This window comes from Kolteria novifilia (genome assembly GCA_007748055.1).
Taxonomy (GTDB): domain Bacteria; phylum Planctomycetota; class Planctomycetia; order Kolteriales; family Kolteriaceae; genus Kolteria; species Kolteria novifilia.
In genome coordinates this window covers 1,845,491-1,903,161 of the sequence record CP036279.1, presented here as the reverse complement: position 1 = coordinate 1,903,161, position 57,671 = coordinate 1,845,491, and the positions used below count along the sequence as shown (strand labels likewise).

Here is a 57,671-nt window from a genome sequence, read left to right as displayed (position 1 = left end):
ATCGTCTGGGTGTTGAACTCGTCGACGAGGGTCTTCTCCTCGACGTTCTGAACCCGCTCTTCGGGATCCCAAACGATCACCTCGTTCGACTTGTTCTGACCGTTGCTGAGCCCGATGATGTCACCCGGCTTGTGGAAGATGTCCTTGGTGATCCACTCGCCCATCGCGGGATACCAATAGTGGACCTCGATGTTCGCCCGCTCGTTGCTGCTGGTGGCGTGCTTGGCCGAGGCGAACCAGTTGACGTCGGGTTCGACATAGACTTCCTCACTCGGCTCGCTCCACGGACCGACGAGAAACTCCTTGGTCGCGAAGGTCGGGTCGGCGACATCCGCGCGCTTGAGGTTCGGGTTGAGGGCCTTGACGCGGATGCGGTACTTGTAGCGACCGCCAGGCTGGACGGTGAAGTCCCAGAAGCGGATCATCGCTTTCTCGACCTCCGAACGATTGTCGAAGATCTCCATCTCCGCCATCCCCTCGGGAGGCATTCCCTCCATGCCGCGCTGACCGCGGGATCCGAAACCGGGGTTTCCGAACCCAGGCCCCGCGGGCCGACCGCCCCGCCCCAACGGCTGGCGCATCGGTCTGGATCCCACCATGTCCTCTTCGGGCATCATGCCGGGACGTCCCATCATTCCCTGGGGAACCTTGGCCTTGCCACGACTGAATCGGCCGCCCGCGACATCCTCACGTTTCTTGAGCTCCGCCGACAGCGGATCGAGTTCCTCCGGCGTGTACTCGGCCATCTCCGGATTCTCGAAGGCTTCGGACGTCAGGTGCGGCATGAAGCTACTGGTCACCCAAGGCAGGTTCATCGCCAGCCCCTTCATGACGACCTGGGGAAAGGTCTCGGGCAGGTAGGCGACCGCGTTCTTGCTCACTTCGAGTTGGGCCTCGACGTCGATCGGCTTGAACGGGCCCCACTTGTAATCGGGGCCAAGCTCGCTGCGTTCGACCTCGGCCAGGGCGTAGCGCAACCCGACCTCTTGGGCCCCTTCCCGCAGCGCCTTGACGTATTCCTTGATCTGCTCCTGGTGCGGGTACTCCGCCAGGATCTCGACCCAACGCTTGCCCCTCAGGCCGTCGACGTAGACTTCGACGAAGTCCTCCTTCTCCTCTTCCTTGGCTGACCGTCGGCGGCGTGTGCGAGGATCGGTCTTCTTCGTCTCTTTCTTTTTCTCGAGCATGTCCTGGGTGACGATCGTCCGGCGCTGGCCACCACCGATCAGGGTCTGCGGCGCCCGCTGCGGGGCGGACGGCATCATGCCCATCTCCTCGGGCAACATCCCGGGATACTCCGAGCCGTACCCCATCATGTCGGAATACTGGCCCATCATGCCGCTGTCGTACATCGACATCTGCTGCATGCTTTCGAGGAAGCCGCCTCCCATCGCCATTTCAGGAGAGGCCTCCATCCCCGCCATGCCACCGACCATGCGGCCGGCGCGGGCGAGAGCGGCCATCTGCTCCTCGTCCTCTTTCACGAACCCTTGAGCGTCCTCGGCCTTGACCCTCTTGGTGAGCCGTTTGCCGTTCTCATCGGTATCAAAGAGATGAATCGACCCGCGATTGGCCCGGACCTGGACGGCTTCAGGCGGATAGAGGGCCGGCTCGCCGCGGAAGTTCTGACCGAAGTCGAACGGCCGCATCCAACGGGTGGCGTACTGGTACTGCGAGCCATCGATCGGCTTGGTCGTCGTGGCCACCAACTCGTTGAAGTCGGGAGCGACCATGTCCTCGTCGACGGTCACCGGCGAGTTCTCGACGTTCTTCTCCGCCCGATCGGTCGCGTTGGCGAAGTCCTGGGGAATGCGTTCGTAAGGCTCCTTGGTGACGGCGCCGTAGAAGCACCAAATCGCCAAGAGGGCCACGACCCCAAGAGCGAGCTTTTCGCCGTACTTGATAAAGAATTCCTTCATCGCGAGTCCCTCGTCCACTGTTGGAACTGTTGGGCGACCACGCCGTCGCCGTGATGATGCTGCTCGCCGGCCGCTTCCATCGAGACGCGGCACCTGTCTATCTTACGCCGACTTCCCGGCTCCTACCACGATCGGCCAAACGGGCCAACCTGGATCATTGGTCCTGCTGCTCAAGGCTCTTTTGCGGATTCGCCTTGGCGTCGTACGCTTCCTTCATCTTCGGCGGCATCTCGTAGAACCGCATCACCCCCCAAACCTGGAGGCGGACGCTATTGAACGCCGCGTCGTCGCGAACGCCCGATTCGCCGACCTGACGGATCTCGAGAAGCGCCTGCGGGGTCTCGACCGGCTCGGCACGAACCCCGACGCTCACTTGATTGATGTGAAAGTGGAAGTCGGCATTGGCCAATGCCGCGAGAATCTCGGGAATCTTCCGCTGATCGACCAGCATCGAGACCGACACCGGCACGGTGCGGAACTGCTCGTTCATCTCAAGGTAGCGTTCCGGGTCGATGTTCTGGTTGCCGCGATTCGAGGGCCGAGCCCCCCAACCACGAACTTTGCCACCCGTCGACCGACCGCCGTAGTTGACCATGCCCCCTTCGTCGCCCGGCATCCCGCTGTTCGGATTCTCCGGCAGCTCCAACTTGCTTTGCAGTTGAATGTCGCCCTTGGTGACCGCCGACTTCGAGTCGATGCCGTCGTAGCCGATCCCGACGTACTCCAACTCACGAACCGCGGCGTCCTTCCAGCCGGTGGCGTTCTTGTTGACTTCGCGGATCACCTTGACGATCGCCAATTGGATCCAGAGTTCCTCTTGGGCCAGCCAAGCTTCCATCGACTTGGGGTTGCGCGACCAGAAGGCACGGCTGATCACTTCGCCGGGCGAGTCGACCTTGCCGATGACCTCGCCTTCTTCGTTGAACCGTAGCGGCTCAAGCATGTCCCAGATGTCGGCGACATGGTCGATGAAGTTGTCCTTGTAGATGATCAAGTAGCGGCCGAGATCCTCGGAGAGGTCGGCGCCGAAGGGCCGCTCCTGGAACCGCTGCTGGATGCGGGCGGGCCAGATCATCAACTTCTGCTGCTCGTTGTAGAGCTTGGTCCACATCTCCTCGACGTCGCCGGTGATCTCCTCATTCTTGGTCCCGGCCGCCGCGATCGTCTTTGGATTGGGGTGAACGCCGCTCTTAAAGCCGCTGACGTCCTTGTAGACCCCCTCGAGTTTCTTCTTTTGCGCCTCGGCCGCCCGCAGCAACCGGGCCGATCCCGAGGGATACGTGATGATCGCCAAGAGGGCGACCATCCCGATACTGAACCAGAACCGGTGCGTCCAAACGAACTGGGCCCCAATCTTTACCTTGTCCATGTCCAATCCTCATTGAAAGCGTGCGATCTCGAGCGAGCCATCCACCGCGGTCACGAGGGAGTGATCAGAACTCCTCTTCCGCCGGTTGCTCGCCTTCGCCCTCTTCCTTGTTCTGGGGAACCCACACAAATTGAATCGCGAAGTCGTACCGCTTCAGCGACGCCAGGTCGCTGAGGTTCGTCCGGTTCAGCGAATCCATGTAGTACGCTTCCATGTCGCCGGGCATCGGCATCGCGTACTGATCCTGCTCGTACATGGACGGATCTTCCATCCCGGGCATCGCGACGTCGCCGGGCATGCCGCTCTGATCTTGGGCCCGCTCGGCGAGGGTGATGTCGATCATCTTCTCCCACTCGATCAGCGGCGAGCCCTTACCGGGCGACCACTTGGCGTCGGTCTCGACATTGACCAGCGCCGCGTGCGTGATGCCCGCTTCCCGCATCTGGTCGGTCTGGAACCGCTTGAGGATGTCGTCGACCAGGTAGATTTCCCCTTCCTTGAAGAAGGTGTAGCCAAGCACCTGGAAGATCCAGCCCTCTCCCTCGGGAGCCTTCTCCTTCTCTTCCGGCACCATCGTGTTGCGGAAGTCTTCCTCCATCGTCTGATGCCACTCGCCCAGATTCTGGACGTAGGCGGCGTCGATGAACTCGATGTTGATTTCGCGGATATCGGAGACTTCATCGGGATCGCTCTCGACCCCACCGCGGCGTGGAACCGCTTCGTTGATGACCTTGAGGACCTCGATCCAATCGTCGCGCGTCTTGACCTGATCGGCGCCCGCGAGCAGTTCGCCATTCTCCTTGGTGCCGTTGAAGGTCCCGATCGCTCCGTTGTACTCGCCCTTCCAGCCGCGGAACTTCTGCGAGGCCGCTTGGGCCTTCTTAGTCGGATCGTCCCATTCCTTGGCATGAACCGCGTTGTAGACGCGATAGTTACCCGCGAAGACCGCGATGAAGCCGATCAGGAGAATCGCCGCCGCCATCAGGGCCCACGGCTTCTTCTCGCGGATCATGCGGGCTTGCTGGATCTCGCGCGGCAGTAGGTTCGTCTGAATCGGCGTCTGCTCGAGTCCCTGGAGGGCCAAGCCGTACGCGACGCAGAAACTCGGCGCGTTCTCAGTGAAGGCGCTGGCGCCGACGACCTCTTCGCCGGCGATCCCCGCGAACGTGCTGACTTTGTCGACGTCGTACTGCAAATTCTGCTGAAGGAATCGCTGCAAGCCCGGCAGCTTAAAGCCGTTGCCGACCCCGATCAACTTGGTGAGCGGGCGATCGCGATGGGTGCTCGAGAAGTAGCCAATCGATCGCTGGAGTTCGCTGGCGAAGTCCTGGAAGACCGGACGCATCGCTTGATAGAGTCGCTTGGGGTCGGGCGCCTTGGTCGCGTTCTGCTTGAGGTGCTCGGCCTTGGCGAAGGTGAGCTTCATCTCGGTGCTGAGCGCCCGGGTGAAGTGATTGCCGCCGATCGGCACGCTCCGCAACCAGATCGCGTCGCCGTCGGTGATGACGACGTCGGTCTTGTCGGCCCCGATGTCGATGATGACGACGTTGCCGCCCTCCTCGATCGGTTCCTCGTCGGCGGGCTCCTCGGGAGTGTCCTCCGCGGCCGACTGCTCGGCTTCCTCGGAGGCCTCCTCCTCGCCCTTCCCCTTCTTCTTTTTCTTCTTGTTCTTCTCTTCTTCCTTGGCGGCCGCGGCCTCGGCTTTCGCCGCCGCGATCTTCTCCTTCATCCAGAAGTAGTCGTAAGCCGCGAAGTTGTAGAGAGCGACCGGCGAGAACTGCACCACCTCGACTTCCAGCCCGAAGTTCTGGAACGGTTCCAGATGGCGATGCGCCATGTCGAGCTTCATCGCGAAGATGCCGACCTCGGTCTCCAGCGCGAAGCCTTCCTCCTCGACGCCGCCGCCGATCTTCTGGAAGTCCCAAACAACTTCCTCGAGCGGGAACGGGATCTGTTGACGAGCCTCGAACGCGACGATGTCGGGGATCTTCTTCGACTCGACCGGAGGCAGCGTGACGAAACGGGCCAAGCCCGATTGCCCCGGCACGCTGATCACCAGGAGGTCGTTTTCCACATCGTTGCGCGAGAGGAACTTCTCCAGCGCCGCCCGAATCAGCTCGTCCGGCTCGGCATCAGGCTGACTGAGGATCTTCGGGTGCTCGATGTAGTCGAACGCTTCCGCGACGACTTGGTCGTCTTTCTTCCGGTGAGATAGCTTGATCGCCTTCAGGGCGCACTGACCGAGATCGATGCCCCAAACGGACTGATTCCTCGCCATATGGCTCGCTCCAAGGTTCGGATACCAACTCTGTTCGATTGTGCCCCGAACAGATCGGGTAATCAATGACTTGCCGTCGCTCTCTCGTCGAGAGAGTCGACCGGGGATGCCCATGCCTCCGCCTGGTCAAACAGAAACGGAAACACCGGCGAGTCCGAACACACCGATTTGACCTCGCCAAAGCCTCGCCCATTGAGCGGACTTGCTTCGGGGAGGGACCATGAGCATGGCGACCTCTCCGAAGTCCGGACAAATCGCTGACTCCACTTTACCCGGCTCGCCTTCCATCTCCGCGCTGCCTCCTTGTGATTTGCGGCGGCGGCCCGTCGCGACGGGGTGCGATTGCAACGGCGGTAGGAGTCGCTACTGATCTCTCGGGCTCGAACTGACCGACCGCTAGAGCCTCGTCAGTCCCAAAACAGCCCCAAGAGACTGGGTGCGACCGGCTACTTGTCAGCCAACGATCAAGGACTGGGGCTCCGTCGACCCGCTCCTCGAGCGGCGCCGAAACCGCGCCTCCCTCATCCTCGTCCCACGCAATCTTTGACGCGTCGGCGACTCGGCAAGTTCCCGCCTCTCTCGAAGAAACGCGGATCGCGCCCCGTCGTCGTCAAGACGGGCGTTGTCACGATGCGTCCGCCCTTCTCAACCAACATCGCCCCTCGCGATCGCAATCATTCGACAACAATCGGCACAAGAGCGACCGCTCACCCCCGCGACCGGTCCTTCTCGGGATTATTCGGATCTCGGCGATTCATCACCGCGATATGGTCATTATTCCCGAACCTGGCCCCAATGACCAGCCCACCTGGCCTCCCACCGCCCGCTCGCGGGCGATTGATCCTGGAGAACATCGGCAAGAAAGAACCGAGGCCCTCGGGGGTTTCCCCAAGGGCCTCGGCCGTGCCAAGACACACGAGGGACCGGGCCCATCGCGTGTTCGAAGACATGCTCACGAACTCAGGCGAGCGGAAAGTTGGACCAACCTCCCAACGCCCGAGCCGGTTCCCCGCCCGACCGCTCCAAGAGCGATCGTGGCGATTTAGCGTCCGTAGTAGGTCACCACGGGCTGGCTGACGTAGGTCCGGCGGACCGGAGCGCTGCTGTAGTACGAGGACGAGCGGTACGAGATCGGGCGGTAGCTGCCGCGCGAGGTCGAGGTGTAGCTCGGGACGCGACGGGTTGCCGAGGTGCTCCCCTCGGCCTTCTTCGCGGGCTTGGGCGCCGGGGCCTTCTTCAGCTCGGGAGCCGGCTCGCTCTCGGTCTCCTCCATCATGACCGGAGCGGGATCGACGACCTCGTAGCTGGTGCCGCACGAGGAAGCACAGCCGTAGCTCGTGACCGCGCAGCTCGAGTAGCACGTCGAGCAAGAGGAATAGCCGCCGCAGGACGAGTAGCAGGTGTCACAGCAGCGATTCTTCTTCTTGAAGAGCTTCTTCAGGAAGCACTCCTTCTTCTTGACCGAGCAGCTCGAGCAAGCATAGCAGCCGTGGCTGTAGCCGCTGTAGCAGCCTGACGAGCAACCGTAGCAGCCGTAGTTGCTGCACGAGTAGGCGGTGTAGCCACCGCAGCTATAGCCACCGTAGCAGCCGTAGCAGTTTTTCTTGTGACCGAAACTAACCGTGGTCAACGCGACCATCAAGACCGTGCCGTACATTGGTTCTCCTCAACCAGTTGGGCGCAACTCATCCCCGAGGGTGCCGAACGTCTTCCCCAGCTCCTGTCCGTCACCGGCTCCAGGAAGGGAACAGAGCGACCACTCGCACTTGTTCTTCCACACCCCTCAACCGCCAGGCCCAAGCGGCGATCCGTCGACCGAACAACTAGGAGGGTTTACCTAGATCACGCGTTTTTCATAACGGTGATGACCACTCCATTCGGTCCAAACTCGCCAGCTTGACCAATGTCGGAGTTTAGCAGTGGCCCTGCGACCGTCAATCGCAAACTAGGACGAATAGGCAAAAAGAGAAAAGCTTACCGGCCGAGTTCCGGTCGTAGCGGTTGTCCTGCCTCCAAGTGTATGCTGAAGGGGAAATTGCATCGCCGCGCCTTGCCGGATGACAGGACGTCGTGATGCCCCGACGGGGCCCTGGCGCCGGACCCGTTCGCCCTGCCCGAGGTCTTCATGCTGACGAGTCTTCTCACCAATCCCTGGCCCGCCGTCGTCCTTCTCGGAGTCGGAGCCGTCCTCTTCGCGGTCCTCGCGATCAATCGGCAACAACGCCGCTACCTCGCCGGTTCGGCCCTCTGCGTTGTCCTGACCGGCGTCGTCCTCTGGGCGGCCAGCGCCTGGGTCACTCCCGCCGAGCAGGTCGACGCCCTGCTCGATCGACTCGCGATCGCCGGCGAACAAGGCGACGCCCGGACGATCGTCGACGCGTTGGCGGCGACCACTGGCGACGAGCAACGTCAGCGGGAACTCGCCCGGGTCATCGAGAACACCTTCGAGCGAGCCGACTTCTCGAGCGTTCGCTTGCGTGGCCAACAGATCAGCGTCGAGGGAGACCGCGCGACGGCGCGCTTTCTGGCCATTGTCGACGGCGACTATCAAGGCCGTGCCTTCAACGGCGTTCGTGTCCGACTGGCCGTCGAACTCGTCAAACTTGGCGAGGCTTGGAAGATCGTCGACGTCAAGCGATATGAATTGGTCGACGCGAAGAAGGAGATGCCGATCGGCGTTCCACGGCAGTAGGACGTCGAATCGAAGATAGGGACAGCCAAACAAAAAAGGCCAGCTCCCGCGTCGGCGAGTGCTGGCCGTTGAATGATCATCGATGCTCTGTCCAGAGCGTCGGGAAGCTAACACCCGTCTAACATCAAGTAAGCGATGATAGAGAAGACCATTCCGGCATTCATTCCCGCGATGGATTGGTGAGAATGATCTTCGTTGGTGGTTCCTTCCGACACGACAGTCGGTTGATCTTCGAGCGGGAGACTGATGTTCTCCCACTTCGAGCTTACGTCGAGCGGGAGACTGATGTTCTCCCACGTCGACCTCTGATGTCACGTGGCCGACATCAACACATCCGCGTCTCGCGATTGCGATGCCGGCCGGAGCGGTCGTCGACTAGCGACGCTGGCAGTTGGGGCAATATCCCCGCGAATTGCTCGGTTCGTAGTAGTAAGACTGCGTCGGCGAGCTCTCGATGACTTCCTCGCCATTGACCAAGCGGATGATCTCGTTACTCGGAACACCCTTGGCGTCACTGGTCTTCTCGAGCACTTGGCCGAGTTGATCGTCGGACAGATCTTCCTCGTGGCGGAAGTACTGCCACTCCTGGTCGCGCTCGATGACGACGTAGGCGTGATCGTTGTCGATCTCGAAGAGGTTGTAGAGTTCCTGACCCTCGGTCTTCGAGTGTCCCTTCTGCTTGAACACATGAAGCAACACAAACTTATCCATGAGGGGCTTGTGCTTCATCAAACGCGCCGAGGTCAGAATCGGACCTTCCTTGCCGGCGAAGCACACCAAGATCGGCCGATCCAGCTTCTTGGCCTCCTTGAGTGCCTTGCGGTAGTCAGAATGCCACTTGCCAGCGTTCGAGACAGCGGGCATGAGCATAGCAAGCGCCACGGCGAATAGAGAAAATCTCACGGAAGCAAACTCCTTTTGCTGAAACAACGCCTGACCCACCGCGGGTCGCTCTCGACATCATCATGTCCAGGTTGGGATTCGGTTGTCCGTGAACTCGGACACAAAGAATTCAAGTCGAGGCTTCTTACCCACGAGGGTAAGAACGGCCTGTTCCTTTGAGCGGGTGAATGCCAAAATCGTTTGGTCGGAAATGTTAAGGCGGAACTGACGGGACGCAAGGCAAATCTCGAGTTCGGCATATGCCGATCGGCATAATCCCCGCCCAACCAATCGCTTACGTCCGATAAAAATGTGGCGGATTTGGGTTGATCCGTTCTGTCGAGCGTATCTCACGTTGCGACCTTCAAGGCATCTTCACATTTGCCGATCACGCAACACAACTCCACAAAACAACTTACATCAACGTGACCGAGCCTCGGTTTTTCGATCGGGTCCCCCCGCGACCCGCCTTCGAAACCGGGACGCCCCAAGGGCGACGTGACGTAAGTGCCCAAAATACAAGGAGTGACAGCGATCCATCCCCGGAGCCTGCCTCCAGGGAGACTCGATCCGTTCCCTCCAGATCCGTCGACGCCCGGATCCTCGCTCGGGGACGAAATTCGTACACTAGAACGTTTCGCCTTGGCGGACGCGGGCATTGGAAAACCTTTCCGGCTCTTCGAACTCTCCGCGGCGTTCACGCGTACCTTGGAAATCCGCGCTCGAAATCGTGTCACCGGACGCCTCGTTTCGCGTTCTCTACGAATGTGGCCCGTCGGACCTGCGGGAATGTGGATGATCCAGGCAAGTTGACAGTATCTTGCAGGAGCGATGTCATGATTGATGAACTCAAGGAGCAAGCAAGCCACCTCAAGGCGAAGACCGACCAGCTCCGGAGGTCCCTTTGACGTCGCGGGAAAACGTGCCCGACGAGCGGAACTAGAGTCGGCGATGGAAGCGCCCGAGTTCTGGGACAACCAGGAGAAGGCGCAGGAGACGATCTCCGCTCTCAAACCGATCAAATTGGCCCTGAAGCCGTTCGACGAGCTCGAAGGGCACGTCGCGGACCTCGAGGCACTCCTTGAGTTGGCCGACGAAGAGGGGGGCGAGGAAGTCCTCCCCGACGCCGAGGCGCTGCTGGGCAAGCTCTCCTCCAGTGTCGCCAAGACCGAGTTCCAAGCCATGATGGGTCAGGAGACCGACCCGTGTGGCGCGTTCGTCGGCATCCACGCCGGGGCCGGCGGCACCGAAGCCTGCGATTGGGCCGGCATGCTCTATCGCATGTACACGCGCTGGGCCGAAAACCACGGCCACGAGATTGAGGTCGTCGATCTGGGCGAAGGCGATTCCGCCGGCATCCGGACCGTCACCTTCGTCGTGCGCGGCGACTACGCCTACGGCCACCTCCGTTGCGAAGCGGGCGTTCACCGTCTCGTGCGCATCAGCCCCTTCGATTCCAACGCCCGACGCCACACCTCCTTCGCCGCCGTCGAAGTCACTCCCGAGCTCGACGACGACATCGAAGTCGACCTCAAGGAATCGGACGTCGAGATGGAGACCTTCATGAGTGGGGGGCCCGGCGGCCAGCACCAGAACAAGACCGCCAGCGGCGTGCGCCTGCGTCACCTCCCCTCCGGAGTCGTCGTCGAGTGCCGCAACGAGCGTAGCCAGCATAAGAATCGCAAGACCGCGATGAAGATGCTCAAATCGCGCCTCTACCGCATCGAGCAGGAAAAACGCGAAGCCGAGATGGCCAAGCTCTACGACGAGAAGGGGCAGATCAGCTTCGGCAGCCAGATCCGCTCCTACGTCCTGCACCCCTACCAACTCGTCAAGGATCTGCGGACCGAGGTCGAAACGGGCAACACCGGTGCCGTGCTCGATGGCGAGATCGACCAGTTCATCGAGAGCTACCTCCGTTCCCAGATCGGAAAATAGCCGATGCCGCAAGTCCTGGAAGAGAGCGCGACGCGCCAGTGCGTCGCCACCGGGCGCGGCTGGATCGCCGCCGAGTGGCATGACGACCGCTGGCTCCTCAGTGGCGGGCTAGGCCACGGCGCCGACGCGATCGTCCTGTTCCAGGAGACCGAGCCCGCCATCCCCGACGACGAGCGAAGGGTCGCCAACCCCGTCTTCCAACAGTGCCATGCCCGCGTCTTCGGCGACAAGGCCGAACTCCTCCTCGTCGGGCTATGCGGCAAACGTCACTTTTCGGGAGTCCTCGCCGCCACCGACCACGAAGTCATCTTCGAGGCGGCCGATCGCCGTCCCGCCGACGCCGCTCTCGAACAGATCGGGTTCCGCTGGCGTTTGCCCTCGGCAAGGTCGATTGAGCTCGATGGTCGCGATGCCCGAATCACCGCGGACGCGACGAAGCTCCTCATCACCCCGGTCGGCGATGACCTCTCCCCCAAACCCGAGGGCGAAGGAGTCCTGAGCCTATCCGCCCAATTCGACTCCCAACGGCAACCGCCCCTGACCGTCACCTACGGACTGCGCCTCGAACTGGGAAGCGACACCCGCTAGGGATAGCCGAACATGCTGAAAAATAGCATGAAAAGCAGCAGCGCGACCACAATGCCGACCGCCCCGGCCACGTCCGTCAGCCGACGGCGCCGCTTCGGATGAAGCCACGGACCGAGCACCTTGGTCAGTAGCGGCATCACGATCCATTGCAGGATCGGCACACTCATCAGGTTCTTCAGCAGCATCGCGGTCGCGAAGTCGAAGGAGCGAAAGGCGGGGCCGATCGTGAGGTTGAGCGTCATCAGCGTCGGGTAGAGAGCGAGGATGACGGTCAGCATCATCTTCCACGCCGGCGGCGCCGGCTGCCGATCATCCCGTGCCGCGATCGCGAACCATTCCTCGAGCCCGCCTTGCACGCGGCGAAGCTCGTACTGGCCGATTTCGCGCACGTAGCGTTCGACCCAGTGATCGCGTTCGGGCGAGCGGAGCCAGCCCTCGAGATGCTCCCGACTATCGAAGGAGATCAGCGTGATCCACTCTTCGGGATGCTCACTCATCGGACACTCGGCGAAGGCCGAAATGAATCCCGGGAAACGTCGGGCCACTTGGGAGATGCCATCCTGCCAGTCGCGATAGGCTTGCTGGCGATCCGCGGGAATGCGCTGAAATGCGATCGCCAGCGCCGGCCCACCAGCTCCCGAGACGACCAGATCGCCCAACGGATCTTCCACGTCGTTCGCGACCATCTCCCCTGCTCTCCTCGCTCTCACCAGGCGCGACGCCCCCTCGGGCGCCAATGTTCCACGCCCGCTTGGGTGCCATGCTCCACATTCTTCCGGGCGCCATGCTCCACGCTTGCGTGGGCATGCTTCGTCAAACTCCGCGTCCCAAGACAAGGCCTTCCCAAACCAGCCCTCATCTACGACGTCTTCGCGTCCTGCTTCCTTTCGGACTTCTTGATGGCCCGCGCTTCGGCCTCCGGGTCGAACTCGGGATTGGAGGCGTTGGGAACGGCGGCCCTCAACTCCTTTCGCCACGACTTGAGCGCCTCGTGCATCTCGCGAACCTTCTCCGGCATCGCCGAGGCGAGATCGTTGCGTTCGCGGATGTCGTCACGCAGGTTGTACAGCTCCAGCCCGCCATCCTCGAAATACTCGTGCAGTTTGTAATCGCCCATCCGAACCACACTGCACGGCCGCGACCGAAAGAGCGGATCGCGCTGCTCGTCGTAGATCGAGTAGCTCTCCAGGTACGCCGGGAAGTGCCAGAACAAGGGCCGCGCGCCGAGACTCGCCTTCCCATCCTTTAAGAGAGGCACCAGACTCTTTCCATCAAGTGGCTGATCGGGAGCCGTCGCCCCGGCCAGGTCAAGCAGCGTCGGGTAGAGATCGACGCCGATCACCGGCTCGGCGCAGGTGCGTCCCGGCTCGGCGACGATTGGCCCATTGACAACGAGCGGCACGCGGATTCCCCCTTCGTAGTAGGTCCCCTTGTAGCCCCACAGCGGATCCATGTCGGTCGCCGGACCATAGCCACCGTTGTCGGAGAAGAAGATCACCACCGTGTTGTCGCGTTCACCCAGTTCGTCGAGGGTCTCGAGGAGTCGGCCGACGCCATCGTCGATCGACTGGACCATCGTCGCCATGACGACATGATCGTGAAGCTTGCCAGGCTTCTTTTCGCGGTACTTGGGGAGGTGTTCCTTCTTCGGCTGGAGCGGCACATGCACCGCGTAGTGAGCCAGATAGACGCACCACGGCTGCTTGCCACTCTCCTTGATGAACTCGATCGCCTTGTCGGTCAGGACGTCGGCGAGGCATTCGCCGTTGGGGCCGACATGGGCCTTGAAGCCGGGGAGCTTGTTGTGCTCGACCGCGACGTCGAACCCCTGCTCCTTCGGCGAGGGGCCGAGGTGCCACTTGCCGAACATGCCGGTTCGATAGCCCGCTTGCTGGAGCGCCTCGGCCCAAGTGACAATGTCTTGACGCAAGTTCTTCGTCCCCTCGATATGCTCGAGACGGCGATGCTCCGCCTTGCCCCTTGGCCGGGTGCCGACGTTGTAAATCTCGTGCCGCGGCGAGTACTGGCCCGACAGGAGGCACGCCCGCGCGGGGGCGCAATTGGCGGCGCACGAGTAGGCATCGCTAAAGACGATTCCCTCTTTCGCCAATCGATCCAGGTGCGGCGTCTCGTAGAAGTCCGACCCCATGAACGCGGGGTCCTTCCACCCGAGATCGTCCGCGTAGACGATCAGGATGTTCGGCTGCTCCGACCGAGCTTCGCTCCCACCGTGTAGCAACAGCCCCATGGTCACCACGACAAGCCAAGGAGACCACCCCCGTATTCGGGGGACTTTCTTGTTGCTCCCCCTTGTCCAAGCGACACTCTTACTGCTCCCCCTTGTCCAAGGGACACTCTTACTGCTCCCCCTTGTCCATGGGGGAGATAGAGGGGGTCTCCCAATCCCAACACGCGCAATCAAAACGGAGACTTGGAGGAATCGTGGCATTGGCGGCATCCATGGAATCGAGAGAATGAGGCAAGCACATCGCGACAGGTTCGAGCCTAAGGAGAGCTCCGCCCGATTTCAACACCGGGGACGGAACCGGCTCGCTTCTTTCCCCCATCTCACGAGAAAATCACCAGAAGCTGAAACGCATCTCCCCGAGCCGTGTCTTCCTTTCAGGAACCAAGAGAAGCGAGCCGGATGCCGAAGGTCGACCCGCAACAACTGGCGCGATTGCTGCGTGAACGCGGCCCCGCCCTGGTCCTCTACGCCAGGCAGTGGTGCCACGCGCCCGACGACGTCGTGCAGGAGGCCTTCCTGCGGCTGCTGCGGCAGGAGACCGCTCCCGACCATCCGGTGGCGTGGCTCTTCCGCGCGGTCCGCAACGCCGCCCTCAATGCCTCGCGCGACGAAGCGTGCCGGCGCCGCCACGAGGCCGAAGCGGCGACGCGAGCGCGTTGCTGGTTCGAGCCGAGCGAGGGCGGGCTCGATGCCGACGAGGCGGCCGAACGGCTCGGAGAACTCGCTCCCGAGCTGCGTGAAGTCGTGATCGCGAAGCTTTGGGGTGGGCTGACCTTCGAGGAGATCGCCGCCCTGACCGAAACGTCGAAGAGCGCCGCCTTTCGCCACTACCGCGCGGCCCTCGAACGACTCCGCGAACAACTGGGCGTCTCGTGCCCCCAAGACGAACGATGAGGAGACGCGACCCGTGACCAACGATTCCAACGAACTCGATCCGGAGTTGCATGACGTCGAAGCGGCGCTGGCGGTGCTACGTCCCGACGCGGCGAGCCTCGACCATGGGCTGCTTATGTACCGCGCGGGAGAGATCGCCGGCGAGCGGTCGGCCCCAACTCACCCCTCGTTCGGATGGCCGGTGGCGTTCACCGCGATGAGTTCGGTCGCGGCCGTTCTTTTGGTGATGCTGCTCCAAGGGCCTCGCACGGTGATCGAGACGCGGATCGTCGAGGTCGAGGTTCCCGTCCCCGCCTCGACCCCGACGTCCGTGATCGCTCGAACCGCCGACGACTCGTCAGCGAACGAGTGGCCCAGGGCGAATTTGCCGAGTCCCCTGCCCTTCGAGACGAGGGCGGAGTATCTCGCGTCGATCGAACGGCACTTCACGCTCGGCGTCGATCCCTGGGCCAGCACGATTCCGAAGAACGACGAATCGATCGCCGCCGAGGGGTCTGCGCCCACTTACTTCGAGATGCTCGACGGGCTTCTCAAGGAGGGCGGCTAGTGTCCCGATTGGTTACTTCATTGCTCAAAAGACTCTTGGGTGCCAAAAGACCTACGCTCGCCGTGGACATGGGGGGGGAAAGCCTGTGATCGGTCAATCTCCCGCACGACCAACGGGCCGCTAGTCATCACCACCAAGGGGGTAGGCTGACCTGTGTCCGAGAATCACAAGCAGGCTGGGCCTGTAGCCCACCAGGGAACACAGAGGAGCACGGGGAGTTGGAATGTGCTTGGGCAGGGATGAGGCGAAGTGATTCGATGCCCCGATGGGGTTTGCCGCGGCGCTCATCCCCTCACCCGTCTCGCTTCGCTCACCGACCTCTCCCCGCGGGAGAGATGAGGAATACGCCGGGCCTGTAGTCCACCAGAAGGAACCACTCGATGCGAACGATGACACGATGCTGTCTTTGCTTCTGCTTGCTCGCGGGTCTCGTCCCGGTGGCGGCCCAGGACGCGGAGCCGAAGGTCGTTCGGCTGACGCTCCATCCGCAAGCCGAACCGAGCCCCACCCTCAAGTACCAGCTTCTTCCGAAGTTCCTCGATCGTCTCCCCGGCAACGCCGCGGTCGACTACGGCAAGGTCTTCGCGGAGGAGAACGGCGTCGTCTGCCATCCGGATCTTTGGAGGAAGATCGCCGAGTGGAGTGCGATGCCGTTGGGCAGGTTGCGTCAAGAGGATCTTCAACTCGTCAACTTTCTTCGTGGCGACATCGAGGAAGGCCACATCCTCTCCACATTGAAACTTGCCGCAAGGCGCGAGCACTGTGATTGGCAAGTTCCAACCCGCGAGAAGTCCTTCTACACCATCATCCTCTCCGAAGCTCAGCAGATGCGCAGTTTTGGGCGATTGATGAGGCTGAGAACACGCATCCAAGTGATCGAGCGCGAGTTCGCTGGCGCCGTGGAGACCCTTGCCGTTGGCTTCACGCTAGGCCGCAACGTTGTCAAGGGACCGACCATCATCCACACGCTCGTCGGCGCCGCCATCGTGTCGCAGATGTTCGCCGGCATTGAGGACTTCATTCAGCAACCGGGAGCCCCCAACCTCTATTGGGCCCTGACGATGCTTCCCCGTCCACTGGTTGATGGGCGACACGGCGTGGAAGCCGAGTTCGACGCCGCGTTCCTCTCGTTGCCGATGCTGCGGAATGTCGATCGGGAGATCAACGATGTCGCTTACTGGCGGCGGGAGTTGCTCGCTTTCTGGAAGGACTTTTCCCATCTCACCGATCCGAGCACGCGGACGGAGATCCCTCCCGAGGTGGCGCTGACGGCTCGCTGTGTCAAGGGCTACCCCATGGCACGACGAGCCCTCATCGACTGGGGTCTCCCCGAACACCGCGTCGAGGCGATGCCCGTTCCCCAGGTGATCTTGTTCTACACCGCGCGTCTTTACGAACGGCGGCGCGACGATCTCTTCAAGGCCTTCTTTCTCACCAACTGGCGAGAAGCGAGCAAGGAACTCGCGTTGGCCGAGAAGCGGCTGCACAACCCGTCGGATGGCTACGAAGAGATATTCCCATTGGCCAAGGCGCTCTTGCCGGCGCTGTACGGGTTCCGTTCGGCGCTGGAGCGGTCGCAGCAGAAGGTCGAGTTCCTTCGCACGATCGAAGCGATTCGGCTGCACTTGGCTGCGAACGACGGAGAGCTCCCCGAGAGTCTCGATGCGATGACCGTCGTTCCCGTGCCGCGTGACCCATTCACGGAGGAGCCGTTTCCCTACCAGCTCGAGGGCGAGCAAGCGACCCTTGCCGTCGACAATCCTCGCGGCGGAGAGTCGATACGCTATGTCATCACCGTCGGCCGCTAAGGCTCGCGCCGCAGGAGCGTGTGTTCCTCGTAGGGTGGGCCTGTGGCCCACCAGACATTGAGTGTCAAGGTGATGGCACGGGAGAAGAAACCGCCATCCAGAAAGCCCCCTCACCCCTAACCCCTCTCCCGCAGGGAGAGGGGAACAAGAGGCTCATTCTCCCGCAGGGAGAGGGGAACAAGAGGCTCGCTCTCCCGCAGGGAGAGGGGAACAAGAGGCTCATTCTCCCGCAGGGAGAGGGGAACAAGAGGCTCGCTCTCCCGCAGGGAGAGGAGCACGAATGACCTCTCCCGTGGGGAGAGGTCGGCGAGCGAAGCGAGACGGGTGAGGGGATTCATTGCTTGGGGAAACGTTGCAACTTCGTGGAAGAAAGCCCCCTCACCCCTAACCCCTCTCCCACAGGGAGAGGGGAACAAGAGGCTCGCTCTCCCGCAGGGAGAGGAGCACGGATGACCTCTCCCGTGGGGAGAGGTCGGCGAGCGAAGCGAGACGGGTGAGGGGATTCATTGCTTGGGGAAACGTTGCAACTTCGTGGAAGAAAGCCCCCTCACCCCTAACCCCTCTCCCACAGGGAGAGGGGAACAAGAGGCTCACTCTCCCGCAGGGAGAGGGGAACAAGAGGCTCGCTCTCCCGCAGGGAGAGGAGCACGGATGACCTCTCCCGTGGGGAGAGGTCGGCGAGCGAAGCGAGACGGGTGAGGGGATTCATTGCTTGGGGAAACGTTGCAACTTCGTGGAAGAAAGCCCCCTCACCCCTAACCCCTCTCCCACAGGGAGAGGGGAACAAGAGGCTCGCTCTCCCGCAGGGAGAGGGGAACAAGAGGCTCACTCTCCCACAGGGAGAGGGGAACAAGAGGCTCGCTCTCCCGCAGGGAGAGGGGAACAAGAGGCTCACCGTCACTCGTTGGAAGCAATCTTCGGAGGAACCGAAATGCCGCGAACCGCTGTCTTCGCGTTGGCCTTGTGCCTGGTGCCTGTCACTGAGCTTGTGGCGGCCGAACCCTCCCACGGGGCTAGCCGAGCAAGGGCCATCGCTCCGTATGTCAAGGAGTCGACGCTGGGTATCGTCCGGGTCGACCTGACGCGATTCGACGCCAACGATTGGGCCGAGGGAGTGAAACGACTGCCCCTTCCCTTCGGGCCTCGTGCCGAGGAACTCCTTTCCCAGACACTCGCGGCGCTACCGATGATCAAAGAGGCTGGGTTCCGCGAAGTCTTCGCGATCGTCCATTGGTCCGATCTGCCAACCAGCATGCCTCTGTTGGTCCTTCCAATGAACGAGTCCGCGAAGGTCGACGCCTTGCGTGGGAAGCTTCCTTGGCTCAAGCATTGGGATGCCGACGCGTCCATCGAGTCGACCGAGAAAGCGATCCTCGTCGGCGGTTCACGAGCACGGCGACCGTCCCTCGCGGAGGAGCGTCGCTCAGAGCCCGTGCTCGACAATGCCTTCGAAGCGGCCGGCGACGGTCTGTTGCAGTTCCTTCTCCTACCGAGCAAAACCGACCGTCGGGTCGTGGAGGAGGTCATGCCGACACTCCCACAGGGGATCGGCGGCGGCCCCAGTTCGGTGCTCACCCAGGGATTGGTCTGGGCGGCCATCGGTCTCGATGTCGGCGACACGCCGGCCCTTCGCGTCGTGGTTCAGTCACGCGATCGGGACGCGGCCAATCGGATGCGCGGGTTGTGGGTCGCCTCGTTGGCCCTTCTGATGAAGAACGAGATGGTCGCCGAAGAGGTGCGCGATCCCGCGACAGCGCTGCGCCTCCTGACGCCGCGGGTGGCGGACGATCGCCTGATTCTCTCGCTCGATGAATCCAACGATGGGATGACTCAACTGCTGAGCATCGTGGAACCTTCCGTCGAACAGATCAACGAGCGCGTCGCGACGGTCGACGCGATCAAGTCGCTCAAACAACTCGGCATCGCGATGCACAACTATCACGACGTCCACAAGCACTTTCCGCCCGCGGCGGCGACGTCCAAGGAGGGCAAACCGCTGCTTAGCTGGCGGGTGTTGCTGCTGCCCTACCTTGGGCAAAAGAAGCTCTACGAGCAGTTCCGTCTCGACGAGCCGTGGGACTCCGAGCACAACCGCAAGCTCGTCGAGAAGATCCCCGCCGTTTACGCGGTCCCGCAATCGAAGGGCGGCGAGGTGGGCTTGACCCGCGTTGTGGTCCCCGTCGAGAAAGGGACGATCTTTCCGCACGGTGCGTTGGAAGGGACCAAGATCTCGAAGATCACCGATGGGACGTCCAACACGATCATGGTCGTCGTCGCGGATGCCGAGCATGGGGTGATCTGGACCAAGCCGGAGGATCTGATCATCAATCCCGACGATCCCTTTCGCGGGTTGCTCGGGACGAAGGGGACCGACTTTCTCACGCTCTTTGCCGACGGCTCGGTGCGAGTCATGAACAAGTCGATCGGTTCCGAAAAGCTCCGGGCGTTCTTTACGCGCGGCGGAGGCGAGGTGATCGAACGGTGAGGAACGCCTTCGAACGCGCGGTGCTCACCGATGACACGAAACATTCCAAAGTTGCCCCGTTCTCGACCGATTTGGCCCCGAAGTCGACCGATTTGATGCGATTTTGCGCAAAAAAGCGCTCATTTCGCGCGCGTTTTCGACACGCGATTCCTGCACGGCTGAAACGGGGAGATGTCGCGGGGTAGCCGTTCGTTCTTGGAGAGCGCCGCGTTACCATGGCGTTCGCCACGAACGCCACCTATGGGCGCCATTCGTTGGAGGAGCAGGGATGACTTGCTGCCCCCGGACCTAGACGAAGAACGTCGGCTCGTCGTCCTCGTTCTCGTCGTCGTCGCGCGGTCGGGCGAGGGCTTGGAACTCGGGGTCGTCGCGGATCTTGTCGAAGTCGGTCTCTTCGGCGATCATCCGCCGGTAACCCGGTTCCTGCTTGAGGGCGCGGGCGAGCCACTGAAGCGTTTGCGCTCGATGGTTGGCCAACGCGTAGTAGCAGGAGAGGTTGTACATCACCAGCGCCCCCTCGGGCGACTTGGAGCGCTGCTGGCAACGCCGATGGGCCTCGAGCAGCGAGGAGATCGCCCGCGGAAGTTGGTCGGTCCGCTTGTAGCACCAGCCGAGGGAGAGATAGACCTCGACGTTGTCCGGCTCCTGGACGCTTGCCGACTCCAAATGCGGCAGCGCTCGGGCGAACTCTCCCCGTAGCTGAAGCGCTTTCCCGGTCAGGAAATGCCACTGGGCACTAGTGCGGGCACGCGTGCCGACCCGCTCCAGCGCCTCGAGTGCCGGCTCGGGCAACTCGAGTTCAAGATAGCCTTCCGCCTGGAGCAGTGCTTGCTCATCGGCGCGATCCATCGAACGACCTTCCCGAACATCATCTCGCGGACCCGGGCCCGACCGCTCGCGGCGTTGTCCAGGGTCCCACGTGGTTGCCGTGATCGCACTCTCACGGCTCGGCCGCGATCGAGGCTCTCACGGACTATCTTAGCAGACTCCCTTGGTCTTTTTCTCGTGGGGCGTGCTCGTGGCGACCTGCGGCTTGGCTTCGTCGAAGTACTCGACGGCACGCTTAATGTCCTCGACGAGCAACTCGGCCATGTCGCGACTGAAGCCCTCGCGAACGACGATCCGAAGGACCGCGATGTGCTCGGCGTTGGGCGCCATCGTATAGGCCGGGACGATCCAACCCCGCTCGCGCAAGCGATCGGAGATGTCGAAGACGGTGTAGCCCCGCTCCCCCTTGAGTCCGAAGCAGACGACAGGCAATCCCTTGTCGTCGGAGAGGAAGTCGAAGTGATCGGACTTGCCTAGCTCGCTGACGAGGAAGCGGCAGTTGTCCATCATGTTTTCCATGATGCGCTTGTAGCCGCCGTAGCCGAGCCGCAGAAAGTTGTAGTACTGGGCAATGACTTGGCTGGCGCCCTTGGAGAAGTTGAGGTTGAAGGTCGGTTGGTCGCCGCCGAGGTAGTTGACGTGGAAGACCAGATCGTCGGGCAGTTCCGCCTCGTCACGCCAGATCACCCAGCCGACACCCGGATGGACGAGGCCGTATTTGTGGCCCGAGGCGTTGATCGACTTGACCAGCGGCAAGCGGAAGTCCCATTCGAGATCGGGATAGAGGAAGGGAGCGACGAAGGCACCACTGGCGCCGTCGACGTGGATCGGCACCTCCCAGCCCTTCTCCTCGTTGAGCTTGGTCAGCTTGTCGTTGAGTTCCTTGATCGGCTCGAACTCGCCGGTGTAGGTGCTCCCGAGGATGCCGACGACGGCGATGGTGTTCTCGTCGACCATCTCGAGGGCTTCGTCGACGCCAAGGATGAAGCGCGACTCGGTCAGCGGCACCAGACGCGGCTCGACCTCGAAGTAGCGGGCGAACTTCTCCCAACAGACCTGAACGTTCTCGCCCATGACGATGTTCGGCTTGTCAGTCGGCTTGCCCTTGGCCTTCTGGCGGGCGCGCCAATTCCACTTGAGGGCCAAGCCGGCCAGATGGATCGCCTCGGAGGAGCCGACGGTGCCGGTGCCGACGGCGGTCTCGTGGTTCGGGGAGTTGAAGAGCCGCGAGAGCATGTTGACGCAGCGATTCTGGATCTCGGTCGTCTGCGGGTATTCGTCCTGATCGATGTAGTTCTTGTTGAGCGACTCCATCATCAGCTTCTCGGCTTCGGGCTCCATCCAAGTGGTCACGAAGCTGGCGAGGTTCAGTCGGGGGTTGCCATCGAGATCGAGTTCGTCGTGGATGATCTGGTAGGCGACATTGGCCGGCATCGAATCGTCGGGCATCTCGTACTTCGGCACCGAGTCGGTGAAGTAGCGCGTGCCGTAGGTGACCGAGTGGCCCTTCTGCGAATCGCTCATTTCATGGAGAGGTACCTGTTTGGAAAGCATGCCGGGCTCCCTTCGCTCAATCGCGGAATGTTGTCGTTTGGACGCTCAACTGGTGGCCAGCGAATCGCCGCTCGCGACGAGCCGTCGTCGTGACGAGCACGATCCACTGAAGCCGTGATAGCGAATCGCCACGGGTGTCCCAAAGAGAATTCCCATCCGAGCCTGGAAAAGACGGCCCTCGGTGGGAAACGACCCCGACAGGATCGTTCAAAGGTTGCAACAGCGGGGATCGAAGGCGGTTTTCCGGGGCGGAAACGCGGGCAGGATGGCCGGAAGTGACAACCGCCTCCCCCTAGTGAGAGAGGCGGTCTGGTGGTCGGTTGGTTGTTCGGAAACAAAGGCGACCCCAGGTGGGGCGCCGCTGTCGGGAATGTCTCTTAGAACCCGCCGAAGATGATGTCGATGATGCGCGGGCGAATGGCGCGGAAGGCGTCGTCCGGCACGCCGAAGAGGTTGTTGAAGAAGGTGCCGCCCTGCGGGCTGAGCGCTCCGGAGTGATCGGCGAAGCGCGACACGATCGCCTCCTGGGCCAGCCCGTCGCCGTTGGTGTCGGCGATCGAGAACTGATCGGCGTTGCCGTTGCCGAAGACGTACGTGAAGGCCGGCGCGAACGTGTTGAGCCCCGGCACGAAGGGAGCGTCGAAGATCTGAACCAGCCCGTTGAGGTACAGGGCGGTACCGAGGCGACCGTCGCCCAAGTCGTACGACTCCAGTTGCATCCCCTCGGCCCCGACCTGGAAGGAGTAGTCGGGGCTTCCCTGGATGAGGTTGATCTGGAAGTCGGCGTTGGCGTCGAAGAAGACGTAGCCGGTCAAGGGATTGACCAGGGCGATCGTCGAGACGCCGTCCTGATTCCAGTCGTTGAACGCGAGCTCCATCCCGAGCAGGCCGGTTCCGAAGGTGGAGTAGAAGCGAGGATCGAAGTTCGCTCCGAAGGCGCGCTGGGCGACGAAGATCTGACCGGTCGTCGGCCGATAGATGAGCCCGCGACCATCGTCGAGGACCAAGGTCTGGTCGCCGGTCGTTCCCCAACCCTGAATCGTGTAGACGTCGGATCGGAATGACGCCCCGAGAGCGTCGGCGAAGATCCACTGGCCATCGCGGAAGATGAAGCCGTGGCTGGTCGCCCCCGCGAACTGAACCCCGCCCCCCTTCGAGAAGGAGAGGACCGTCAATCCGAAGTCGTTGCCGTCACCGAGGTCGTAGCGGAACTGCAAGCGGGCCCCGCCGATCATGATCTCGGTCCCGGCGGCCGCGCCGCTGAATTCGCCAATGATCGCGTCGGTCCCATCGTTGTCGACCAGGATGATGTGGGAGTTGACGTTGAAGTCGGTCGCGTTGACGTTCGCGAGGGAGAGGGTCGCTCCCTGCTCGATGATGACCTGCCCATCGACGTCGATGGTATCGGAGCCGAAGGGGGAGTACTCCGCGACAAGTTCCGAGCCCGAAGCGAAGGTCACCGTCGGCGCTTGGAGCCGCAGCGACCCTTGGCTGCCATCGGGGCTGATCGAGCCCCCGAGGAGGATCCGATCGCGCGAGTTGAAGGATCGAATCGTCCCCGAACCGGTCACCTCACCCGAGAAGGTGGCGCCGAGACCGCCGCCGTCAAAAATGATGGTCCCGTCGACGTCGAGATTCGCGGTCACCGATTGGGTCAAGCCGGCGCTGGCATCGATGGTCTCGGTGAGCCCGGCCGCTAGCGAGGCGTCCTCGTGGAAGACGAAGCTGTCATTGGGGAAGTAGAGCCCGAGCGTGCTCGTCTTCTCTTGGTCGTCATCGCCTCCTTCGGGGGGCGTGCCACTGTCGACTTCGACGGCCCCGATATCGGTGCCGTCACCGCCGGAGGGGTTGCCGATGTTGCCCAAGTCGATGGTCCGCACCAATCCCCGTTGTTCGAGCGACAAGTCGGACTGGTTGATCCCCTGATCGACCAGGGGACTTCCATTCAAGGGAAGGTGGGTGAGGGTCGGGCCCCCGTTGTCGGCGAGCGCCCCGAGGAGCGGATCGAGCGGAAGGGCCGTCGACCCGACTCGGTTGTTGAAGCCGGTGATCTCGGCGCCGGTGCCGTCCTCGATCCAACTGTAGGAAGCGTCGAAGTTGCCGGAGACTTGGGGCGCGGGGAACGCGGTCGCTTCGTCGCGGTTGTTGGCGATGACGCTGCTGACAAGCGACAGCGTGCTGCCGACGAAGACGTAGACGCCGCCGCCGGAGCCGAAGACGGAGGTCTTGTCGACGTCGGACTCGTTGTCGAAGACAGTGCTGTTCTCGAGGACCATGTTGCCCGAGATATGGATTCCACCGCCGCTACCATCGCTTCGATTGCCGGAGATGGTGCTGTTCGTGACCGTAATCAAGCCGGTACCGAGCGTTCTGGCGTAAACGCCACCGCCGCCGAAGAAGCTCCCGCCCTCATTGTTGCTGATGGTGCTGCTGTCGACGATGATCGTCGAGTCCGTCCCGGCATCAACCGCGAGCCCACCGCCGGTACCGCCAGAGTGACTCTTGTTGTCGTCGATCGTCGTTCGACGAATGACGATATCCCCACCGAAACTCGCCGAGGCGACGATACCGCCGCCGTCCGCGAGCGATCGCTGGGTCTCATTGCCTTGAACGAGGCTGTCGAGCACTTCGACGGTCGAGTTGCCCCAAGTTTGCAGGTAGAGGCCCCCGCCCCCACCCATGACCTCATTATCCGTGACGGTGGTATTTTGGATGGTCAGGAAACTCTGACCGTCAAGCGACGCGTAGAGACCGCCACCAAAGGAAAGCACGTCGGGGATCGTGTTGTTCGAGATCGTTACTCCGTCCAACGACGCCGTGGCGGACGAATCGAGACCGACGTAGATTCCTCCTCCCCAGGAGCCACCGTCGTTGCCCGAGATCGTCGTGTTGGTGATCGAGAGGTTCCCACCACTTCCCTCGACGACGACGTAGATGCCGCCACCATCGTCGGCGGCGGTGTTGTTCGAAATCGTGGCGGTGTCGATCGAGACGGTTCCGCCACCGGTCTCGCTGATGTAGATACCGCCGCCGGTTCCAAAATTCGCCTGGGCGGTGTTCTGCGTGAACGACGTGTTCTCGATGGTCGTCGTCGCCCCTTCGGTCTCCACCGCCAACGCGCCGCCTTCCTCGGCAACGTTCTGCGTCAGGATGGCGTCCTTGAGTTCGAGGTTCTCGCGTGAGAGAATCGCCGCGCCGCGCTCATCGGGGAAGTCGAAGAACTCGGTGAAACCGTCGCGGAGGGTGAGGCCGTTGATGGCGACGTCGAGATTGGTGGCGTCGCTATCGTCGTCGACGAAGAAGATTCGCGACTGCCCGTTGCCGCTGATGGAGAGGCTCTCGGCGCCTAGACCATTGATCGTGACATCATCGGTGATCTCGAGTTGGGTGCCGCCGAGCGTGATCGTCTGACCGTTCAAGGCCGTCGAAAACTGGATGACATCGGCGCCCACCGCGAGATTGCTCGCCTCGATCGCTTCACGGAGCGACAGGTTCCCCGCACTCGTGTTGCCGTCGACCTCGTCAAGCGCGATGTCGACCGTGAAGGTCGCCGGCACCGTCCGATCCTCGAGTTGTTCGAGCATCGCCGAGGCGCGCGGATGGCGAACGTCCCGTTGTCGAGAGTTCCCGTCACTCATCCAACGACGAAATCGAGAAAGACGGCCCCGCTTGAAGGTACGGTCGCAGGAGGGCATCGGTGGTGGCTCCTTCAGGTGCATCGGGAGGAGTAAGGTCAGTTCCTCGGAACAGTTGCTTGTTGGCGTCGCGCGGTGACACGCCGTGTCTTGTTGGAATGTGAGTCGATCAATAGCCCCACGTCGCCCACTCGCACGGTGCTGACTTGCGGTGCCGGCCGGCCCTCGGAAGACGTCTCCGATAAGGCCAAACCACGAAAGGCAAGGGACGGATCGTGGCGTCCACGACCCATGGGATATGTGATCCAACCTAGCAGGCAACGTGGTGAGTTGCCAGCAAGAAGGTTGGCGATCACGAAACTTCCGTCACTCCCCCCGAGGCCCCTCTCCTCGCCAGCCCGAACAGTCGGGAGAACCGGTGAAACCCGTCCTCTCCCACGTCATCGCGAGCGCGACAACGACCTCGTCTTCGCGTCACGAGATCGAGCCTATGTCGTGAAAGGCGCTCCCGGCCAAAGCCGGAAGCGCCCGTGGTTGCGGCGGTCCCGAGGCGAACCTCTCAGCGAGGTCCGCCGCGGGCTCTCATTAGAACCCTTGGACGTTGGTCAATCCCGAGAAGATCGCGTCGACCACGTTCGGAGCGACCTTACCCAGGACGTCACCGTCATTGCCGAACTGGTTGACGACGAAGGCCCCACCCACCGGCGTGAGGGCCGGGGTGATGTCCGCCAGGCGTCTGACCGTCGCGTAGCGTCGAAGTCCATCGCCGACGGAGTCGATGACGAGGAACTGATCCGTGTCACCGATACCCCAAGCGAAGGCGATGTTGGCCTGCTCGGTCGTGAATCCGGGCGCCAGGGGCTGGTTGTAGACGCGGACCACGCCGCCGGCGTAGATCGCGACTCCCGTGACCCCTGGGGCGAACTCGTACTCGTCGATCTGGAAGCCGGGGGCGAGCCCGGAGATCGCGTAGTCGACGCCGTCGTTGGGATTGACCTGATTGTCGCCATTGGCGTCGACGTAGACGATGCCGTTGGTGCGGTCGGCCAGAGCGACGGTCCGTTGACCGGTCCGGTTCCAGTCACCGTACTCGAGCGTCAAGCCAAGGAGCCCGGTCTCGGTCACGGTGTAGAGGTTCGGGTTCCAGCCCACGCCAAGCGCGGTCTGCGACGTGATCACTTGTCCGGTGCTCGGACGGTAGAGCGTCACCGTCGCGTCGTCGCGAATCACCACTTGGTCATCGGTGGTGCCGAAGCCGTAGATGGCGTAGAAGGTGTTGTCGAACCCTTCGCCGAGGGCGTCACCGATGATGATCTGCCCATGACGGTAGAGGACCGCGTGGTCGGTGGCGTTGCCGATCGGGAAGGTCGACGGGAAGGAGGAGATGACCCGGAAGACCAAGTCGTTTCCATCCCCGCCTTGGTAGCTCGCTTGGACGACACCCTCGTTGATGAGGAAGGTCTGTCCCTCGGCGACGTTGGCGAATTGGCCGATGATCGCGTCGGTCCCATCGTTGGCGATCGCGACCCAGTCGGAGTTGACGCCGGGACGACCGGGCTGGAGATCGAGCAAGTCGATCGTCGCCCCGGTCGCGATGCGGACCTCGCCGACCACGGAGATGGTATCGCGATTGAAGATGCCGTACTCGAAGTCGTAGTTCGAGCCGGAGCCGAAGTTGACCGCGGAGGCCTCGATGGTGAGCGTCTCGAAGAGACCACCGGGGGAGACCGTGCCGTTGAGGAAAACCTGGTCGGCGGGGTTGGTGCTGATGATCGACCCGCCGCCGCCGAGGCTGCCGTTGAAGACGACCCCGTTGCCTCCGCCGTTGAAGAGCATGTTGCCGTTGATGGTCACGCTGCTATCGGCGGTCTGCAGGAGACCCTGCGAGGCGACGATGCTCTCGGACTGTCCGCCCGGCAGGGTCGGGTTCGGGAAGAAGAGGAAGCTGTCGTCCTCGAGCAGTTCGCCCAAGACGAAGTCGGTTGTCGGCGGCACCGTGGGGGGCACCGACGGCGGTACGGTCGGCGGTACGGTCGGGGGCACCGTCGGCGGTACCGTGGGAGGCACAGTCGGGGGCACCGTGGGAGGTACGGTCGGAGGCACCGACGGAGGAGACTCCGGCGCCTCGGTGGCTCCGATGTCGATCTGCGAGCCGATGACCCGATCGAAGCCGTCGCCACGTTGATCTTCGGCGAGACCGAGGGTGTTCTGGCCCGCGTCGATCGCCGGGCTGTCCTCGTTGGGCACGTGGGTGCTGGTTTCGCCACCGTTGTTCTGAAGCGGTCCGAGGTCGGGGTCGATCTCGTTGCCGACGGAGCCGATGAGACTGCCCGGCCCACCGACGAGGTTGATTGTCGCCCCCTCGTTGGTGCCGATCAGGCTGAAGGCCGAGTCGATGGCCCCTTGGACGTCGGGCGCCGTGCCGTCGTCGGTGTTGCCCGCGATGATCGAGCTATCGACATTGACCGCGTTGCCCGTCGCGGCGACGACCAGGCCACCACCGGCCAAGCTAGCACTGTTGTTGAAGATCGTACTGTTGAAGATGTCGGTGGTGCTCGTCGCATCACTGTTGTCGACAAAGAGGCCGCCGGCATTGCCGCTGGAGCTGTTGCCCGAGATCGTGACTTGGACGAGTTCGGCACTCGCTCCCGCCCCGAGGTTGTCAACAAAGAGGCCCGCGGCTTTCGAGGTGGCCAATTGGACCTGGTTGGCGGCGATCGTGCTGTCGGTGATCTCCAGCGTGCTGCCGTCGCCGTTGTTCAGGACGAACAACCCGCCGCCGTCGGCGGTCGTGCCGGCGGTCTTGTTGCTGAGGATCGAGGAGGAGTCGATCGTGACCGAGGCGTTGGCCCCGTCGTTGAAGACCGCCAAACCGCCACCGTTGGAACTTGTGCCGCCGGTCTTGTTGTCGCTGATCGAGCTGAAGGTGATGGTGACACTACTGTCGTCGCCATCGTTGTCGATCCAGACGCCACCGCCGGGAGCGTTGGCCCCCGTCTTGGTGTTGTTGTTGGAGATGGTCGATCCGGTGATCGTGGTCGATCCATCGCCGAAGTTGATGGCGAAGATACCGCCACCGCCATCGCTGGCTTGGTTGTTGTCGATGACCGAGTTGACGATCGAGAGCGTTTCGGTCGAGTAGATCGCTCCACCCTTGCCAAGGGCGTTTCCGCCGGTCAGCGTGAGGCCGGAGATCGTCACCTCCGAGTTGACCAAGTCGTTGCCATCGTCGATGGTGAAGACTCGGTTGAAGCCCAAGCCGGAGGCGTCGACGCTCAGCACATCGGCTCCCAAGCCGGTGATGGTCACACTGTCGGTGATCACCAGCTCCCCAAAGGCCTGGTCGAGCAGGATCGACTGTCCCGCGAGGCTCGCGTCGAAGGTGATCGTGTCGGCGCCCTCGTTGGCGTTGGCCAGGGCGATCGCGTCGCGAAGCGAGGTGTCGCTCCCGAACTCGATGCCGTCGTTCTCGTCGTCGATGGTGTTGACGACGATCTGGAAGGTCTGCCGTTCGACCGCACCAATATCGGTTTGGCCGTTGAACTCGCGAATGAAGAGTCCGCCGCGCTGATCGTTGGTCAACGAGTCGGGGTTGGATCCCGCGTCGAGAACCGGGCTGGTGGTCGACGGCATGTGGGTCAGGGTTGGCCCGCCGTTGTCCTGAAGGGCACTAAGCTCGGGGTCGATCGCGCCGGTTCCACCGGGATCACCGATCAAGTTGCCGCTACCGTCGGGGGTCTGCGCTTCGGTCAGCGTGGTATCGCTGTTGTCGCCGATGAGGCTGAAGCTGAGGTCCGCCAGATCGACGCCCTCGACATCCGGGTTGGATGTCGTCGCCGCGTTCCCGGCGATGATGGTGCTGGCGATCGAGATGGTGCCCACGCCACTATTCTGGATACCACCGCCGACGCCAGCAGCGTCGTTGTCGGTGATCGTGCTGTTGGTGATCGTGGTGGTCGCCCCGGCCGAAACCTCGGAGTGAACGCCACCGCCATCGTAGCCGTCGTTGCCCGAGATGGTGCTGTTGACGATCGTGATCTCGCCGCTGACGTTGCTCATTTGGAGACCACCACCATCGGAGGACGCGTCCTGAGCCTCATTGTTGGAGATCGTGCTCGCCTCGATGGTGACGATGCCCGAGTTGTCGTTGGCGACCGAGATACCACCACCGTGGCCGTCCGAACCGGTCGTGAAGTTGCCATCGATCGTCGTCGTGGCGATCGTGACCGTCCCTCCGGCAGCGTTGTCGATGAGGATACCGCCGCCCTCACCGTTGGCACCGGTGGTCGAGTTGCCCTCGATCCGGCTGTCGACGATGCTGGAGGATCCCGTCACCGGGGTCGCGAGATAGAGACCGCCACCACCGTCGGTCGCGGTGTTGCCGGTGATCGTGACATTGTCGAGTTCGAGGCTCTCCAAGGAGCGAATCGCACCGCCCACCCCGGTGACGTCACCACCGGTCAACGTCAGCTTGCTGATCGAGACGAAGATGTCCTCGACACCGTTCTCGATGTTGAAGATTCGCGAGGTGCTGCCGGCGCCGGCGTCGATCGTCAGTTGATCCTGGCCGAGGCCCGTGATCTTGACGCTGTCGTCGATGAGCATCTCGCCGAGATTGATGTCGAGCTCAATCAGCCCCTCGCCGTTGTCGAGACTGAGCGACGCGTCGAAGATGATTTCCGTCTCGCCGCCGATCATGTTGGCGAACGCGATCGCGTCGCGGAGCGACGTGCCGAAGCCGTTGCCGATGCCGTCGTTCTCGTCGACGACGGTGTCGACGATGATCGGCTGCACTTCGACCGCCCCGATGTCGGTTCCATCTCCGCCGGTGGTCGTGTCGACGCCGGCGGTATCCCAGAACCGCAGGAAGCCCGTTCCCCGTTGGTCGGTCGTCAACGACGCGGAATTGTTGCCCTGGTCGATCACCGGACTGTCGAACCTGGGGAGGTGCGTCCGCGTGGTGCCACCGTTGTTGGCCAGCGGGTTGAGGTTGGCTTGCAGCGGGCTGTTGAACGATCCGAAGAGGTTGCCGGTGACGTCGATGAAGGTGCCCCCGGTCGCGTTGCCGACGAGGCTGAAGCTGACGTTGGCGACGCCGAAGAGATCGGGCGAGGTGACGTTGCTCGGGTGGCTGTTCTTCGCGAGGATCGTGCTGACGATCGTCGTCGTTCCCCCGCCCTGCGTCCTCACGCCGCCACCGAAACCACCGGCGCTGTTGTTGTAGATCGTCGAGCTAGTGATGTCGGTGAAGCTGCCACCGCCGCCGTTGTCGATGAAGAGACCACCACCGTCGTTGTTGGCGTCGTTCTGCGAGAACGTGCTGTTGGTGATCGTCACGCCTGTGTTGTCGGCCTCGTTGTTGATGAAGACCGCTCCACCGTCACCCTCGGACGCGAGATCGGTTCCGAGGGCGGCATTGAACTCGAAGGTCGAACCGTCGATGACCGAGTTGGCCCCCGTCGTGACCTGGTCGATGTAGACGGCTCCACCGTCGCCGGTGGCGTTGTTGCCGACGAACTCCATCTCCGAGAGCGTCAGGTTCTCGCGAGAGAAGATCGCGGCTCCGTCGACGTCGCTTCCTCCGGTCAACTTCAAGCCGGCGATGGTGACGTCGATCAGCGTACCGTTGTTGGCATCGTCGACGTTGAAGATCCGCGAGAGCGACCCGCCGTCGACCGTCAGCTTGTTGGCGCCGAGGCCATCGATCGTCAGATCGTCGGTGATCGCGAGTTCTCCGGCGCCCGGAGTACCTCCGCCCGACTGTCCGAGGACGATCGTGCCGCCGATCAGCTCGTCGGCGAACGCGATGCGGTCGGCACCCACGGTGGCGTTGGCGAACTCGATCGCTTCCCGCAGCGAGGTCTCGCCGTCGAACGCGAAGCCGTCGTTCTCGTCGTCGAGGGTGGTGACGACGATCGGCTGGACTTCGAACGCCCCGATGTCGGTCCCGTCACCGGGATTCGGCTGGCCGTCGTTGTCCCACGTCCGCACAAAGCCGAAGAAGCGCTGATCGTGCTCAAAGGCGAGCGGGTTGTTGCCCTTGTCGATGAGCGGGCTGCCCTCGAGCGGAGCATGCGTTAGCGTGGGGCCGCCGTTGTCGGTCAGCGAGTTCTGGATCATCGGGTCGATCGCCCCGAGGATCGCTCCACCGATGTAGTTGTTATTGGCATCGGCATAGCCGAGCGGGGCTTCGGCCAGTTGGGCGCCACCCGTCTTGGCCCCGAGGTTGTCACCGATGAAGCTGAAGGTCGCGTTGACCTCGCCACTGATGTCGATCGCGACATCGTTGCCGTTGTCGTCATTGAGGGCGACCAGCGAACTAATCAGGTCGAGATCGCTACCATTCTCGAAGTTGTGAATACCACCGCCGCTGCCCGAGGAGCCGCCGCTGGAGTTCGCGGTGTTGTTGACAACCGTGCTGTTGCGGATGTAGATCTTCGCGTTAGGGTCACTGGGATCGCTCACGCTGGTGAAGATGCCGCCACCGTTGCCGAACGCCTTGTTCCCGGAGATGGTGCTATTGGCGATAACCGTCTTGCTGTCACCGGTCACCGTCTGGAGTTCGAGACCACCACCATTGGCGAACAAGTCGTTGTCCGTGGTCCGGTTCCCGGAGATGGTGCTTCGGCTGATCGTGGTCGTGGAGAGTTCCGAGTAGCTTCGGGTCTGGACCACCAACCCACCACCACTGTCGAGACCGGTGTTGTCCGACACGGTGCTCTGGGCCAGTTCGAAGGTACTGTCGGTGATCGTCGCGAAGACACCGCCACCACTCGATTCGCCGGGCGCGGTCCCGGTGGTCGAATTGCCGTCGATCGTGGTGGTGCGGATCTCCACCTCGGCGAGGTTTTCCTCGGTCAAATGGAAACCACCACCGTCGCCGCCCGTTTGATTGTCGGAGACGTCCGAATCCCGGACCACCAGCTTGGCGTCGTCCACGGTGGCGGCGACACCGCCACCATTCTTCGCCCCAACACTATTGGTGATCTGTGTACCGTCGAGGAGCAAGTAGCCGGAGGTGTTGACGGTGGCGAAGACGCCGGCTCCACTACCGATAGTGTCGTTCGGGTTCGGAAAAATCGGATTGGCGACGTCGTGTGTCGTTCGGTTGGTGCTGCCGTCGATGACGGTGTTTTCGATCGTCGTCACGGCGCTGTTGGTGGTGGTCAGGTGGAGTCCGCCGCCGTCACCAATCGCCCAGTTGTCGGTGAAGGTGCTGTTCTTGATCGACAACAAGCCGGCGGCGCCATTGTTGACGGCGAACAGGCCGCCACCCAGGAATGCGTCGGCCCGGACGATGCCGGAGTCCTTATAATCGCGCTGGCCGTTGCCTAGGAAGTCGACGTCATCGATCGTCACGGTCGCGTTGTCGATATTGAGATACGCACCGGCACCGCGGTCGACGCCGCCAGCGTTATAGTTGTCTCCGAGATTCGGCTGGGATCCGTTGTTGTTGCCCAACGTGATCGAGGAGAGCGTCAGCTCCGCGCCGTTGCTGACTTTCGCGAAGATGCCCGCTCCACCGTCCTTGGTGAAGGTGTTGCCGCCATAGGAATTGTCGCGGATCCAACTGTTGGTGATCGTCGTGTCGCCATCGATGAGCACCTTGGCGTTGGGATCGCTCAAGTTGAGGTAGAATCCACCACCCAGATAGTTGGCGGTATTGGCGACAATCTGCGAGTTGGTGACGCGGACGTTCTCACTGCCCGTGTTGTTGATGTAGAACGCTCCACCGTATTGGCCGGAATCGCTTTGGCTCACTTTCGTGTCGTCGACGAACAGTTCACCGCCGGGCCCGACCAAGGCGAAGACGCCGCCACCGTTGGCGATGGCGTCACTGTCGGAGAACTCAACGTTCTCGATCTCGATGGTCGCGTCGGTCGCCAGTGAGGCGATGCCGCCGCCGTTGACGGCGAAGCCGTCGAGGATCTTCGAGTTGCGGAATTCGAGGTTCTCGGTCGTTCGGATGGCACCGCCGAAGTCGACAGCCGTTAGTCGCCCGCCGCCGAGCAACTGGACCGAACCGATCTGGACATTGAGGAGGTGACCGGCATTGCCGTCGTCAATGTTGATGAGGCGATCAAACCCGTCGGACCCGATCGTGATGTCCGCCCCGGCAAAGCCCGTGATCGTGGTGTCATCCGAGATGATCACTTCGCGTTCCTGGGCGAGCATGGCGCCCTGGAGGCTCGAGTCGAAGAAGATCTCGTCCTCGCCCGGATTGAGGTTGGTCGCCTGGAGCGCTTCGCGGAGCGAGGTGCCGAGGCTGAAACCGGAAATCTCGCCACTGATGCTGTTGTTCTCGTCGACGGTCGTATCGACCTTGACCTCGAGGCGTTGGGATTCGAAGGCCCCGATGTCGGTCCCGTCGAAGGCGTCGGCGATGTCGTCATCGTCGAAGGTTCGCTTGAAGATCAACCCGCGCTGGTCGCCCTCGAGGCTCATCGTGTTCTTACCCTGGTCGATGACCGGGCTACCGTTGAGGAAGGCGTGTGTCTTCGTGGGACCGCCGTTGTAGGCGAGGCTTTCGAGCAGGGCCGACTCGCCGATAATGTTCGACGACGTGTAGGGATCGTTGACGGTGCCGATGTAGGATTCGATCAGACTGAACGAAGCGTTGACATTCCCATCAATATCGTTGAGTTGGCTGGTCGCACCGCGAGTGTTTCCAGAAACGATGCTACTCACGAGCGTCGTACCGCCGGCGCTTAGCAACCCCGCACCCGTCCCACCCCCATCGGTGAGGTAGTTGTCGTAAATGGTGCTGTTGTTAACCGAGCCCGTGCTTCCGCCGACGTTGTTGTTGATCGCGAGGCCGCCCGCGGAGGTCGCCGCGGTGTTGCCCGAGATCGTGCTGTTGGTGATGATCGTCGAGCCATTGACTGAGTTGCCCTCGATGAAGAGCCCACCACCGTCGACGGCTAGGTTGTCGAAGATCGCGCTCTGGGTGACCGACGTCGTGCTGCCAATACCCGATTGGTCGACGAAGAGACCACCGCCCTGGCCATCGCTCTCGTTGCCGGAGATGGTGGAGTACAGAAGGCCGACGTTGGCGCCATCGGCCGTCGTCGTTACATGGAGACCACCGCCGTCACCGGTCGCGTCACCACCAGTGACGGTGGTGCTGATGAGGGAGAGGCTCTCCGTCGACAGGATCACGCCGCCATCACCGACGACCGTGCCATTTCCCGTCAGGATGAGGTTCTCGAGCGAGACGGCGATGTCGCCACCGGCGTCATTGATATTGAAGACGCGCTGGTTAGCCGTCGCCTGAACCGTGATCTGGTCCAGCAGACCAAAACCGTTGATCCGTAGATCGTCGGTAATCGCGATCTCGCCCAGTGTGAGGCTAATCGTGCCGCCGGAAAGTTCCGGAGCGAAGGCGATCGTGTTGGGAATGTAGTTGGGGGAGACGTCCCCGCCGGCATTGGCGAGGGTGATCGCTTCACGGAGCGAGGTCTCCGCGTCGAAACCGACCCCGTCGTCCTCGTCATCCAGCGTGGTGACGATGATCGGCTGACGCTCGACGGCCCCAATATCCATGCCATCGCCGATAAGCAGATAGAGATTGAACTCCGGCCGCGGGAAGTCCATGAGGATGACCGTGTTCTCGACGGTCGGATCGTTGTAAACGCTACTGAACCCATAGCCGCGCTGATCGCTATCGGGGGTGAAATACCCGAAGTTGTACAGGAAACTGTACCCCTGGTCGATGACGGGGCTGCCCACCAGCGGAACGTGGGTCGGCGTGATCCCACCGTAGTAGCCGAGGGGCGTCAGCATCGGGTCGATGGTGTTGGTCCCGATCAACGGACCACCGATGATGTTGCCGACGGCATCCGCCTCGATCTTGTCGTAGGTCCCGAAGTCGTCGGTCGGCGTCAGCCCACTGCCGGAACTATTGCCGACGAGGTTGAACGCGAAATCGCTTTGGCCCAGGTAGCGAATTGGACTGAGCTGAAGCGTGGTCGCGGAGAAGATGTCGGGCGCGTCGCCATCGTTGACGGCGTCGAGAGAATATTTGGCCACCGCGTTGTTGGCGATGATTGAACTGAAAATGTTGATCTCGCCGTTGGAGTGGATGCCACCGCCCGAGTTCTCGGCGTAGTTGTTCGTGAAGGTACTACTGAAGATGTAAGACTGACTGCCACCACCATTGTTGATGTAGAGTCCGCCACCCTTGGAGCCGTTGTTGTTGTTGTTGTTGAAAAAGTTCGAACTGGTGACGTAGTTGCCAGAGATCGTGCTCTCGACGATGCGCACTAGGGAATCGTCGCCATCACTGGTGATGAAGAGACCGGCACCACGACCGCCAGTATTGCCGCCGCTGAGAGAGTTGTCGGAGAAGGTCGACGAATAGATCCCGACGAAGGTGTCGTCGTCGTTGTTGATGTACAACCCGCCGCCGTCGGCGCCGGCGAAGTTCCCCGAGACGACGCTGTCGGCCATTCGGAAGGAGCTGAATTCCTTGATGAGGTCGACGAAGATCGCCCCACCCTTGTCCTGATCCTTGGCGTTGTCGCCGTTGCTGGCGATATTGTCGATGAACCTCGAGTTCGTGATGACGATGCTGGTCGCGGTGTGGTTCTCGTCCTGCGCGGCGAAGAGCGCGCCGCCTTCCTCGCGGGCACGGCTGTCCTGGATGACGACGTCGTCGAGAGTAAGACTCTCAAACGTGAAGATTGCGCCACCGTCGACGTAGTCGTCGGAATTCGCCACGCCGTTGAGGAGCGTCACCCCGCTAATCGACACCTGATCGTTGCTGTACTTGTTGTCGTCGTCGATCGTGAAGATACGCTTGGCGCCGGTACCTGAGATCGTGAGGTCGGCCGACCCGATACCCTGGATCTCCACGTCATTGGTGATTTTGATGTCGCCCATGGTGAGCGTGATCGTCTGACCGCCGGTGAAGACCGTCTGATCGAAGACGATGACATCATCTTGCCCGTTAACGTTGGCCTGCTCGACCGCTTCACGGAGCGAGAGGTCGCCCGGCGCGAAATTGCCATCACTCTCGTCGGCGATGATATCGACGGTAAACGTCGCCGGGACGGCACGCTCTTCGAGGGTTTCGATCGTGAATGCGGGCTGTTTGCGTTCGGGGTGGCTGGCGTCAGCGGATCCGGCGAGGAACTTGCGCAATCGAGAAAAGGGGCGTGTACGCACGGGTGCGATGGAGGAAGGCATCCACGGTTCTCCTAGTTGTTCGGTCATCCAGACAGCCGGCGGCGACGCGAGAGGCGCGCAAAGGGCCTGTCCGCCGCGATAGCGGCAAGTTCTCGTTCAGATACCGCGAAGTGATGGCATACGGCCCGGGCCATGCGGGCACACAGCGCCCGATCAATGGGGGTACCTGACCTGCTCCCTCAAGGAAGAAGCGTCGGTGCCATCAACACCAAATGATGGATGACGACGGCGCAGCCACGGGAGACCGCGTCCTGTCAATCGTTCCACCTGTCGTTCGGACACGACCTGCAATCGTGCCCAACCCCCATCCGCGCTGCTCTGCTATAGATTTACCACACTATCAAAGGGATCGACCGGCGTGCAACAAAACTTTCGCTCTCCCACGAGGGGTCGCCAGCTTGCCAATGTGACGCCGCCCGAACATCCGGTAGGATTGGTCCCAGGAACCTGAACATTATTGTCGTAACAAAACGCATCCGCATGGGGTCGCCGATGTATACGACTCGAAGATTGGGCTTTGTTGGAGAAAATGACGAGAAATCGTGGAGAATTTTGGTTCCGAGATTCGACGCCGCCCGTAGCACCGGTTCCTCCCATGACACTTGGTCCATGCGAGCCGCTCCGAGGTAACGAGACCTCGACGCGCCCCATTGCCCCCAAAACGAAGACCCGGAAACCGCAAGCGTCGCCGCGCTCACTCGTCCGCGTCAAGCTTGGGCGTCTGGCCACGGCGATCGGCGATGATCTGGGGAGCCGGCGACGCCCCGGCGGAGGACACTAGTGGCCCCGAACGAAGAGCTCGTAGAGCGTCAGCAAGATCTCCACGACGATCAGGAAGACGATGTACCACTCGACCCGCAAGCTTCGGCGGAAGTTGGAGAGGTCCAGGACCGTCTTGGCGGTCTCCTGGATGAGTTCGAGCTTGCGGTCGAGCGCTCGATGGCGTTCGGTCAGTTCGTACTCGTCCTGGAGCCGTTGGAAGAGCGTCTCGAGTTCGGGACACTCCCAGAGGGTTTCGGGACGGTCCGACACCTCCGCGCGGCCGACCATGCGTTGCTGCATGAGGAGCGTGTCGCCGACATGACCGAGCAGTTCCTTGGCGGCCCGCCCGCGCGTAACGCCGTGACGTAGCTGCGACGCGATCGGCTCTAAGCGGTCGAAGCGTTCCAGGAGCCTGACCTCATAGTGTGCCAGTACAACACTCTTCGCCAGGATATCCGCCACGATCAGCAGTCTTGGCAGACTCAGCTCGCGTAGATGGATCAAGTCGTTCCCCGCCCGCTCCTCGCCCTCTTGAGCAAGCAGGAGCCGTGCTTCATCGGTCTCGGGCTTGGCGAAGCGGCCCTGGATCATCGGGGCCAACGACTTGAGAAACGAGGCCTCCTCGACGGGCGGCAGCGCGAAGAGGACCACCGCTCCGTAGCGAAAGAGGACGGCGACGCCCTCCTGGCCGGCTCGGACCGCCAACGGCCGAGCCCAAAGATGAGGTCCCGCCGCGAGGTCGCGCAGATCGAGCCGTTCCCCAAGGAAGAGGACCCGGACCTCGACTGGAGCCTTCAGTTCCAACGGCAGAGATTTTCCCGCCGACGGATCACTCGGATCGTCGGCCGAACGATCCTGACTCGAAGAGATGATCGACGTCACCGCGCCCTTCTCCCATGCTCGGCGTCCCCTTCGACACCGAGAGCCAATCTAGCGATCATCGGGATCGACGGCATCGGGCAAATCAGGAGCCGACACGGCGGGGGCCAGAGCGAGTCGGTTCAGCAAGGAGGTTCCCCAACGGAAGCCGCGTCTGATCGTCGACGGGGACGCGTTTCCGGCCGCAATGCCCGAACGTGTCCCGCGCGGAATCCCATAGCGGCCTCGGTCCCACATCCATGGGACGCGTCTCTCCCGGGTCGGGATCGTTCGCCCGCGGTGCCAACCCAAGGTAACCCAAGAACGACGCGATCGCTGGGCAAGTCAGTCTAGGCTGATGAGCATCGGAAGGGTCTCGTTGAGTCGTCCCTCGGGGATGTAGTAGGGAATGAACTCCTGATCGAGTCGCAACCGCAGCATGGAAAACGCGCTGTCACGCAGCGCCTTATCGGTCAGCTTGTCGCGGAGTAGGGCGAAGGTTTGATCGAAACTCAGGTCGCTCTGCCAGAGCGGCTGGGCCCGTTTCTTAAGCCTCCACGCGACGCGACAGGTGATGGACGTCGCGTCCGCCTTATTGCCGGTCGGAGTCCCGCGATTGCGGGCGAGCGGGTTGTACCGGTCGCGTGGCGCCGACTTCATCTCGTGGAGTGTCTTGCCCTTCGCCTCGCCGTAGACGACGTGGAGCGTCACGTCCTGATCGTCGGCGACGGTGAAGCCATCCCTTTCCAGACGCTCGGCCAATGCTTCGCTCAATTCCGCTTCAACCTCCTCGTTGGACTCGTGCCGAGCATTGAGCACCTTGACGTTGAGGCTGACCGACTGACCCGGCTTCAGCCAAGCGGGTTCGTCGCTTTCGGCGCTGGCGAGGACTTTCTCCAAACGTTCGTGGGGAAAGGAGGTCAACTGCAATCCACTGGAGGATCGGCCATGCAAGACGCGATCTCCGGGGAGAAGCCAGAAGTGGGAGGTGCGGAGGTCTCCCGATTGGAGCCCCGCGACGATCTTTCCCGTCTTCCGCGACAGGATGTAGTAGTGGCTCATGAGCCACCCGATGTTGTTCGGCAGCCACTGAATGACCGGCTCACCATGCTGAATGCGGGCGCCGGCGGTCAACTTGGACGGGAACTGATGCTCCAGCACCCTCTTTCCCGACGCGAGATCATAAATGCGCAGCGTCCCCTCGTAGCTATGTTCCGAGAGGACGGCAAGCTCCTTACCATCGGGCGAGAACGCCACCGACTTGGGCGAGCGAATATCGAAGCTGTCCTCGGCGGCGTCGGTCCCAATCTCCTTGCCGGTCTCCAGGTCATAGATAAGGATTCGATTCAGCTCCCGGATGACCATGTACCGGTACCCCGGACTGAAGTGGAGCTTTCCGGTTGAAACGAGAGCGTCGACCCGAAAGGCCCCCAGCAGTTCGCCACCGGGAACCGCGAACGTCTCGAACTGCGTGTGGCGGTCGTCGCCGGAGACGTATGAGTGCCGGAGCAACTTGTCCGGCCCAACAAACTGGAGAGAGTACGTATTGCCGCCGCTCAACGGCTCGAGTTGGAGCACGGTGCGGCCTGTCTTGGTCGACCAAACTTCGTCGCTTTTTGTCTTCAGGTCGTTGAAGGCGACATAGCTCCCGTCGGAATTGACGGTTCTCGTACCGTGCTTGATATTTCCCACCCCTCGGAGTTGCCGTCCAACACGCTTGTTCTGATCCAGGTTCCAGACTTCCAAGTTCCCAAAGCCGGAAAGGGGGGGGAGCAATGCCACGGTCGGGCTACCCAAAGACAGCGTGGGGTCCCCCTGTCCTTCGAGCCTTCCCGTTCGGGCAACGGCGTCGTCCTCCGGCAGCGTGAGCGGATCCGGCTCGTAGGACCAGCCTGTCGGTTCCGGATCAGACTGTTCCGGACTGGTTGAGGGTTTCGTCGGCTTGGAAGACGTCGCATCTACGGAGTCGGTGGCCGGACGCTCCGACCCACGGCGCGGCGAAGACTCGATGACGACCGTCTCCTCACGTGGCGAGTTCGCTGCGGAAGGCTTGTCGGTCGAGACGTCGGCGACTTCCGAGGCACTGCTCGGCTGCATCTGTTGAAATACGACAACCGCCCCCACAGCGACGCCCAGTCCGACGACCGCGGTCACCACCAGGATCGGTCCGGAGGACTGGGAACTTTTGCGACGTCGGCGGCGCTTGACGGGCCTCTCCTCGTAGTCGTCGTCGATCGAGGGAACCTTGAACTGGCCGCCGCACTCCTTGCACTTGAGGCGCCGGCCGCTCAGGGAATCCTTGACATTGAAGGTTGTTCCGCAATGCCGGCAGGTCGCTGAAATGGACACGATGCCCTCCCTCGAAATAGACCACGAGTCTTTCCGCAACCACCAACGAACGATGATGGCACGAGACATGGACGCTGATTTTCGCGACGACCATCCGAGATTGTAGTCGAGCATGAGCCAAATGGTGAGCAAAAATGAACGTCGAGGCAAATCGGCGGATCCAGCGACCGGAAGACCGATCGGCCGATCGTCGAGCGGGAGGGAGAAATGGGGCGGGCGCACCACGCCATCGGCGGAAGTCGCCTGTACTCGCGGAAACGCCCCAGCGCCGCTATTCGGGCGGAAAGCTCGTATCCGCGGGAAGTTCCTCGCCCCAGTGGTCGTGGAAGACGAGACTCTTGAGCGCCATGCGATCCTTCCAGCCGACCTGCTCAAGCATCGGCCGCGCGAGGAACTCGACCGGGTAGCCGACACAGAGGTACGCGACCAACTCGACGCCATCGGGCAAATGGAGCAAGTCTTGCGTCGCCTCTTGGTCGAGGATGCTGACCCAGCCGACGCCAACCCCTTCGGCCCGAGCCGCGAGCCAGAGGTTCTGGATCGCCAGGCACGTCGAATAGAGATCGGTTTGCGGCATCGGTCCTCGCCCGAGGACGAAAGGAGCGTCGCGGCGATGGTCGCACGTGACGGCGATGTTCAGCGGCGACTCGAGGATCCCCTCGAGTTTGAGATTCTCGTAGAGCGTCTTGCGTTCTTCGTCGTCGAGCTTGTCGGCCTGCTCGGCGTTGACGCGGAGGTACTGCTCCTTGATTTGCTCCCGAATCTCTCGCGAGGTCACGATGATGAAGTTCCACGGCTGCATGTAGCCGACCGAGGGAGCGTAGTGCGCCGCCTCGAGAATCCGGCCAAGCACCTCGCGGGCGATGGGATTCGAACGGAAACGTCGGACGTCCCGTCGCTGGCGCATGACGCGATAGATCGCCTCGCGGTCGGTCTCGTCGAATTCGAGGTTGTCTTGAGTCTCCACGCCGTCCGATTCCTCAAACAGAGGGCGGCGACGAATGCGAACCGCCGACGCCGCGCTTTTCTTGTCACTGTCTCAACTCTGGCTGACAGGCAACCGGTCACGACCCAACGAGTGAGAATCACCGCCGCTTTCGCGTCCTGATTGGTGGACTCGCCAAGAGAACTCTTGGGTGCCATGCTCACGCTTGTCGTGGGCATGCGGGAGAGTCTCACGCTTGTCGTGGGCATGCGGGACACGCCCTTGATTCGGCGAGTTCCCGCACCAAAGAGGCTCGAGGTTTCATGGAGCGACTTTACTCACCAGGACACTAAACTCCACGGTCTGAAGTCTCCGCATCGGAGGCACGCGACGTCCGCAATCCGCGATAGTCGAACATCGGCACCCGGGCTCCGCGAGACCGCTGGACATGCTCCACCCGCAGAAGAATGATACCGCGACAGTCGTTGGCTTCCTGGTCGAACTGCGACCGAGTCGACTCCCATTCGAGATCGTCGCGGGTCACGACTTGGCCGCGGCCGAAGAGTCGCACGATAAGCGGATCTTCCTCGAAGCTGCAAAACATGATCACCATCCGGCGCCGCTCCCGCAGGTGCCGGGAGGTCTCGGCCCGCCTACCCGGGAGGTCGAGGTAGCCAACGAGATCCTCGCCGAGGACCCGAAAGGCATCCGCCTGTTTCGGGGAAAGGTTCAGTTCACCGTCGCCGGAGACGCTCGCGGTGAAGAAGATTTTCTGCCGCGAGAGAAACTCGCGCAGCTCCGAACTCAAGGCCCCTTCGGGTTCTCCCACCGTCCCACCTTTCTCGGCTCGTTCGACCGCCGCGACACGATGGTCGTGGGCCGCCGACCCCAACTCTTTGAGTACGCAATCGCTCTGCTCGGGCAAAGAAACGGTGACGGGGATACGCAGGCGCCGAAGATCAACCAACCAGTCGGCTCGCGAAACGAAAGCAACGGGAGGCGCGCATCCCTTTCAGGGAGGACGGCCAAAGCTGATCAATCGTCGGTCGCCTTCGGCAAGAGCGGGCTTGGCGGAAGTCTTCCGGCGGGTAATAGTGAAGTCGTCCCGTTCAATGTCGAACTTCGTCGCCTTGCCGCACGAGGGCCAAGGTCCCATGCACCCAAGTCTTCGATCGACCGACCACCGCCCCTGGCCGCTGCCGGCGGGATCGTGGATCATGGCCCAGAGTTGGCACGATCTGCTCTTCGCGCACTGGCCGGTGCCGGCCGAGGTCTTGCGGCCGTTGATTCCCGAGCCACTCGCGATCGACACTTTCGACGGCCAGGGTTGGATCGGCGTTGTCCCCTTCCGCATGAGCGGCATCCGACCTCGCGGGGGCCCCGCTCTTCCCTGGCTGTCGGCCTTCCCCGAACTCAATGTTCGCACCTACGTCACGCTCGACGCGAGGCCGGGCGTATGGTTCTTCAGCTTGGAGGCCGCCAACCCGATCGCCGTCGCGGTGGCGCGCTGGTGGTTTCATCTCCCTTACTTCAATGCCACGATGCGGTGCCAACGCTCGGGCGATGACATCGACTATGCAAGCCTTCGCACGCATCGCCGAGCGGCGGATGCTTCCTTCGCGGCTCGCTACGGCCCCACCGGTCCCGTCACGCTCGCGCCCGCCGGCTCCCATGAGCACTGGCTGACCGAGCGTTATTGTCTCTACAGCGTCAATCGAAAGGGAGACCTCGTTCGGGGCGACATCCACCACGAGCCTTGGCCCTTGCAGCCGGCGACTTGGACGCCGCGCGAGAATCGAATGACCGAGCCCCTGGGAATCGAGCTTCCCGGGACCAAGCCCCTGCTCCGTTTCGCGCGTCGACTGGATGTTGTCGTTTGGCCGCCCCGGCGGTTGGGCCCCCCAACAACCTGATTCTTCTGACGCAATCCGCCGAAACCAACGCCGACATTGAAGACGGAACCTAGTGTCCTGATTGGTAGGTTCGTTACATAGAATCTCGGCCCCGATGATCGTGCGGAGGATCGCCCAATCATTGGCGTTTTCCGCATGCCCAAGGCGCGCATGGGCATGGCACCCAAGAGTCCTTTAGTCAATGAATGAACCAATCAGGACGCTAGCAGCCCGTTGACCTTTTCGCTGCCGGCCGCCGATCCCTGGATGTGTCTTGTCGCCGTTCTCGTTATCATCGGATGCAACGCCCACGGCGTCACTCGATCGCCCATGGGTCGCAAGACACTCGTTCCTCCGTCCTTGTACAAAGAAGGACGAGGCGCCATCGTCGCGTTGATCGTTTGAGGAGACGTCAGCTCTCGAAGCCCGCCGCTTGAAGCGGGCCGTTCGTAGCCGACAAGAAATGGATCAACGGGCTGCGAAGCTACACTCCACCAATGAACCATGTTGGGATGGTCTCGAGTGAACAGCCGGTTCCGCAACCGATGTCCAGCCTTCCTCCTGCTGCTACTGGCGGGATGCTCAGGCGTCGATCCGGCGAAGTTCACCACCGTCTTCGCCCACGCCGAGTCAATCGACTGCGACGAGATCGAGACCTTCACCCAACATCGCAAGGCTTACCATCAGCAGCTCGAGATCCTGCAGACAAAGAACCTCAACCAGAAGGAAGAGAAGATCGCGGAGCTACTTCGTCAAGCCGGGATGAAGTGGGATTTCGCGGAAGAGTACCTGATCGATCACCGCGTCGGGCCAACGCCGACCGACCGACAACGCGGCCTCAGGAATGCCTGCGACTGCATCCTCGCCGGCCAAATGAATGTGGAAGAGGCCCGTCGAATGGTGAACAACAGGCGTCCTCTGTTTTGACGGCTCCCGACAACCGATTCATCCATGCCGGGCCGACGGCGATCGCTCGTCACAAGTGACGCTCCGGTCCGCGCCACCAGGACCGTGGTTGTCAGACAGGCTCGCCGTTGACGAGGACGTCCTGCAGCATCGCCGAGGGATCACCCGACGCGGTGAACCCGATCGTGACACTCTCCCCGGCGGCGATCACGCTGTTCCAAGCCAGGTTGTTGAGCACGTAGGTCTCGTCGGGCTCCTGGCTCATCGAGGCTCCCCAGACTTCGTTGACCTGCGGGATGAAGTCGAACGTGAGTTCCCAACCGTTGAGGAGTTGGTTCGAATCGTTGCTGATCACGATCTCCCCCTGGAAGCCACCTTCCCAGGTGTTGACGGGGTTGTAGGAAACGGTGACGGGAACCGCGGTTCCCCCACTCGTGCTTCCGCCGCCATGCTCCATCACGTAGCTCGGAACGTTCGGACAGATGGAGAACTGCGGAGGAGCGAGGTTGTACTGGCCGTTGCCGTAGATCGACTGGGCGACCAGCGCCCCTTCGAGGTTGCCGTTGTCGAACGTCACGACGGCATCGACGGCGAGCATGCTCCCCTGGAAGGAGATGCCGCTCATCTCGAGCGTCGTCGCCTCGTAGAGGTTGAAGAGCACGAACTCCCGCGTGGTGCCATTGATGCTCATCCCCAGGTTGCTGATGTTCACGCTCTGCCCGGAGACGTTGACGACCACGCTCGCCCCGGCCGGCGCGTTGATGACGATCGTGTTGGCCGCCTCGAGGTCCGCCGCGGTGAGGTGGAAGATGTTCAGGTCCGCATCGGCGCCGTCGAGCCGGAGCGTCCCGGCGTCGTTCAAGACCGTTCCGTTGGTCGGCAACCCGCCCAACGTCTCGGACGACGCGGAAAGTTCGGCTTCGAGCATGACGAAGTCGATCACGGTGTCTTGGCGAGCCTCGCCAAGCGGGAAACCGACTTCGCTGATGATCGCTTCATCGCCGTAGACCAGATCGCCGAAGAAGACCTGCCCGATATTGAACTCGATGTCGTCGCCAACCACCAGGTGATCGCCGCCGGTGTCATCGGCCAACCGAGCCCCGATCCCGACCGCGTTCAAGAAGGCATCGTCCCCAACCAGAAGACTTCCCTCGACGTCGGTCGCGGTCAGACGAGCCTCGTCGAAGACGATCACGTTGTGCTCGGCCATGACGTCAAGCACGCAGGGGTACTCGTCCTCGAACGGAGTGACCGTCGCGAGGCTCTCGAACTGGAACGACTCGGGAGCGAAGGTGATTTGGTCCTGGTTCCGCGGGTTCCCCAGCCCGATGAGATCGACGAAGTCCGACTCGGTACCATCGAGTTGGCCGAGCCAGGTGTTCGCCAGGGCGACGAAGCTCGCGTTGGTGCTACCGGCGCGAGCCGAGAAGTTGCCCGAGAGGACATCCAGACCGGTGTCGTGGACAATCTCCCACACGCCCACTTGGAACGCCGCCGCGTTCTCCGTGATCACCGTCCCGTTGTCGAAGAGGCTGTTGAAGTTGCGGCCCCAGAACTCGCTCAGCAGATCGCCGCGTTCGGTGCCAATGACCGAACTGACACCCTCGCCGTTGAAGGGCCCCGCTTCGGCGCTGATGATGTCGAAATCGTACGTCGAACCACGACTGACGTTCTGCAACAGGTCGTAGCAGAACGAGTAGAAGGTTTCGAGGTCGGTTTGAGCGTTCTCCGACGTCTGCCAGGTGAAAACGCCCGCCGTCGTGCTCTTGTTGAAGGTCTGGGAGTCAGTCACGAACGTGTACGAGAAACTCTTCCCCTGAAGGTTCGTGAACTTCGCCCGTGTCGAGGTGACGACGTTGGTGATCGAGGGATCGACATCGGGGTTGTTGAGTTCATCGTTGCCTAGGGCGAAACCACCACCCGCCCGAAGCTGTAGTGGAACTCCGGCCACCGCGTCGGCGCCGATCGCGGCGCTGACACTGATGCTCACTGATCCACCCGGCGGCGTCGTCGCGACAGGCAGCGGCAGCACGACCAATTGATCGCCCGGGTTGCCCTCGATCTGTACCGGGGCGCCCGAGCGAGTCACCGCGAAGGGATGATCGACAACGCCATTGGAACCGAAGGTCACGATGGTGGGCGTCAACGCGGCCGTTCCGACGCTCGCCCCGACGAAGGTGATCCCATCGTTGCCGCCCGTGACTCCATCGGCCCCGGTGGCCGGCAGGTAGAGATCGACGTACGAGCCGAAACCGGTCGACGCGTCCGATTCGTTCTCGAACACGACGGTGAAGTCGACGTTCCCGCCAATCGCGGCCCCGGAAGGAACTTCGAGCGTCGCGAGCGGCGAGGCGGAGGGGACGGTGCGGTCTTCGAGGACATCAATCGCCCAAGCTAGGCGTCCATTCCCGATGATTGAGACTGAAGAGTGCATTCACTGATTCCCGTGGTGTCGAAAGGGACTTCTCGACGGTTTTCGAGGATTCCTGGTAGACGGGCGAGGGTCGCACGCACTTCCCCCAGCGTACTCCCCTCACGCACAATTATAGCAAGACTGAAACAACACGACAAACAACCTTGCCGCAATTCAAGGCAAAGTCAAGTGAAGCTCGGTCACCCTATTCCTCCCAAATAAGAAATTGCCGCCAAAAACGGATAGGAAGCGATCACAGACGGAGGACCCCGCAAGAAACGACACGACAGGACAACCCCAACCATCACCCTATCCGCCCAATCCACTCCAACTGAACCACAGAGAGCCGGCACCCACAGAACGCCTCACCAAACGCCTTTCCAAACGGAGAGGCCGGCGCGAAGCGAGCAAGCTCGCGGCAATCCAGAGGAGCTTGAACAATCCCAATGAGCACGGCACGCGCCGCGAACCGGGGCGATGCGACCAGATCGTTAGCTGAGGGGGAAGGGAGAAGACGCGAGTCGCGAGGAAACGGGTAGCACCGGAGTCGAGATCGGCGCACAAGTGAGGGATTGGGGCTTGATCTCCCCGGGAGGGGGAGAACCGAGGCATCCGAATGGACGTATCCTAAAGCGGGCGACGGGATTCGAACCCGCGACATCTGGCTTGGGAAGCCAGCATTCTACCACTGAATTACACCCGCGGCGCGGTGCCGATCCAGCGTCCAGCATGACTGCCGCTCGATGAGCCCACCGCTTCGATCATCCCATCAGTGTACCCACCGGGACGGGGAGCGACAAGCGGCAGACATCGCACGACCTCGTTCATGAAGTCAACGGTGCCCACACCTCTCCCAGTACCGAGGTTCTGGTAGCCGTTTCGAAGGACGGTGTCATCAACGACAGAATCTCCTCGCGCAGCGCTTCGGCTCGCTCACGGCGGCGCTCATTGGTCACGAACCGGAACTCGATATGCTTCGGAAAGAGGAGGCGCTCCTGCACTCCACGCTCGGTCGCGAATCGCAACCCAACCTCGTAGAAGGTCGTCAACCCCACCTCGCCACTTGGCGTCACCCCATCAAATCCGCAGCTAACGATGGCGCCGGCGGGGATGCGCCACCGTTCCACATCGCCCTCAAATCGGATCTCCCGTTGAACTTGGTCGACCACGAGGAAGCCGACATCTCTCGCGGCATCGATGCGACTCGTCACCCAACTGCTCCTGGGCGCAACGGCTATGAACCACGCCTGTGGATCGTCGATTTCGACCATTAAGTCGTCACGGCGCTTCAATTCGTATCGGCTACTCGCATGCAAATAGCGATTCGGGAGGAAACCGGGGCGGTTCGACATCCACCAGCGCCCTCCGAACAGGAACGCAAAGCCCACAGTCAAAATGGCGAGGATCGCCGACTCTAGGGGCACGAGTTCATCCAAAACTGGCAACAAGAGGACCGAAAGGACCGGAAGACCATAGGCGACCAACAACGGAAAATACGCTACCACTCCCTCGAGCCCAACATTGAAGGGACTGAGCACGGTCGGTCGGCCATCTTCCGACACGTTCCAGCACGTCGCGATGTCGCTCGGCGTCGTTTCCGTCGAGAATCGAGGGGATTCATCCCTCGGTGTCGGTTCGTCAGCTTGATCGGTCGCCGTCTCGCGCAGCCGCGAATCGAGAAACGCTTGCTCCTCGACACTGAGCCGTGCGAGCTTAATCACGTTCTTGGTATCGCGGTGGTGGTTGCTTTTGGTGAGAGGCCCCACCTGATCGGCGCTGAGATACACCTCGCTCTCGTCCGTTTCCTCTCTGAATTCTCCGACCGGGTCCGAGTTGACGTGATGGATGGTGATCGTGGTGTGTGGCTCGGTGGTCGCCAGCGGTCGCGCGAAGATATCGTCCGCGAGCGCGAGCACCGTTCCCTGGGACAGAGCCTCCTTCAGATGCTCGATTGACTCGGGAATGAGTTGGAACTGTGTCGCGTCCATCCATTGGCGACAACGCTCGTCGTAGGGCCTCAGGGCAAGACGCCGACTTGACTCGTGACCGATCGCCCCGAGAACGACGACATCGAGAAGCAGAAAACAGACGTTGAGACCGAAATTTGCCGGAGCAGGCATCTGCCCGCCGCGATTTGCTTGGACGACGACATCGTTCTTCAGTCGCAAGAGGATGTAATTCGGAAGCAAATCGAGGCGTCCGGCGACCGCGCCGCCCACCTCCTCGAGCATGTTGAAGTAGAACTCCGAGACGAAAACGAGGCCGGTCAACAACGCCGCCATCCCGCCCGCGAGCAGCGGACTGCGGCAATGCGACCAAAGGACGCTCTTTCGAAGAATCCACATGAGTGGGATCGTCGCCAAGATCGGTCCGACGACATACAGGCGAAAGTTCGCCATCCACAGCACGTGAAGAGCCAACCCAGACGCGACGGCGCCGACGACCAACACCACGCTCGCCATCAAAAACCGCTCCGGCCGGACGCGGCCGCTCGGCCGATAGTACTCGCGTTCCGTCTCCATCGCTTGACTCCTCCCCGATCGCCCAGAACATGGTAAGCATAGCCCACGACCAGGCCTCGGGTGACGAATTGGGAGGCCTTTTCATCACGCCCCGACGCTGCCCCGGGCGGAGCGCTCACCCACCTGCACCGGCTGGGGCGACGTGGTCGAGGATGACTTGGCATCCGGAGAGTAGGAGAAACCACTCCCAACCTTCACGTCGCGGCGACGGGATGACCGACCTGCCACCGGCGTCCAAGCCGTCGACGGCACGCGACCGCCCTCGTGGAAAACGCGATCCGGGAACGACTCCAAAGAAACTCACTTGGAGGATCGAGCCCAAACGCGGATGAGCAATACAATCGCTCTTCGCGGGATGCTCGACGACAGGAAGACGTCCCTTCAGAACGAGCTAGTGGTTTCATGGAGAGTGCGAATATGGGAACCTGGGGAGTGGAGAATTTCGAGAACGACGACGCCCTCGATTGGGTGCTCGATCTCGAAAAGGCGAAAGACGAATCGGTACTCGTCGAGGCGTTCGATCAGTTCGAAAAAGGCGACGAGGAGGATCCGGCCGGCGCCGGTGATTGCGCCTTGGCCGCGGCCGAGGTCGTCGCGGCCCTGAAGGGCAATCCGCCCGAGGACTGCCCCGAAGAGGTCTCCACTTGGATCAAGGGACGCCCCGCCCCGCCGACGGCCATCGTCGAGCAGGCGCGCCGCGTCACGCAGCAGATCCTCGAAAAGTCCGAAACGCGCGATCTTTGGGCCGAATCGGAGTATTTCGACGCCTGGCAGAAGACCATCGGCGACCTCCTCCAACGTCTCGAGTGAAGCCCGAGTGGGGGAGAGTGCTCTCGATGGCGTATTGACCGCTTCGTGAAGGATCCACGGCACCCCGCATGACGCACCGTCCCGACATCCTCGACCAGATTCCCCGCGATCGGCCGGCCGTGATCGAAGCCTCGGCCGGAACGGGCAAGACCTACACGATCGAGAGCCTGGTGGTCGATCTGCTGCTCACCAGCGACGCCGAGATCGAAAACATCCTGGTGCTCACCTTCGCCGAGAAGGCGGCGCTCGAGCTTCGACGACGCATCCGCTCGAAGCTCGCCAAGGTCTTGGCCGACGACGAATCCGGTGACGGGGGCGATGCGGGCTGGCCCCTCGACGAGACGAGCCGGCGAAAGCTCGTCCGCTCCCTGGCCGACTTCGATCTCGCGTCGATCTCGACCATTCATGCCTTCTTTCAGTCGATTCTCGTCGACCATGCGCTCGATGTCGGCCTCCTCTTCGATCAGCAGATCGCCGACGGTCACCCCATCTTCTCGCAGGCCTTCCGGGATCTGCTTCGGCGGGATTGGGCGAACGATCCTGGTACCGGCAACTTCCTGCTCGCTTGGCGACGCGACTTGCACAAGAGCTTCGACGACTTGGAGACGTTCCTCTACGACTGCCAATTCAAGCGGAGCGTTATCCTTCCGGCGTACGACGGTTCGCGGTTTCAGCAACTTCTCTCGACCGCCCCCGACCTCACCGACGCGGCTGTCGCCGAGATCAAGTCCCAAGCCAAAGCGGCAAAGATCCACGGCGCCACCGTCAACGCGGCCATCACCCGGTTGCGGAAGGTCGCCGAGTTGCTCGTAGACGGGGCGTCGGCTCCAGAGATACTCGCGAACTTGGACAGACTGCTCGACAACAAGAAGACTCGCTCCTCGTTCGTCAAACTCGGACAAGTCTCGGGAACGCCAACCGCCGACTGGGTGGGCGAGTTCGTCCGGTCGATCGTCCCGTTGGACGCGGCCCTGGTGCGGACCCTTCTGCCGCCGACTCAAGGGGAGTTCGAACTCGCCAAGCGTTCCCAAGGCGTCTTCGACTTCGACGACATGATCCGCCTCGTCCACCGGGCGATCGAGGGCCCCCACGGACCGTCGCTGGTCAACGGCATGCGCGAGCGTTTTCGGTTCGCGCTGATCGACGAGTTCCAAGACACCGACGAGATGCAATGGGACATCTTTAAGCGGATCTTCGTCGAAAGCGGCGGCGAGAACCCAATCTATCTCATCGGCGATCCGAAACAGGCGATCTTCGGCTTTCGCGGAGCCGATGTCTGGACTTACCTACAGGCTCGCGAAGAGGTCGCCCACGAGACCAATCGGCGACGAGAGATCGAACTGTCGCGCAGTTTCCGTTCGACCGCGGCGATGATCGAGACCCATAACGCCTTCTTCGCGGAAGGCTTCTTCTCGGGGGAGATACGCTACAAGACGCCGGTAGCGTGTGGCCGACCGGACTACCGCCTCGTGAGTGCGAACCAGGCCGACGCCAGCCCGGTCGTCGTGTGGGATCTCCAAGGGACCATGAGCGACGTGACCGCTTCCCAGGTCAAGGACGCGTTCGGCCACGCCATCGCCGCGGAGATCGAACGGCTCCTCGGAAGCGACCCCGCCCCGCTGCGGATCGGCGACGAACGGACAGCACGGCCCGTCGAACCGAAGGACATCTTCGTCCTCACCGCCACCAATCGCGACGCCCAGCAAATCGGAGCGTACCTTCGCGAGCGAGCGATCCCCTTCTCCTTCTTCAAGCAGGACGGACTCTTCCAGACGCGAGAGGCGCGCGACGTCCTCGATCTCCTGAGGGCGATCACCGACCCCTCGGACGGCTCGGCCGCACGGAAGGCTTGGAACACGCCCTTCTTCGACGTGCCCCTGGCCGACTTGCAGCAGTGCCTCCACATGCCCAGCGACGCTCCACTCTCGCGAATGCTCCTCGATTGGCATCGCCTTGCCGAGTCGCGGCGTTTCGACGACCTTTTCAGCGACATTCTCAATCGTTCGGGCATCGTTCGCCGGGAGTTGGTTCGTTCCGACAGCGAACGCGAATTGACGAACTACCTCCACCTCTTCGAGATCCTCTTCGAGGAATCGCGTCGAACGGCGGCCGGCGTCGAGGGCTTGGCGGAGTCGCTCGCCCGCTTCATCGAGAAGGAGGAGTTGCCCGCCACCGAGGAGAGCGGGGTTCAGCGGCTCGAGAGCGAACGCGATGCCGTGCAGGTGATGACCATGCATCGCTCGAAAGGGCTCGAAGCGGCGGTCGTCTTTCTCTACGGCGGCCTGTCCGGATCTCTGGCGACGGGAGCGGCGCAGTACCACGACGAGTCGGGCCAACGCATCCTCGACTTCAGCAAGAGCGAGGATTCGACCGCCCGGCATCAAGCGGAACGTCAGCAGGAACACGAACGGCTCTGCTACGTGGCGATGACCCGTGCCAAGGCGCGACTTTACCTTCCGTTCTTCGAGCCCCCCGAGAAGAAGGATCACTATTACCGCGGCATCTACCGGCCGATTTACGATCGACTCGCGCAGGTTCGCGACCAGATCCCCGGCATGCGGTGGACGGCGATCACCTCGAACGCGGAGCCGGCGGCTTTCCCAAGCGACGCGGAACCTTCCCGAACGGCTTGGCCCGTTCTCCTCGGTGGGTCGACACCCGTCGGCTCCGGCCAAGAGGCCGAGCGTTACGTCGCCCGCAAGCGGGAACGCGCGCCGCGCACCGTCACCTCCTACACGCGACTGAGCCGGGAACTGGAGGATGCAGAGGCAAGTGAGAAGACGGACTTCGTCGACAGGGAGACGCGCCCGGCCATCGTCCGCCGGGAGGACGACCTTCCCGGCGGCACCCACACCGGCGTCTTCCTCCACGCCATCCTCGAGGACCTCCCTTTCGAGACGGTCGACAAAACGACCTCGCTCGACGCGTGGCGGGATCTGCCCGAGGTCCGTCGCCTGGTAACCCGGTGCTGTCAGTCCTATGGCATCGACGAACGTCACCGCCCGACGGCGGAGGCCCTCGTCCACGCCGCGGTGGCGAGCCCCATCGATCTCGGCGAGCAAGGTCAGCTTCCAGGAATCCATGCCGCCAAGCGTACCCGCCGGGAAATGGAGTTCGTCTACCCCTTCCCCGAGGACCACCATCCCGAGTTCTGGAAGGATCGCCCCGAGGAACTCTCCATCGAGAAAGGCTACATTCGCGGGTTCGTCGACTTGCTCTTCGAGTACGACGGACGTCTCTACTTCGTCGACTGGAAGAGCAATCTCCTTCCCGACTACGAAGCCGCCACGATTGACGCCGAGGTCGAGGCCTCCTACCGCCTCCAAGCGATGATCTACTGCCTGGCCCTGATGATGCTTCTCGAGATCCGCTCCCCCGAGGAGTACGACCAACGATTTGGCGGACTTCTGTATGTCTTCCTTCGCGGCGTGAAGCCGAAGGGCCGCGGCAGCGAGGGAGTCTACTTTCGTCGCCCCGATTGGGAAGAGATTCGCTCGTACGAAGCCGCGCTTAAGCGACTGGGGGCACAAGTCGGGGGAACACTCTCGTGACCGAACCGCACGCACTTTCCCCATTCGGTTCCGCGCGACGCTTCCTTCAGGAACGCTTGGAATCAATGTCGATCGAACCGACCGAGTCATTGATGAACGGGCTCGCCGAACGCGTGAGCGAGTTGAACGTCGACCCGCCAGCGATGGCGTTGGCGTGGGAACTGGCGCGTCTTCAGTCCGGGGATCCCCACGCCAACGAGCTTTTCCTTCTGGCCTTGCTACTGATCATCGCGCAGCAACAAGGTTCGACGCGTCTCCCCCTCGCCGATTCCGGAGCGATCGCCGAGACGCTAAGAGTGCTGCTCCCAAACGACGACGCCCCGTTGGACGCGGAGGAGGTGGCGCGGACGATCGTCAAGCGGGTCCATGAAGGAGCGTGGCCACTTGTCGTCGGTCGCGATGGTGACTTCAAGCCCCTCCTCTTCCTCGACGGCCATCTCTACAGCCAGCGCATGCATGCGTTGGAGCTCTCGTTCACCAACATCCTCAACCGCTGGCTGGAGACCGGAAGCCCCCAAGAGTCCGACCGGATCGACCAAGCGATCGGGGAACTCGAGCGAGCGCCGATCGTCGCCGGCGAGACGCCGATGACGCTCACCGCCGAGCAAACCAAGGCGGTCGCCGTCGCCGCCCGTGGTCCTCTGGCGATCATCAGCGGCGGACCCGGAACGGGAAAGACGACCATCGTCCTTTCGATCCTGCGCGTCCTTTCCCGACTTGGAATCGAGCCGACGGAGGTCGCCCTGGCCGCGCCGACGGGGAAGGCCGCCAACCGTCTCGAAAGCTCCATCCTGGGTGGCATCAAGGGACTCGTGAAGGTCCAAGGGGCCTCGGCGTCCGACGCCGACGTCAAGCTGCTCGGCATGACCGGCGCCAGTACGCTTCACCGTCTGCTCGGGTATTCCCCGCGCACCGGACGCTACCTGCACCACGAACAGAACCAGTTGCGCGAGTCGGTGATCATCGTCGACGAGGCCTCGATGGTCGACTTGGCGATGATGGAGCGACTGGCGAAAGCCATCCGACGCAACGCTTGCCTCCTCCTGCTCGGCGACGCCGACCAGCTTCCCTCGGTCGCGGCGGGGGCGGCGCTGCGTGACTTGACCTCCGCGAGCGGTTCCATCGCGAAGCACGTGGTCAGGCTTCGCGAGAGTCACCGGATGAAGCGGGAGGATCCGGCCGGGCGCGAGATTCTCGGCGCCGCCCAGCAGATCAATCGCGGCGAGTTCGCCTACCCGTTTACCGTGCTCGACGAGTCGTCGCCGATTCCTCCTCACGTTGCGGGACCACGCGATGGCGAATGGCGACTCGCGGGGTTCAACTTTCTCGAGACGCCCTCGGGCGATGAGCAATCGACGCTGAACACCTTTCTCGAACGGTGGCACGAGCGTTTTCATCTCGATCCCCAACTGACCAAGGGCCGGGACGAGGCGTTTCCTCTCGCCGAGGGAAGCCTCACGCCCGAGGACTCGGCGACACTGCGTCAGCTCTTCACGCACCTGGGCACCTTTCGACTTCTGTGCCTAACGAGGGTCTTTCCGACGGGAACGGCGACGATCAACGAGTTCTTCCACCAGCGCTGGTCGCCGCCGGAGCAGCGCACGCGCCGGGTTACTTTTCATCCCGGCGAACCGATCATGATGCTCGAGAACGACTACGAGCACGGCGTCTTCAACGGGGATGTCGGGGTCGTCATCCGTACCCGCGAGCATGGGGCGACGCGCTTGATGGTGGCGTTCGACAAGTTGGCGGAAGTGGCGATCTACCCGATCGACGCCTTTGCCGACCGGATTGATCTCGCGTTCGCGGTCACGATCCACAAGAGTCAGGGATCGGAGTTCGACCATGTCGGCATTGTTCTCCCACTTACCGATCTTCCGCTCCTTAGCCGAGAGATGCTTTACACGGGAATCACCCGGAGCCGCACCTCGGCGACGGTCATCGGCGGCCGCGAGGTCTTTCACCAGGGAATCGCACGGCGAATCGTCCGCTCAACCGGCATCGCCGAGCGGCTTTCCAATGACGCCGCCGCATCGTGAAGACTTCTTCATCTTCTGACCGATCGGTGGCGACGATGCCCTTTCGCCGGCATTTCTCGTCGTCCCTGCGAAGCCCCTTTCCCATCACTTTCCAGGAACTGGCAGATGCCGGAAGCGTCTTGCGTGGCGTTCCGCGCGAGGGAGAAAGGGGGCTCGACGACATGGAGGGTTCCCCCGCTTGCCCTTGCGCATAAACTGTTGGTGGTTCGGCACAGCGGTCTCGGTGTGTGGCCGGGCGAAGATCGAACCAAGGCATCCCGATGTATGTCGGCCGCTCCCAAGAGTGGGTGGCCCTCGGTCGTCGCGATGCCGCACCTCGAAGTCTCTCACGGAAAGGACTCGATCATGCGTGGTCTGGCGCGAGTGATGGCGATCGCTATTGGAGTGGCGACTTGTTCGGTCTCGGCGATGGCGGAGGAGAAGATCCCCTTCTCGAACGATGGCTCGAAAATCGAGTGGACCGGCACCAAGGATGACGGCAAGCACGTTGGGGGATTCGGAAAGTTCGATGGCCACGTCGTCATGGCCGGCAACGAGCCCAAGTTGCTGCACGTCGATATCGACACCTCGTCGATCTATTCGGACAACGACAAGCTGACGTCGCACTTGAAGAGCCCCGACTTCTTCCATGTCGGCAAGCACCCCAAGGCGACGTTCACCTCGACGAGCATCACCAAGGGGGGTGAAGGAAAGGCGACGCATACGATCAACGGAAAGTTGACGATGCTCGGCAAGACCCAAGAGGTCCAACTACCGGCGATGGTCACCGACACCGAAGGGCAATTCGCCCTTCAGAGCCAGTTCACCATCAATCGCAGCAAACACGGCATCGACTATGGGCAAGGCAAGATCCACGAAGCGGTGCCGATGTCCATCAACGTTCGCGCCAAGCACTAGTGCTCGGTTCCAACGTGAAGTTGGTGTTGGTGCCCCCTAACACCTTTTGGCACTGGCTGACCAGCAGCCAGTGGCACCCTCGTCAACACTGGCTGACAAGTAGCCGGTGGCTCCCGAAAGTGTCGAGCCAACACGGCATGACACTTCCTCAACTTCTAAACAAAGTCACGCGACCTTCCCGCAAGGCCGCGATGATGGCGGAACGCTCCGATGTTCGAAGTGGAAGTCTTGTTTCTTGGGATCGTGGTCCCGTTTCTCTTTTCCGCCGTGGTCGCCTTGTTCTTGCCAAGCTCTTGGCCCGGTTCCCTGCGGGGAACGCTCGCGCTCTTGGCGGGGCTGGTCGCCACCTACCTCGCATTCGGACTCAAGTCCTGGGTCTCGTTTCTTCCTGAAGATGGCTGGGAATACATTTTCGTTCTCATGGGCGCCGCCTTGGTTCTTGAAGGTGGCGCCCTCGGCCTCGGACTACCGAGCGCAGTCGTCTGGATCTCGCGACTTGTGATCGCCTGCCTCGCGGGCTGGCTTTCCGTCCCCGGCTACGGAGCCCTCCACGACTGGCGGTTCCTCTGCGCGTCACTGATCGCGCTGGCCGTCTTGGCCTTGGGAACCTCCCTGCACCGGTTCGCCCGCGAGCGTCCCGGTGTCGGCTTCCCGCTGCTTCTCTCGGCCACCCTCTTTCTCGCCTCGATCGTGATCGCCGAAGCGGGCTTCAACAAGCTCGCTCAAGTCGGCGCCGCCGTGGCCTTCGGTCTCGCTGGCTTGGCCGCCGTCTCCTGGAAGAGTCGATCAGCGCTCCCCGCCGGAGCGATGCCCGCGATCGCCGTCGCTCTTCCGGTTCTTGCGTTCAGCGGCTTCGCCAACGACTATTCCGAGCTGCCGGTGTGGTGTTTCGTAA

31 protein-coding genes and 1 tRNA gene (2 of these 32 running past the window's edge) are annotated in these 57,671 nt (G+C 62.2%); 14 read left to right on the top strand and 18 right to left on the bottom strand.

Annotated features, from left to right (window positions below; all coding sequences use genetic code 11):
* The 4 genes from Pan216_RS06970 to Pan216_RS06955 all read right to left on the bottom strand — a co-directional run.
* Positions 1 to 1,919, bottom strand: the 5' portion of a protein-coding gene (locus Pan216_RS06970) for a hypothetical protein (protein ID WP_145256713.1). It extends 385 nt beyond the left edge of the window; 1,919 of the gene's 2,304 nt are visible here — the first part of the coding sequence; it begins with the start codon at positions 1,917 to 1,919; its stop codon lies beyond the left edge, outside the window.
* Between the two features lie 154 nt (positions 1,920 to 2,073).
* On the bottom strand, positions 2,074 to 3,288 hold the full coding sequence (locus Pan216_RS06965) for a hypothetical protein (RefSeq protein ID WP_145256710.1): 1,215 nt from the start codon (positions 3,286 to 3,288) through the stop codon (positions 2,074 to 2,076).
* 64 nt (positions 3,289 to 3,352) lie between these two features.
* A complete protein-coding gene (gene pilM / locus Pan216_RS06960; RefSeq protein WP_419193351.1) occupies positions 3,353 to 5,566 on the bottom strand; it encodes a pilus assembly protein PilM in 2,214 nt (737 codons plus the stop codon).
* Between the two features lie 1,042 nt (positions 5,567 to 6,608).
* The gene (locus Pan216_RS06955; RefSeq protein ID WP_145256704.1) at positions 6,609 to 7,223 is read right to left on the bottom strand and encodes a hypothetical protein; all 615 of its coding nucleotides are present in this window, start codon (positions 7,221 to 7,223) and stop codon (positions 6,609 to 6,611) included.
* Positions 7,224 to 7,691: 468 nt separating this feature from the next.
* Here Pan216_RS06955 and Pan216_RS06950 point away from each other — a divergent pair, with 468 nt between their 5' ends.
* Entirely contained in the window at positions 7,692 to 8,258 is a 567-nt protein-coding gene (locus Pan216_RS06950; RefSeq protein WP_145256701.1) for a hypothetical protein, read from the top strand.
* A gap of 375 nt (positions 8,259 to 8,633) precedes the next feature.
* Here Pan216_RS06950 and Pan216_RS06945 read toward each other — a convergent pair whose 3' ends face one another.
* On the bottom strand, positions 8,634 to 9,161 hold the full coding sequence (locus Pan216_RS06945) for a hypothetical protein (RefSeq protein ID WP_145256698.1): 528 nt from the start codon (positions 9,159 to 9,161) through the stop codon (positions 8,634 to 8,636).
* Between the two features lie 815 nt (positions 9,162 to 9,976).
* Between Pan216_RS06945 and prfB the strand changes: the two genes are divergently transcribed.
* Both prfB and Pan216_RS06935 read left to right on the top strand, forming a co-directional pair.
* Positions 9,977 to 11,078 (top strand): peptide chain release factor 2 gene (gene prfB, locus Pan216_RS06940; RefSeq protein ID WP_419193350.1). Its coding sequence is split into 2 segments (ribosomal slippage): positions 9,977 to 10,033 and positions 10,035 to 11,078, totalling 1,101 coding nucleotides; the frame shifts between segments, so codons are not numbered across the junction.
* A gap of 3 nt (positions 11,079 to 11,081) precedes the next feature.
* Positions 11,082 to 11,666 (top strand): hypothetical protein, encoded by a 585-nt coding sequence (locus tag Pan216_RS06935; protein ID WP_145256692.1) that lies wholly within the window; start codon positions 11,082 to 11,084, stop codon positions 11,664 to 11,666.
* On the opposite strand, the gene Pan216_RS06930 is transcribed toward Pan216_RS06935, so the two are convergent.
* Both Pan216_RS06930 and Pan216_RS06925 read right to left on the bottom strand, forming a co-directional pair.
* Positions 11,663 to 12,352 (bottom strand): antibiotic biosynthesis monooxygenase, encoded by a 690-nt coding sequence (locus tag Pan216_RS06930; protein WP_145256689.1) that lies wholly within the window; start codon positions 12,350 to 12,352, stop codon positions 11,663 to 11,665. The genes Pan216_RS06935 and Pan216_RS06930 overlap by 4 nt on opposite strands.
* Positions 12,353 to 12,525: 173 nt before the next feature.
* Positions 12,526 to 13,914, bottom strand: coding sequence for a sulfatase (locus tag Pan216_RS06925; RefSeq protein WP_419193349.1), 1,389 nt, complete (start codon positions 13,912 to 13,914; stop codon positions 12,526 to 12,528).
* A gap of 399 nt (positions 13,915 to 14,313) precedes the next feature.
* Here Pan216_RS06925 and Pan216_RS06920 point away from each other — a divergent pair, with 399 nt between their 5' ends.
* The 4 genes from Pan216_RS06920 to Pan216_RS06905 all read left to right on the top strand — a co-directional run bounded on the left by Pan216_RS06920 (position 14,314) and on the right by Pan216_RS06905 (position 19,648).
* Entirely contained in the window at positions 14,314 to 14,808 is a 495-nt protein-coding gene (locus Pan216_RS06920; RefSeq protein ID WP_145256683.1) for an RNA polymerase sigma factor, read from the top strand.
* 13 nt (positions 14,809 to 14,821) lie between these two features.
* Positions 14,822 to 15,355 carry a hypothetical protein gene (locus Pan216_RS06915; protein WP_145256680.1) on the top strand — a complete coding sequence of 178 codons (534 nt, stop codon included), beginning with the start codon at positions 14,822 to 14,824 and terminating at the stop codon, positions 15,353 to 15,355.
* 380 nt (positions 15,356 to 15,735) lie between these two features.
* Positions 15,736 to 17,163, top strand: coding sequence for a hypothetical protein (locus Pan216_RS06910; RefSeq protein WP_145256677.1), 1,428 nt, complete (start codon positions 15,736 to 15,738; stop codon positions 17,161 to 17,163).
* A gap of 931 nt (positions 17,164 to 18,094) precedes the next feature.
* A complete protein-coding gene (locus Pan216_RS06905; RefSeq protein ID WP_145256675.1) occupies positions 18,095 to 19,648 on the top strand; it encodes a DUF1559 family PulG-like putative transporter in 1,554 nt (517 codons plus the stop codon).
* 288 nt (positions 19,649 to 19,936) lie between these two features.
* Here Pan216_RS06905 and Pan216_RS06900 read toward each other — a convergent pair whose 3' ends face one another.
* The 8 genes from Pan216_RS06900 to Pan216_RS06865 all read right to left on the bottom strand — a co-directional run bounded on the left by Pan216_RS06900 (position 19,937) and on the right by Pan216_RS06865 (position 42,713).
* Positions 19,937 to 20,497: a TPR end-of-group domain-containing protein gene (locus Pan216_RS06900; RefSeq protein ID WP_145256672.1), complete on the bottom strand. Its 561-nt coding sequence runs from the start codon at positions 20,495 to 20,497 to the stop codon at positions 19,937 to 19,939.
* 129 nt (positions 20,498 to 20,626) lie between these two features.
* Complete coding sequence (gad, locus tag Pan216_RS06895; RefSeq protein ID WP_145256669.1) at positions 20,627 to 22,030, bottom strand: glutamate decarboxylase; 1,404 nt, start codon at positions 22,028 to 22,030, stop codon at positions 20,627 to 20,629.
* 377 nt (positions 22,031 to 22,407) lie between these two features.
* A complete protein-coding gene (locus Pan216_RS06890; protein ID WP_145256666.1) occupies positions 22,408 to 25,725 on the bottom strand; it encodes a choice-of-anchor Q domain-containing protein in 3,318 nt (1,105 codons plus the stop codon).
* Between the two features lie 525 nt (positions 25,726 to 26,250).
* Positions 26,251 to 36,852 (bottom strand): CSLREA domain-containing protein, encoded by a 10,602-nt coding sequence (locus Pan216_RS06885; protein ID WP_145256663.1) that lies wholly within the window; start codon positions 36,850 to 36,852, stop codon positions 26,251 to 26,253.
* Positions 36,853 to 37,629: 777 nt separating this feature from the next.
* Positions 37,630 to 38,496 (bottom strand): RMD1 family protein, encoded by an 867-nt coding sequence (locus tag Pan216_RS06880; RefSeq protein WP_419193348.1) that lies wholly within the window; start codon positions 38,494 to 38,496, stop codon positions 37,630 to 37,632.
* Between the two features lie 321 nt (positions 38,497 to 38,817).
* Positions 38,818 to 40,821, bottom strand: coding sequence for a hypothetical protein (locus tag Pan216_RS06875; RefSeq protein WP_145256659.1), 2,004 nt, complete (start codon positions 40,819 to 40,821; stop codon positions 38,818 to 38,820).
* Positions 40,822 to 41,092: 271 nt separating this feature from the next.
* Entirely contained in the window at positions 41,093 to 41,788 is a 696-nt protein-coding gene (gene bluB, locus Pan216_RS06870; protein WP_419193347.1) for a 5,6-dimethylbenzimidazole synthase, read from the bottom strand.
* Between the two features lie 307 nt (positions 41,789 to 42,095).
* On the bottom strand, positions 42,096 to 42,713 hold the full coding sequence (locus Pan216_RS06865) for a pyridoxamine 5'-phosphate oxidase family protein (protein ID WP_145256656.1): 618 nt from the start codon (positions 42,711 to 42,713) through the stop codon (positions 42,096 to 42,098).
* Positions 42,714 to 42,963: 250 nt separating this feature from the next.
* Between Pan216_RS06865 and Pan216_RS06860 the strand changes: the two genes are divergently transcribed.
* Positions 42,964 to 43,659, top strand: coding sequence for a YqjF family protein (locus tag Pan216_RS06860; protein WP_419193346.1), 696 nt, complete (start codon positions 42,964 to 42,966; stop codon positions 43,657 to 43,659).
* 501 nt (positions 43,660 to 44,160) lie between these two features.
* Positions 44,161 to 44,565, top strand: coding sequence for a hypothetical protein (locus Pan216_RS06855; RefSeq protein ID WP_145256650.1), 405 nt, complete (start codon positions 44,161 to 44,163; stop codon positions 44,563 to 44,565).
* A gap of 91 nt (positions 44,566 to 44,656) precedes the next feature.
* On the opposite strand, the gene Pan216_RS06850 is transcribed toward Pan216_RS06855, so the two are convergent.
* The 3 genes from Pan216_RS06850 to Pan216_RS06840 all read right to left on the bottom strand — a co-directional run bounded on the left by Pan216_RS06850 (position 44,657) and on the right by Pan216_RS06840 (position 49,479).
* Positions 44,657 to 46,978, bottom strand: a complete 2,322-nt coding sequence (locus Pan216_RS06850; RefSeq protein WP_145256647.1) for a choice-of-anchor A family protein — start codon at positions 46,976 to 46,978, stop codon at positions 44,657 to 44,659.
* Between the two features lie 610 nt (positions 46,979 to 47,588).
* Positions 47,589 to 47,660, bottom strand: a tRNA-Gly gene (locus Pan216_RS06845).
* 121 nt (positions 47,661 to 47,781) lie between these two features.
* Positions 47,782 to 49,479 carry a hypothetical protein gene (locus Pan216_RS06840; RefSeq protein WP_145256645.1) on the bottom strand — a complete coding sequence of 566 codons (1,698 nt, stop codon included), beginning with the start codon at positions 49,477 to 49,479 and terminating at the stop codon, positions 47,782 to 47,784.
* Positions 49,480 to 49,881: 402 nt separating this feature from the next.
* Between Pan216_RS06840 and Pan216_RS06835 the strand changes: the two genes are divergently transcribed.
* From Pan216_RS06835 to Pan216_RS06815, 5 genes are all read left to right on the top strand, one after another.
* Positions 49,882 to 50,289: a DUF4259 domain-containing protein gene (locus tag Pan216_RS06835; RefSeq protein ID WP_145256641.1), complete on the top strand. Its 408-nt coding sequence runs from the start codon at positions 49,882 to 49,884 to the stop codon at positions 50,287 to 50,289.
* A 68-nt stretch (positions 50,290 to 50,357) separates the two neighbouring features.
* Positions 50,358 to 53,840, top strand: a complete 3,483-nt coding sequence (locus tag Pan216_RS06830) for a UvrD-helicase domain-containing protein (RefSeq protein WP_145256638.1) — start codon at positions 50,358 to 50,360, stop codon at positions 53,838 to 53,840.
* Complete coding sequence (gene recD, locus Pan216_RS06825) at positions 53,837 to 55,879, top strand: exodeoxyribonuclease V subunit alpha (protein ID WP_145256635.1); 2,043 nt, start codon at positions 53,837 to 53,839, stop codon at positions 55,877 to 55,879. The genes Pan216_RS06830 and recD overlap by 4 nt, the downstream gene beginning before the upstream one ends.
* 264 nt (positions 55,880 to 56,143) lie before the next feature.
* Entirely contained in the window at positions 56,144 to 56,776 is a 633-nt protein-coding gene (locus Pan216_RS06820; RefSeq protein ID WP_419193345.1) for a YceI family protein, read from the top strand.
* A gap of 210 nt (positions 56,777 to 56,986) precedes the next feature.
* On the top strand, positions 56,987 to 57,671 hold the 5' portion of the coding sequence (locus Pan216_RS06815; protein WP_145256629.1) for a hypothetical protein. 143 nt of this gene lie beyond the right edge of the window; the window shows 685 of its 828 coding nt (coding positions 1-685); its start codon is at positions 56,987 to 56,989; the stop codon falls past the right edge of the window.

Coding starts and splice junctions, on each gene's coding strand:
- Pan216_RS06965 (WP_145256710.1), bottom strand. CDS start 3,288: ATGGACAAGGTAAAGATTGGGGCCCAGTTCGTTTGGACGCACCGGTTC.
- pilM (WP_419193351.1), bottom strand. CDS start 5,566: ATGGCGAGGAATCAGTCCGTTTGGGGCATCGATCTCGGTCAGTGCGCC.
- Pan216_RS06955 (WP_145256704.1), bottom strand. CDS start 7,223: ATGTACGGCACGGTCTTGATGGTCGCGTTGACCACGGTTAGTTTCGGT.
- Pan216_RS06950 (WP_145256701.1), top strand. CDS start 7,692: ATGCTGACGAGTCTTCTCACCAATCCCTGGCCCGCCGTCGTCCTTCTC.
- Pan216_RS06935 (WP_145256692.1), top strand. CDS start 11,082: ATGCCGCAAGTCCTGGAAGAGAGCGCGACGCGCCAGTGCGTCGCCACC.
- Pan216_RS06930 (WP_145256689.1), bottom strand. CDS start 12,352: ATGGTCGCGAACGACGTGGAAGATCCGTTGGGCGATCTGGTCGTCTCG.
- Pan216_RS06925 (WP_419193349.1), bottom strand. CDS start 13,914: ATGGGGCTGTTGCTACACGGTGGGAGCGAAGCTCGGTCGGAGCAGCCG.
- Pan216_RS06920 (WP_145256683.1), top strand. CDS start 14,314: ATGCCGAAGGTCGACCCGCAACAACTGGCGCGATTGCTGCGTGAACGC.
- Pan216_RS06910 (WP_145256677.1), top strand. CDS start 15,736: ATGCGAACGATGACACGATGCTGTCTTTGCTTCTGCTTGCTCGCGGGT.
- Pan216_RS06905 (WP_145256675.1), top strand. CDS start 18,095: ATGCCGCGAACCGCTGTCTTCGCGTTGGCCTTGTGCCTGGTGCCTGTC.
- Pan216_RS06900 (WP_145256672.1), bottom strand. CDS start 20,497: ATGGATCGCGCCGATGAGCAAGCACTGCTCCAGGCGGAAGGCTATCTT.
- gad (WP_145256669.1), bottom strand. CDS start 22,030: ATGCTTTCCAAACAGGTACCTCTCCATGAAATGAGCGATTCGCAGAAG.
- Pan216_RS06890 (WP_145256666.1), bottom strand. CDS start 25,725: ATGCCCTCCTGCGACCGTACCTTCAAGCGGGGCCGTCTTTCTCGATTT.
- Pan216_RS06885 (WP_145256663.1), bottom strand. CDS start 36,852: ATGCCTTCCTCCATCGCACCCGTGCGTACACGCCCCTTTTCTCGATTG.
- Pan216_RS06860 (WP_419193346.1), top strand. CDS start 42,964: ATGGCCCAGAGTTGGCACGATCTGCTCTTCGCGCACTGGCCGGTGCCG.
- Pan216_RS06850 (WP_145256647.1), bottom strand. CDS start 46,978: ATGCACTCTTCAGTCTCAATCATCGGGAATGGACGCCTAGCTTGGGCG.
- Pan216_RS06840 (WP_145256645.1), bottom strand. CDS start 49,479: ATGGAGACGGAACGCGAGTACTATCGGCCGAGCGGCCGCGTCCGGCCG.
- Pan216_RS06835 (WP_145256641.1), top strand. CDS start 49,882: ATGGAGAGTGCGAATATGGGAACCTGGGGAGTGGAGAATTTCGAGAAC.
- Pan216_RS06830 (WP_145256638.1), top strand. CDS start 50,358: ATGACGCACCGTCCCGACATCCTCGACCAGATTCCCCGCGATCGGCCG.
- Pan216_RS06820 (WP_419193345.1), top strand. CDS start 56,144: ATGTCGGCCGCTCCCAAGAGTGGGTGGCCCTCGGTCGTCGCGATGCCG.